General features: G+C 71.5%; 50 protein-coding genes (1 of these 50 only partly in view). 27 read left to right on the top strand and 23 right to left on the bottom strand.

Annotated elements, in window-relative coordinates; translation table 11 throughout:
* The 3 genes from AB0950_RS34700 to glgB all read left to right on the top strand — a co-directional run.
* A partial coding sequence (locus AB0950_RS34700; RefSeq protein ID WP_360155263.1) for an alpha-glucosidase C-terminal domain-containing protein occupies window positions 1-540 on the top strand: 540 nt, incomplete at its 5' end.
* Between the two features lie 88 nt (window positions 541-628).
* Window positions 629-2002: a maltokinase gene (locus AB0950_RS34705; protein ID WP_366780210.1), complete on the top strand. Its 1374-nt coding sequence runs from the start codon at window positions 629-631 to the stop codon at window positions 2000-2002.
* A 219-nt stretch (window positions 2003-2221) separates the two neighbouring features.
* A complete protein-coding gene (gene glgB, locus AB0950_RS34710) occupies window positions 2222-4396 on the top strand; it encodes a 1,4-alpha-glucan branching enzyme (protein WP_360576515.1) in 2175 nt (724 codons plus the stop codon).
* A 165-nt stretch (window positions 4397-4561) separates the two neighbouring features.
* Here glgB and AB0950_RS34715 read toward each other — a convergent pair whose 3' ends face one another.
* The 5 genes from AB0950_RS34715 to AB0950_RS34735 form a co-directional block, all read right to left on the bottom strand.
* Entirely contained in the window at window positions 4562-6793 is a 2232-nt protein-coding gene (locus AB0950_RS34715; RefSeq protein ID WP_360576513.1) for a UvrD-helicase domain-containing protein, read from the bottom strand.
* A gap of 183 nt (window positions 6794-6976) precedes the next feature.
* Window positions 6977-7309, bottom strand: coding sequence for a thioredoxin (gene trxA / locus AB0950_RS34720; RefSeq protein ID WP_360155251.1), 333 nt, complete (start codon window positions 7307-7309; stop codon window positions 6977-6979).
* The gene (locus AB0950_RS34725; protein ID WP_360155248.1) at window positions 7306-7734 is read right to left on the bottom strand and encodes a MerR family transcriptional regulator; all 429 of its coding nucleotides are present in this window, start codon (window positions 7732-7734) and stop codon (window positions 7306-7308) included. The genes trxA and AB0950_RS34725 overlap by 4 nt, the downstream gene beginning before the upstream one ends.
* A gap of 302 nt (window positions 7735-8036) precedes the next feature.
* A complete protein-coding gene (locus AB0950_RS34730; RefSeq protein WP_360574832.1) occupies window positions 8037-8804 on the bottom strand; it encodes a DUF2127 domain-containing protein in 768 nt (255 codons plus the stop codon).
* Window positions 8805-9000: 196 nt separating this feature from the next.
* A complete protein-coding gene (locus AB0950_RS34735) occupies window positions 9001-10380 on the bottom strand; it encodes a cation:dicarboxylase symporter family transporter (protein ID WP_366780211.1) in 1380 nt (459 codons plus the stop codon).
* 154 nt (window positions 10381-10534) lie between these two features.
* Between AB0950_RS34735 and AB0950_RS34740 the strand changes: the two genes are divergently transcribed.
* The 6 genes from AB0950_RS34740 to AB0950_RS34765 all read left to right on the top strand — a co-directional run bounded on the left by AB0950_RS34740 (window position 10535) and on the right by AB0950_RS34765 (window position 17154).
* Window positions 10535-12163, top strand: coding sequence for a sensor histidine kinase (locus AB0950_RS34740; RefSeq protein WP_366780212.1), 1629 nt, complete (start codon window positions 10535-10537; stop codon window positions 12161-12163).
* On the top strand, window positions 12160-12852 hold the full coding sequence (locus AB0950_RS34745; RefSeq protein WP_360155236.1) for a response regulator: 693 nt from the start codon (window positions 12160-12162) through the stop codon (window positions 12850-12852). The genes AB0950_RS34740 and AB0950_RS34745 overlap by 4 nt, the downstream gene beginning before the upstream one ends.
* Before the next feature lie 381 nt (window positions 12853-13233).
* Window positions 13234-14607: an extracellular solute-binding protein gene (locus tag AB0950_RS34750; protein WP_360155233.1), complete on the top strand. Its 1374-nt coding sequence runs from the start codon at window positions 13234-13236 to the stop codon at window positions 14605-14607.
* Window positions 14604-15467, top strand: a complete 864-nt coding sequence (locus tag AB0950_RS34755; protein WP_366780213.1) for a sugar ABC transporter permease — start codon at window positions 14604-14606, stop codon at window positions 15465-15467. Before AB0950_RS34750 ends, AB0950_RS34755 begins: the two co-directional genes overlap by 4 nt.
* On the top strand, window positions 15467-16294 hold the full coding sequence (locus tag AB0950_RS34760) for a carbohydrate ABC transporter permease (protein ID WP_360155227.1): 828 nt from the start codon (window positions 15467-15469) through the stop codon (window positions 16292-16294). The genes AB0950_RS34755 and AB0950_RS34760 overlap by 1 nt, the downstream gene beginning before the upstream one ends.
* A gap of 164 nt (window positions 16295-16458) precedes the next feature.
* Window positions 16459-17154 (top strand): helix-turn-helix transcriptional regulator, encoded by a 696-nt coding sequence (locus AB0950_RS34765; protein WP_360574828.1) that lies wholly within the window; start codon window positions 16459-16461, stop codon window positions 17152-17154.
* On the opposite strand, the gene AB0950_RS34770 is transcribed toward AB0950_RS34765, so the two are convergent.
* The gene (locus AB0950_RS34770) at window positions 17151-18176 is read right to left on the bottom strand and encodes an ATP-dependent 6-phosphofructokinase (RefSeq protein ID WP_360155221.1); all 1026 of its coding nucleotides are present in this window, start codon (window positions 18174-18176) and stop codon (window positions 17151-17153) included. The two genes, AB0950_RS34765 and AB0950_RS34770, sit on opposite strands and share 4 nt — an antisense overlap.
* Before the next feature lie 211 nt (window positions 18177-18387).
* On the opposite strand from AB0950_RS34770, the gene pta reads away from it, so the two are divergent.
* The 3 genes from pta to pyk all read left to right on the top strand — a co-directional run bounded on the left by pta (window position 18388) and on the right by pyk (window position 23210).
* Window positions 18388-20463, top strand: a complete 2076-nt coding sequence (gene pta / locus AB0950_RS34775) for a phosphate acetyltransferase (RefSeq protein ID WP_360155218.1) — start codon at window positions 18388-18390, stop codon at window positions 20461-20463.
* 23 nt (window positions 20464-20486) lie between these two features.
* The gene (locus AB0950_RS34780; protein ID WP_360155215.1) at window positions 20487-21695 is read left to right on the top strand and encodes an acetate kinase; all 1209 of its coding nucleotides are present in this window, start codon (window positions 20487-20489) and stop codon (window positions 21693-21695) included.
* 87 nt (window positions 21696-21782) lie between these two features.
* On the top strand, window positions 21783-23210 hold the full coding sequence (pyk, locus tag AB0950_RS34785) for a pyruvate kinase (RefSeq protein WP_360155212.1): 1428 nt from the start codon (window positions 21783-21785) through the stop codon (window positions 23208-23210).
* Between the two features lie 116 nt (window positions 23211-23326).
* Here the strand turns inward: pyk and AB0950_RS34790 are convergent, their stop codons facing one another.
* The 4 genes from AB0950_RS34790 to AB0950_RS34805 all read right to left on the bottom strand — a co-directional run bounded on the left by AB0950_RS34790 (window position 23327) and on the right by AB0950_RS34805 (window position 27587).
* Window positions 23327-24697, bottom strand: a complete 1371-nt coding sequence (locus AB0950_RS34790) for a hypothetical protein (protein ID WP_360574826.1) — start codon at window positions 24695-24697, stop codon at window positions 23327-23329.
* Window positions 24687-25241 (bottom strand): DUF6114 domain-containing protein, encoded by a 555-nt coding sequence (locus AB0950_RS34795; RefSeq protein WP_360155207.1) that lies wholly within the window; start codon window positions 25239-25241, stop codon window positions 24687-24689. Before AB0950_RS34795 ends, AB0950_RS34790 begins: the two co-directional genes overlap by 11 nt.
* A gap of 116 nt (window positions 25242-25357) precedes the next feature.
* On the bottom strand, window positions 25358-25996 hold the full coding sequence (locus tag AB0950_RS34800) for a DUF6230 family protein (RefSeq protein WP_360155204.1): 639 nt from the start codon (window positions 25994-25996) through the stop codon (window positions 25358-25360).
* A 625-nt stretch (window positions 25997-26621) separates the two neighbouring features.
* Window positions 26622-27587: a tetratricopeptide repeat protein gene (locus AB0950_RS34805; RefSeq protein WP_360155202.1), complete on the bottom strand. Its 966-nt coding sequence runs from the start codon at window positions 27585-27587 to the stop codon at window positions 26622-26624.
* 230 nt (window positions 27588-27817) lie between these two features.
* Here AB0950_RS34805 and AB0950_RS34810 point away from each other — a divergent pair, with 230 nt between their 5' ends.
* Window positions 27818-28435 carry a TetR/AcrR family transcriptional regulator gene (locus tag AB0950_RS34810; protein WP_330337755.1) on the top strand — a complete coding sequence of 206 codons (618 nt, stop codon included), beginning with the start codon at window positions 27818-27820 and terminating at the stop codon, window positions 28433-28435.
* Window positions 28436-28441: 6 nt separating this feature from the next.
* Here AB0950_RS34810 and AB0950_RS34815 read toward each other — a convergent pair whose 3' ends face one another.
* From AB0950_RS34815 to AB0950_RS34830, 4 genes are all read right to left on the bottom strand, one after another.
* Window positions 28442-30142, bottom strand: a complete 1701-nt coding sequence (locus AB0950_RS34815; protein ID WP_360155198.1) for a methylmalonyl-CoA mutase family protein — start codon at window positions 30140-30142, stop codon at window positions 28442-28444.
* A gap of 119 nt (window positions 30143-30261) precedes the next feature.
* Window positions 30262-30600, bottom strand: coding sequence for a DUF3817 domain-containing protein (locus tag AB0950_RS34820; RefSeq protein WP_351216123.1), 339 nt, complete (start codon window positions 30598-30600; stop codon window positions 30262-30264).
* 55 nt (window positions 30601-30655) lie between these two features.
* The gene (locus tag AB0950_RS34825) at window positions 30656-31165 is read right to left on the bottom strand and encodes a MarR family transcriptional regulator (RefSeq protein ID WP_360155195.1); all 510 of its coding nucleotides are present in this window, start codon (window positions 31163-31165) and stop codon (window positions 30656-30658) included.
* A 175-nt stretch (window positions 31166-31340) separates the two neighbouring features.
* A complete protein-coding gene (locus AB0950_RS34830; RefSeq protein WP_361980232.1) occupies window positions 31341-31685 on the bottom strand; it encodes a DUF3817 domain-containing protein in 345 nt (114 codons plus the stop codon).
* Between the two features lie 192 nt (window positions 31686-31877).
* Here AB0950_RS34830 and AB0950_RS34835 point away from each other — a divergent pair, with 192 nt between their 5' ends.
* From AB0950_RS34835 to AB0950_RS34850, 4 genes are all read left to right on the top strand, one after another.
* Window positions 31878-32510, top strand: coding sequence for an AIM24 family protein (locus tag AB0950_RS34835; RefSeq protein WP_366780214.1), 633 nt, complete (start codon window positions 31878-31880; stop codon window positions 32508-32510).
* 2 nt (window positions 32511-32512) lie between these two features.
* Complete coding sequence (locus tag AB0950_RS34840) at window positions 32513-33163, top strand: AIM24 family protein (RefSeq protein ID WP_360155180.1); 651 nt, start codon at window positions 32513-32515, stop codon at window positions 33161-33163.
* A 14-nt stretch (window positions 33164-33177) separates the two neighbouring features.
* Complete coding sequence (locus AB0950_RS34845) at window positions 33178-33978, top strand: AIM24 family protein (RefSeq protein WP_360155300.1); 801 nt, start codon at window positions 33178-33180, stop codon at window positions 33976-33978.
* Window positions 33979-34070: 92 nt separating this feature from the next.
* The gene (locus AB0950_RS34850) at window positions 34071-34547 is read left to right on the top strand and encodes a MarR family transcriptional regulator (protein ID WP_360155177.1); all 477 of its coding nucleotides are present in this window, start codon (window positions 34071-34073) and stop codon (window positions 34545-34547) included.
* 107 nt (window positions 34548-34654) lie between these two features.
* Here the strand turns inward: AB0950_RS34850 and AB0950_RS34855 are convergent, their stop codons facing one another.
* The 3 genes from AB0950_RS34855 to AB0950_RS34865 form a co-directional block, all read right to left on the bottom strand.
* Window positions 34655-35860 carry an MFS transporter gene (locus AB0950_RS34855; protein ID WP_366780215.1) on the bottom strand — a complete coding sequence of 402 codons (1206 nt, stop codon included), beginning with the start codon at window positions 35858-35860 and terminating at the stop codon, window positions 34655-34657.
* A 152-nt stretch (window positions 35861-36012) separates the two neighbouring features.
* Window positions 36013-36969, bottom strand: coding sequence for a methylmalonyl Co-A mutase-associated GTPase MeaB (gene meaB, locus AB0950_RS34860; RefSeq protein WP_360574823.1), 957 nt, complete (start codon window positions 36967-36969; stop codon window positions 36013-36015).
* A gap of 52 nt (window positions 36970-37021) precedes the next feature.
* On the bottom strand, window positions 37022-38221 hold the full coding sequence (locus AB0950_RS34865) for an acetyl-CoA C-acetyltransferase (RefSeq protein ID WP_360574822.1): 1200 nt from the start codon (window positions 38219-38221) through the stop codon (window positions 37022-37024).
* A gap of 151 nt (window positions 38222-38372) precedes the next feature.
* Here AB0950_RS34865 and mce point away from each other — a divergent pair, with 151 nt between their 5' ends.
* The 7 genes from mce (at window position 38373) to AB0950_RS34900 (ending at window position 48238) form a co-directional block, all read left to right on the top strand.
* Window positions 38373-38813: a methylmalonyl-CoA epimerase gene (gene mce, locus AB0950_RS34870; protein WP_055704832.1), complete on the top strand. Its 441-nt coding sequence runs from the start codon at window positions 38373-38375 to the stop codon at window positions 38811-38813.
* Window positions 38814-39019: 206 nt separating this feature from the next.
* A complete protein-coding gene (gene scy, locus AB0950_RS34875; RefSeq protein ID WP_366780216.1) occupies window positions 39020-42967 on the top strand; it encodes a polarized growth protein Scy in 3948 nt (1315 codons plus the stop codon).
* 183 nt (window positions 42968-43150) lie between these two features.
* Complete coding sequence (locus tag AB0950_RS34880; protein ID WP_360155160.1) at window positions 43151-44086, top strand: cellulose-binding protein; 936 nt, start codon at window positions 43151-43153, stop codon at window positions 44084-44086.
* Window positions 44087-44169: 83 nt separating this feature from the next.
* Window positions 44170-45123, top strand: coding sequence for an ATP-binding cassette domain-containing protein (locus tag AB0950_RS34885; protein WP_360574820.1), 954 nt, complete (start codon window positions 44170-44172; stop codon window positions 45121-45123).
* Window positions 45124-45128: 5 nt separating this feature from the next.
* Window positions 45129-45902 carry an ABC transporter permease gene (locus AB0950_RS34890; RefSeq protein WP_366780217.1) on the top strand — a complete coding sequence of 258 codons (774 nt, stop codon included), beginning with the start codon at window positions 45129-45131 and terminating at the stop codon, window positions 45900-45902.
* A 144-nt stretch (window positions 45903-46046) separates the two neighbouring features.
* Window positions 46047-47351, top strand: a complete 1305-nt coding sequence (locus tag AB0950_RS34895) for an ABC transporter ATP-binding protein (protein ID WP_366780218.1) — start codon at window positions 46047-46049, stop codon at window positions 47349-47351.
* Window positions 47348-48238: an ABC transporter permease gene (locus tag AB0950_RS34900; protein ID WP_366780219.1), complete on the top strand. Its 891-nt coding sequence runs from the start codon at window positions 47348-47350 to the stop codon at window positions 48236-48238. The genes AB0950_RS34895 and AB0950_RS34900 overlap by 4 nt, the downstream gene beginning before the upstream one ends.
* Window positions 48239-48245: 7 nt before the next feature.
* Here AB0950_RS34900 and AB0950_RS34905 read toward each other — a convergent pair whose 3' ends face one another.
* Window positions 48246-48578 carry an ATP/GTP-binding protein gene (locus tag AB0950_RS34905; protein ID WP_360155145.1) on the bottom strand — a complete coding sequence of 111 codons (333 nt, stop codon included), beginning with the start codon at window positions 48576-48578 and terminating at the stop codon, window positions 48246-48248.
* Window positions 48579-48800: 222 nt separating this feature from the next.
* Here AB0950_RS34905 and AB0950_RS34910 point away from each other — a divergent pair, with 222 nt between their 5' ends.
* On the top strand, window positions 48801-49829 hold the full coding sequence (locus AB0950_RS34910; RefSeq protein ID WP_360155142.1) for an LLM class flavin-dependent oxidoreductase: 1029 nt from the start codon (window positions 48801-48803) through the stop codon (window positions 49827-49829).
* Between the two features lie 117 nt (window positions 49830-49946).
* On the opposite strand, the gene AB0950_RS34915 is transcribed toward AB0950_RS34910, so the two are convergent.
* Complete coding sequence (locus AB0950_RS34915; RefSeq protein WP_030656147.1) at window positions 49947-50339, bottom strand: SCO5389 family protein; 393 nt, start codon at window positions 50337-50339, stop codon at window positions 49947-49949.
* 276 nt (window positions 50340-50615) lie between these two features.
* On the opposite strand from AB0950_RS34915, the gene nucS reads away from it, so the two are divergent.
* Complete coding sequence (gene nucS / locus AB0950_RS34920) at window positions 50616-51287, top strand: endonuclease NucS (protein WP_360155139.1); 672 nt, start codon at window positions 50616-50618, stop codon at window positions 51285-51287.
* A gap of 94 nt (window positions 51288-51381) precedes the next feature.
* On the opposite strand, the gene AB0950_RS34925 is transcribed toward nucS, so the two are convergent.
* The 4 genes from AB0950_RS34925 to AB0950_RS34940 form a co-directional block, all read right to left on the bottom strand.
* Entirely contained in the window at window positions 51382-53811 is a 2430-nt protein-coding gene (locus tag AB0950_RS34925) for an ATP-binding protein (protein ID WP_366780220.1), read from the bottom strand.
* A gap of 430 nt (window positions 53812-54241) precedes the next feature.
* The gene (locus AB0950_RS34930) at window positions 54242-54565 is read right to left on the bottom strand and encodes an STAS domain-containing protein (protein ID WP_330337777.1); all 324 of its coding nucleotides are present in this window, start codon (window positions 54563-54565) and stop codon (window positions 54242-54244) included.
* A 152-nt stretch (window positions 54566-54717) separates the two neighbouring features.
* The gene (locus AB0950_RS34935) at window positions 54718-55566 is read right to left on the bottom strand and encodes a 3-hydroxyacyl-CoA dehydrogenase family protein (protein ID WP_360155133.1); all 849 of its coding nucleotides are present in this window, start codon (window positions 55564-55566) and stop codon (window positions 54718-54720) included.
* A 232-nt stretch (window positions 55567-55798) separates the two neighbouring features.
* A complete protein-coding gene (locus tag AB0950_RS34940) occupies window positions 55799-56440 on the bottom strand; it encodes a TetR/AcrR family transcriptional regulator (protein WP_366780221.1) in 642 nt (213 codons plus the stop codon).
* 90 nt (window positions 56441-56530) lie between these two features.
* On the opposite strand from AB0950_RS34940, the gene AB0950_RS34945 reads away from it, so the two are divergent.
* Window positions 56531-56799, top strand: partial view of an ATP-binding cassette domain-containing protein gene (locus AB0950_RS34945; RefSeq protein ID WP_360155127.1) — the 5' portion only. It continues 517 nt past the right edge of the window; 269 of the gene's 786 nt are visible here — the first part of the coding sequence; the start codon lies at window positions 56531-56533; its stop codon lies beyond the right edge, outside the window.

Genomic DNA, 56799 nt, shown 5'->3' on the forward strand with positions numbered 1-56799 from the left:
GGCTCGCCGATCCTCTACTACGGCGACGAGATCGGCATGGGCGACAACATCTGGCTCGGCGACCGCGACGCCGTACGCACCCCCATGCAGTGGACGCCCGACCGGAACGCGGGTTTCTCGTCCTGTGACCCGGGACGCCTGTTCCTGCCCACGATCATGGACCCGGTCTACGGCTACCAGGTCACCAACGTCGAGGCGTCGATGTCCTCGCCCTCGTCGCTGCTGCACTGGACCCGCCGCATGATCGAGATCCGCAAGCAGAACCCCGCCTTCGGACTGGGGTCCTACACCGAGCTGCAGTCCACCAACCCGGCGGTGCTCGCCTTCCTGCGCGAGTACGAGGACGACCTGGTGCTGTGCGTCCACAACTTCTCCCGGTTCGCGCAGCCCACGGAGCTGGACCTGAGCCGGTTCAACGGGCGGCACCCGGTCGAGCTGTTCGGCGGGGTCCGCTTCCCGGCGGTCGGCGAGCTGCCGTACCTGCTCACCCTCGCGGGGCACGGCTTCTACTGGTTCCGGCTGCGGCAGGAAGCCGCCTAGAACCCCCTGTGGTGGGGCGGTTTCCCCCGCCCCACCCGGGGCACGCAACAGTGATACCCCTCGCGCTCCGGAAAAGGACGTGACGCCCATGGCGGAAACGGTCACCTCGTCCGGCACCACCACCCCGCTCCTCGCCTCTCTGGACCCCCTGCTGCGCGAGTGGCTGCCCAGGCAGCGCTGGTTCGCCGGCAAGGGCCGCCCGGTCACCGGGTTCACCCCCGTCGCCGTCACCGAACTGCTGCCGCCCGACGGCCGGCTCGGCCTGTACCACCTGCTGCTGCGCGTCCACCAGCCGTCCGTGCTGGGCGCCGAGACGCACCCGGGCGACTGCTACCAGCTCCTCATAGGCGTGCGCGAGGCGCTGCCGCCCCGGCTGGCGCCCGCGCTGATCGGACACGTCGAGGACGGGCCGCTCGCCGGACGCACGGTGTACGAGGCCCTGTACGACCCCCGGCCCGCCGAAGTGCTCCTGGAGGCCCTGCGCACCCAGGCCCGCGTCGGCGGGCTGAGTTTCGAGCGGGATCCGCGCCAGGAGATACGCGAGGGTCTGGTGGCGCGGCTGATGACCGCCGAGCAGTCCAACTCCTCGGTGGTCTACGGAGATACGTTCATCCTGAAGTTGCTGCGCCGGGTGGAGCCCGGCGTCAATCCCGACCTGGAGCTGCCGCTGGCGCTGGCCCGCGAGGGCTGCCCCCGGGTGCCCGCGCCGACGGCCTGGCTGCACGCCGAGATCGACGCCGCGTCGTACGTCCTGGCGGTGCTCCAGCCCTTCGTCAGCGGGGCGAGCGACGGCTGGGAGCTGGCGCTGCGCGAGCTGGCCAAGGGCGAGGACTTCGCGGCCGAGGCGCGGGCGCTGGGCCGGGCCACCGCCGAGGTGCACACCGCGCTCGCCCGGGCGCTGCCGACGGTCACCCTCGGCCATGTGCAGCTGGAGGCGCTGGTCGACGGGATGACCGAGCGGCTCGAGGCGGCCGTCCAGGCGGTGCCCGTGCTGCGGCCGTACGAGGCCGGGCTGCGCTCCGCCTACCGGGCGCTGGGCGCGCTCGCCGCCGAGGGCCACACCTGGACCGCCCAGCGCATCCACGGCGATCTGCACCTGGGCCAGTGCCTGCGGTCGCCGTCCGGCGAGTGGTCGCTGATCGACTTCGAGGGCGAGCCGGCCCGGCCGCCCGCCGAACGGCGGATGCCGCAGCCGCCGGTGCGGGACATCGCGGGGATGCTCCGCTCCTTCGACTACGCCGCCCACTCCGTGACCCCGCCCGCACCGGACTGGGCGCACGCGTGCCGGGCCGCCTACTGCTCCGGGTACGCGGAGGTGGCCGGCCGCGATCCGCGTACCGACGCGGTGCTGCTGCGGGCCTTCGAGACCGACAAGGCGGTCTACGAGGTCGTCTACGAGGCCCGGCACCGGCCCGACTGGCTCCCCGTACCGCTCTCGGCGATCCGTCGCCTCGCCGCGTGACGGCCGGCTCGCCGCGCGAAGACCCCATCGCCGTGTGAAGACGCCGTGTGAAGACCAGGAGGCTCGTCCGTGACACGCAACAAGTCAGCCACGCCGAAGCACACGTCCGGCACGGGCAGGGCCGAGCAGAAGGCCGCTCCCGAGGCCGCACCCGCCCAGGTCCCCACGGCGCGTGCGCCCGGGCCGGCCCCGGCGGCGCAGGCCGTCGTCCCCGCCCCCCTGGACGCCGCCGACCGCGACCGCCTGCTGCACGGGACCCACCACGCTCCGCACGCGGTGCTGGGCGCGCACCCGGTGCCGGGCGGGGTCGCCTTCCGCGCCCTGCGCCCCTACGCCGAGGCCGTCACCGTGGTCGCCGGCGAGCTGCGGGCCGAGCTGCACGACGACGGCGACGGCTTCTTCTCCGGGCTGGTGGCGCTCACCGAGGTCCCCGGGTACCGGCTGCTCGTCGCGTACGACGGCACGGTCCACGAGACGGAGGACCCCTACCGGTTCCTGCCGACCCTCGGCGAGCTGGACCTGCACCTGATCGGCGAGGGCCGGCACGAGCAGCTGTGGCAGGCGCTCGGCGCGCACGTCACCACCCATGAGGGCGTGTCCGGCACCCGGTTCGCGGTGTGGGCGCCGGACGCGCGGGGCGTGCGGATCGCGGGGACCTTCAACTTCTGGGACGGGACCGGCTTCCCGATGCGCTCGCTGGGCTCCACCGGGGTGTGGGAGCTGTTCGTGCCGGGGATCGGCGCGGGCGAGGCGTACAAGTTCGAGATCACCCGCCCGGACGGCTCGCGCACCCTGCGCGCCGATCCGCTGGCCCGCCGTACCGAGGTGCCGCCCGCGACCGCGTCGATCGTGGACGTCTCGGAGCACGAGTGGGCGGACGCGGAGTGGATGGCGCACCGCGCGGACACCCCGGTGCACGAGGCGCCCTTCTCCGTCTACGAGCTGCACCTGCCCTCCTGGCGGCCCGGCCTGACCTACCGCGAGCTGGCCGAGCAACTCCCGCAGTATGTGAGCGACCTGGGCTTCACACATGTGGAGCTGATGCCGGTCGCGGAGCATCCCTTCGGCGGCTCCTGGGGCTACCAGGTCACCGGCTTCTACGCGCCGACCGCCCGGCTCGGCACCCCGGACGACTTCAAGTACCTGGTGGACCGGCTGCACCAGGCCGGCATCGGGGTGCTGATGGACTGGGTGCCGGCGCACTTCCCGCGCGACGACTGGGCGCTGGCCGAGTTCGACGGGCGTCCGCTGTACGAGCACCACGATCCGCTGCGGGCCGCGCACCCGGACTGGGGCACCCTGGAGTTCGACTTCGGGCGCCGGGAGGTGCGCAACTTCCTGGTGGCGAACGCCGTGTACTGGTGCGAGGAGTTCCACATCGACGGGCTGCGCGTGGACGCGGTGGCCTCCATGCTGTACCTGGACTACTCGCGCGAGCCGGGCCAGTGGACGCCGAACGAGCACGGCGGCCGGGAGAACCTGGACGCGGTGGCGTTCCTGCAGGAGATGAACGCCACGGTGTACCGGCGCTGCCCGGGCGTGGTGACCATCGCCGAGGAGTCCACGGCGTGGGACGGCGTCACCCGCCCCACCCACCACAAGGGGCCCAGCGGCTTCGGCGGGCTCGGCTTCGGGCTGAAGTGGAACATGGGCTGGATGCACGACTCGCTGCAGTACATGAGCCACGAGCCGGTCCACCGCAGGTACCACCACCACGAGATGACGTTCTCGATGGTGTACGCCTACAGCGAGAACTACCTCCTGCCGATCTCCCACGACGAGGTCGTGCACGGCAAGCGGTCCCTGGTGTCCAAGATGCCGGGCGACTGGTGGCAGCAGCGCGCCAACCACCGCGGATACCTGGGCTTCATGTGGGCCCACCCGGGCAAGCAACTGCTGTTCATGGGGCAGGAGTTCGCGCAGGGCGCGGAGTGGTCCGAGGCGTACGGGCCCGACTGGTGGCTGCTCGACCCGTCCTACGGCGCCGAGGCCGATCACCGGGGCGTGCTGAACCTCGTGCGGGACCTGAACGCGCGGTACCGGGCGACCCCGGCGCTGTGGCAGCGGGACACCGACCCGGCGGGCTTCCAGTGGATCACCGGGGACGCGGCGGACGACAACGTCTTCGCCTTCCTGCGGCTGGACGCCACCGGCTCCCCGCTGCTGGCGGTGTCGCACTTCTCGCCGGTGATCCGGCACGACTACCGGCTCGGCGTCCCCGACGACGTCCCGGCCTGGCACGAGTGCCTGAACACGGACGCCGCGCGGTACGGCGGCAGCGACGCCACCAACCCCGACGTCATCAAGCCGGAACCCCAGGGATGGCACGGCCGCCCGGCGAGCATCCGGCTGACCCTGCCCCCGCTGGCCACGGTGTGGCTGCGGCCGGCGTAGCGCTCGTATTCCGGGCGGAGGGCTCCGGCTGGAAGCCGTTCTTCGAGAGCGCGGCCGGCGGGTGCGCGCAGGTGCGGCGCAGGGAGCCCGCCTTCCCGGCCGGGCTGTGCGAGGAGCCGGCCCCGCTGCCCTCCTCGCTGCAGCCCGGCCATCCGCCGCCGTCCGCTACGCCCCGGTGACCGCGCCGGCCAGCGACTCGGGCAGCCGCCGTGTGTACAGCACCCCGAGCCGCTGGGTGGCCCGGGTCAGGGCGACGTACAGGTCGCTCGTGCCGTAGTCGCCGGGCTCCACCACCAGGACGGAGTCGAATTCGAGGCCCTTGGCCTGGCGGGGGTCGAGCAGGACGACCGTGCGGGTCAGGTCGGGCTCGGCGCCGGCCGTGACGCCGTCCAGCCGGGACGCCAGCGAGCGGTGCAGCCCGCGCGGGGCGATGACGGCGACCCGGCCCTCGGCCGGGGTGAGTTCGGCGACCGCCTTGGCGACGGCCTCGGGCAGGCCGCCGTCGGCCCGCCGTACCCAGGGCCGTACCCCCGTGGAGCGGACCGAGCTGGGCGGCTCGAAGTCCGGGTGCTCGGCGCGGACCACGGCGGCGGCCAGCTCCATGATCTCGGCCGGGGTGCGGTAGTTCACGCCGAGCCGGGTGTGCTCCCAGCGGTCCTCGACATAGGGCGCGAGGATGCCCGCCCAGGAACCGACACCGGCCGCCTCGGCGGTCTGCGCGGGGTCGCCGACCAGGGTCATCGACCGGGTCGGGCAGCGCCGCATCAGCAGCCGCCAGGCCATCGGCGACAGCTCCTGCGCCTCGTCCACGATGATGTGCCCGAACGCCCACGTGCGGTCGGCCGCGGCCCGCTCGGCGGCGCTGCGGTGGTCCGCCTCCTCGTGCCGCTCGGCGAACCGTTCGGCGTCGATGATGTCGTGCGCCGACAGCACCTCCGACTCCTCGTCGCCCTTGTCCTCGAACTCGTAGGTCCGGGACGCGTACGACACGTCCAGCACGCCCTGCGCGTAGGCGATCTGGGTCTCGCGCTCGCGTTCCGCGCGGGCCCGCGTCAGCCGGTCGTCCTCGCCGAGGAGTTCGGCGGCCTCGTCCAGCAGCGGCACGTCGGCGACGCTCCAGGCGCGGGTCACCGGGCGCCGGATCGCGTCGGCGTCCTCCTGGGGGAGGTAGCCGTCGGGCTCCGCGAGGAAGTCGGCGACCAGGCGCTGCGGGGTGATCCGGGGCCACAGCCGGTCGATGGCGGACCAGACCTCGGGGTTCTCGGCGAGTTCGTCGCGGATCTGGGTGATGTCGGCGGCGTCGAGCAGGCTGGAGCCGTCGTACGGGTCGGTGCCCACGCGCTCGGCGTACAGCTCGGTGAGGGTGTTGAGGATGTGGCCCTCGAAGTGCTCGCGGGCCGCGTTGTGCGGCAGCTTCGCGGCGCGGGTGCGCTCGCGGGCGACGCTCACCAGGCCGTCGTCCAGCATCAGCACCTCGCGGTCGTGCTCGATCGCGATCACCGGGTCGGGCAGGGCCTGCCGGTCGCGTACGACGGCGGCGAGCACGTCCGCCATGCCGGCGCGGCCCTTCACCGCCGCGGCCTCGGGAGTGTCGGCGGCCGTCGCCTTCACGCCGGGGAACAGCTCGCCGACCGTGGCCAGCAGCACGCCGGTCTCGCCGAGCGAGGGCAGCACCTCGCCGATGTAGCCGAGGAACGCCGGGTTGGGGCCGACGATCAGCACGGCCCGGCGGGCCAGCAGCTCCCGGTGCTCGTAGAGCAGGTACGCGGCCCGGTGCAGGGCGACCGCCGTCTTGCCGGTGCCGGGGCCGCCCTCGACCACCAGCACCCCGCGGTGCGGCGCCCGGATGATCTGGTCCTGCTCGGCCTGGATGGTCTGCACGATGTCGCTCATGCGGCCGGTGCGCGCCGAGTTCAGCGCGGCCAGCAGCACGGCGTCGCCGTTGTGGTCCTCGTACCCGGTGCGGGTGGTGTCGCCGAGGTCGAGGATCTCGTCGTGCAGCGAGGTCACGGTCCGGCCCTCGGTGCTGATGTGCCGGCGGCGGCGCAGGCCCATCGGGGTGTGGCCGGTGGCCAGGTAGAAGGGACGGGCGACGTCGGCCCGCCAGTCGATCAGGATGGGGGTGCGCTCGGCGTCGTCCTCGCGCAGCCCGATGCGGCCGATGTGGTGGCCGGTGCCGTCGGCGAGGTCGATCCGGCCGAAGCACAGCGAGCCGTCGACGGCGTTCAGCGCGGCGAGCAGCCCCGAGCGCTCGGCGACCAGGATGTCCCGCTCGAGCCGGGCCTGCATGGGCTTGTCGCCCTGGGCGAGCGCGTCCGCGACCGAGGACTGGGCCTCGCCGCGCAGCACGTCCACGCGCGCGTACAGTCCGTCGATGAATTCCTGCTCGCGGCGCAATTCATCGTCTGGAAATTCGCTGTTCGACCACTCCGCGTTTGACAATTCCGCTCCCGCCCGGATATAGTGTGCTCAGTGCAGTTCTCCGCGGCCATCCAAATAGAAGTCGCGAACCACTGAATATACGCACAGAAATCCCCCGAGCGCAATTGCTCAGGGGATTTTTTCGTGGGCGGATCCGCTTTACAGCACGTCGGCCAGCTCCTCCAGCAGCCGCCGCTTGGGCCGGGCGCCCACCATCGACCGCACCGGCTCGCCGTCCCGGAAGACCATCAGGGTCGGCGTCGACAGCACGCCGTAGGCGACGGTCGTCTCCGGATTGCGGTCCACGTCGATCTGCACCACCTTCAGCCGGTCACCCTCCTCGAAGGCGATGTCCTTCAGCACCGGCGCCAGCTGCCGGCACGGCCCGCACCAGTCGGCCGTGAACTGCACCAGCACCGGCAGGTCCGAGCCCTTCACCTCCGTACCGAAATCCGCGTCCGTCACCTCGGTCAGTCCGCTCACCAGACTCATCGCGCAGCCCCTCCCAGCTCGCACACGGGCTCCGGACCCCCCGGAACCAGCGCCTCGGCGGCCAGCGCGTCCCGGGCCAGCTCGGCCCGCCGCAACTGCCCGGCGACCGTCTCCCGCACCGCCGACAGCTGTCCGATGAGCGCGTCCAGCTCCGCCAGCTTGCGCCGGTAGACCTGGAGCGAGGCCGGGCAGGAGTCGCCCTCCGGATGCCCGGCGCGCAGGCACTCCACGAACGGCCGGGTCTCCTCCAGCTCGAACCCGAAGTCCTGCAGCGTCCGGATCTGCTCCAGCAGCCTGAGGTCGCCCTCGTCGTACGTGCGGTAGCCCTTGTCGTCCCGCCGGGCCGGCAACAGCCCGCGCGCCTCGTAGTAGCGCAGGGTGCGGGTCGTGGTCCCGGCCCGTGCGGCCAGTTCGCCGATTCGCATGCCTACGACCGTAGGGGTTGACGCCGGGGTCAAGGCAAGCGCACCGGACCGGCGGCGGGGCGGGGCCGTCCTAGGGCCTGTCTGACAATTCGCGTCGTTGCCCGAAGGGCGGCCGCGCGGCGTCAGGTGCGTGCTCTGGCGGTCCCCCCCCGGCCGAAGGCTGGGGGGAGTGCCGGCCCCAGGCCCTCGTACTGGACGTACTCGGGTCTGGGGCCCGTGCGGCGAGTGGGGCACCTCCCACGCCCTTGAGGCAGTGGGGGAGCGTGCATGGCGTCGCGCGGCAGACGGGCATCAGGCAGGCCCTACGCGTGGACCACCCCGGCGGAGTCCTCCACCTCCAGCAGGGAGGCGCTGTGCCGCTCCTCCTCGAACTTGCGGCGGCCGCCGCGCAGGCCGAAGAGGCGTTTGGCCAGGGCGATGTAGAGGACCGCGAGGATGTTGAGGACGAGCGTGGCGATCTTCAGGTAGCTGACCTTCTCGGTCAGTTCGTAGATCTCCAGCGGGAGGAAGGCCGCGGTCGCGACGACCGTCAGATACTCCGCCCAGCGCTTGGCGTACCAGAGGCCGACCGCCTCCACCAGCTCGATCAGCGCGTAGGCGAGGAGCAGGGCGGCGACCAGCAGCAGCGTGGAGTGCTTGTAGCCGAACGCCTTCTGGATGGAGCCGACCACCGGTGAGTGGTCGAGGTCGTAGTGGAAGTGCCGGAAGACCGGGCGGAAGACGTCCAGGTTCTCGTTGAAGAGCCTGCGCACCGCGTCCTGGCTGTTGCTGAACTTCCACACCGCCACCGCGACCAGCACGATGAACACGCCGCGCACGGCCCGCTCGAGCGCCAGGAAGCGGAGGATGAACAGGTCGCGGAGGACCTTGCCGCGCGGCACGAGCGGGGCGTCCGCGGCCGGCCCGGAGCCGTGCGGCTCGCCGAGCACGAAGTCACCGCAGCGCAGACAGCGCCAGACGTCCCCGAGCGCGGTCTCGGCGTGCAGCCGGATCCGCAGCCTCGGGTCGTCGGGCGCGTAGGTCACATGTCCCTTGCGCGCGCAGGTTCGCCGGTCCCAGTCGATGCTCATCCCCCGTGCCTCCCAACAGGTGCTGACTCGTTCGTACGGACATACGGACGCCACGCACGAACGTGCCGTTCCGAATCGGTCCGGAGCGGCACGTTAGTGCATGGCGGCGCAGAGGGGTCATGGCGCCGAGCCGAGGGGTCCGGAGGCCCGGCCCTGGTTCAGGCGGGGCCGGCTCTCCGGAGTTCTGTGGGCTAGGTCAGGCCTTGGCCAGCTCCCCGTCCCTCGGTCCGGGCATCGCGGTGCCCGGGGCCTGGTGGTCGTCCAGCAGCGTCGTCTCGTCGAACGGCAGCTCGCCGGCGAGGACGCGCGCCACGCGGCCCCTGTCGATCTCCTTGGTCCAGGAGCCGATCAGCACCGTGGCGACCGCGTTGCCCGCGAAGTTCGTCAGCGCGCGGGCCTCGCTCATGAAGCGGTCGATGCCGACGATGAGGCCGACGCCGTCGACCAGGGCGGGCCGGTGCGACTGGAGCGCGCCGGCGAGGGTCGCGAGTCCGGCGCCGGAGACGCCCGCGGCGCCCTTGGACGCGACCATCATGAACAGCAGCAGGGTGATCTGCTCGCCCAGGTGCAGCGGCTGCCCCAGGGCCTCGGCGATGAACAGGGACGCCATGGTCAGGTAGATCATGGTGCCGTCGAGGTTGAAGGAGTAGCCGGTCGGCACGGTGATGCCGACGACCGGGCGGCTCACGCCCAGGTGCTCCATCTTGGCGATCAGGCGCGGCAGCGCGGTGTCCGAGGACGACGTCGACAGGATGAGCAGGAACTCGCGGCCGAGGTACCTCAGCAGCTTCAGGATGTTGACCTTGGCGACGAACCACAGCACCGGGCCGAGCACCAGGCCGACGAAGAGCACACAGGTGATGTAGAAGGCCAGCATGATCGTGCCGAGGGCCTTCAGCGCCTCGACGCCGGTCTCGCCGACGACCGCCGCGATCGCGCCGAACGCGCCGACCGGCGCCGCCCACATGATCATCGACAGGACCCGGAAGACCAGCTTCTGGATGTGTCCGATGCCGCGCAGAATCGGCTCGCCGGACGTGCCCATCGCCTGCACGGCGAAGCCGACCAGCAGCGCGACGAGGAGCGTCTGCAGCACCACGCCGCCGGTGAAGGCGGAGACGAAGGTCGTGGGAATGATGCTCAGCAGGAAGTCGACGGGCCCCTCGCTGCCGCTCGCGGCCTGGGTGTGTCCGGCCTGCTTCGCCGCGTCGGTGAGGTGCATGCCCGCGCCGGGGTGCAGGACGTTGCCGACCACCAGGCCGATGGCCAGCGCCACGAACGACATGCCGATGAAGTAGGTCAGGGCGAGGCCGCCCAGCTTGCCGACCTTCGCGGCGCTGCGGATCGAACCGACGCCGGTGACGATCGTGCAGAAGATGATGGGCGTGATCATCATCTTGATCAGGTTCACGAAGCCCGTGCCGAGCGGCTTGAGCTCCTTGGCGAAGTCCGGCGCGGCGAATCCCACCGCGATGCCGAGCGCGACGGCCACGATCACGGCGATGTACAGGTAGTGGGTGCGGTCCCGCTTCACGCGGGGTGCGGCAGGTGCCGTGTCGGGGGTGCTGGCGGCCACGACTGCCCTCCTTGACGTCTTCGTCGGTGAACAACCGGCGTGCGGCTCACGTCCGGGGGTTGCTGGGGAATGCCGTGACTATCTCCCGAGCTGTGAGGGCGGTCACCCTTCCGTTCATTTAGTTCACGCTCGCCTGCGGAGGCACACTGCACGCATGCGCTTTCCGTCCCTCCCCCGCCCGCGCAGCCTGGCCGCCCAGCTGTTCGCCGTGCAGGCCGTGCTGATCGCGCTGGTCGTGGCCGGATACGCGCTGTTCACCTACGTCAGCGACCAGCGGCAGGCGCAGGACGCGGCCGCCTCCCAGGCCACGGCGGTGGCCCGCTCGATCGCCGACTCCCCCTCGGTCCGCGCGGCCATCCGCACCTCCGACCCGTCCGCCCGGCTGCAGCCGTACGCCCTGCAGGTCATGCGGGACGCGAACGTCGACTTCGTCACGATCATGACCCCGTCGGGCATCCGCTGGACCCACCCTGATCCCCACCAGATCGGCAGGCGCTTCCTCGGCACCATCACCCCCGCGCAGGCCGGCCACACCCTCACCGAGACCTACACCGGCACCCTCGGCCCGTCCGTGCGCGCGGTGACCCCGGTGGACGACGGCGGCCGGATCGTCGGGCTGGTGAGCGCCGGCATCAAGGTGGAGACGATCAGCGAGCGGGTCCAGGACCAGGTGACGGCGCTGCTCGGGGTGGCCGGCGCGACCCTGCTGCTGGGCGCGGTCGGCACGTATGTGATCAACGCGCGGCTGCGCCGCCACACCCACGGCATGAACGCCACCGAGCTGAGCCGGATGCACGACTACCACCAGGCGGCGCTGCACGCGGTCCGCGAGGGCCTGCTGATGCTGGACGGGCAGTTCAGGGTGGCCCTCATCAACGACGGCGGCCGGGAGCTGCTGGGCGTCGGCAGCGAGGAGGAGGTGGTCGGCCGCTCGGTCGCCGGCCTGGGCCTGCCGGCCCCGCTGACCGGCGCGCTGCTGTCCTCCGAACCCCGGGTGGACGAGGTGCACCTCACGGCGTCCCGGGTGCTGGTGGTGAACACCTCCCCGGTGTCGGGCGGAGAGCGCCGCGGCACGGTGGTCACCCTCCGCGACGTGACCGAACTCCAGTCGCTGATGGGCGAGTTGGACTCGGAGCGGGGCTTCACCCAGGCGCTGCGCTCCCAGGCGCACGAGGCCGCGAACCGGCTGCACACGGTGGTGTCGCTGATCGAGCTGGGCCGGGCCGAGGAGGCGGTGGAGTTCGCCACTGCGGAACTGGAGCTGGCCCAGGCCCTCACCGACCAGGTGGTCGCGGCGGTGAGCGAACCGGTGCTGGCGGCCCTGCTGCTGGGCAAGACGGCCCAGGCCAACGAGCGGGGCGTGGAGCTGGTGGTGTCGCCGGACAGCCGGCTCGACGACGGCCTGCTCCCGGACGACCTGTCCGCGCGGGACCTCGTCACCATCCTCGGCAACCTGATCGACAACGCGGTGGACGCGGCGCAGGGCAGCGTCCGGGCGCGGGTGACGGTGACGGCGTACGCCTCGGACGGCGAGGTGGTGCTGCGGGTGTCCGACACCGGACCCGGCCTCGACCCGGCCCATGCCGGCCTGGTATTCCAGCGGGGGTTCTCCACGAAGCCGGCCGGGCCCGGCGGACGGGGGCTCGGGCTGGCCCTGGTCCGGCAGGCGGTGACCCGCCACGAGGGCGTGCTGACGGTGGCGGAGTCGGGCGAGGAAGGCGAGGGCGGAGCGGTGTTCGAGGTGCGGTTGCCGCTGCGTACGGCCGTGGGCGGGCGCAGATGACGGAGGAACGGCAGCCCATTCGCGTTCTGGTCGTCGAGGACGACCCGGTCGCCGCCGACGCCCATGTGATGTACGTCGGCCGGGTGCCGGGGTTCGTCGCGGTCGGCAAGGCGCACTCGGGTGCTCAGGCGCGCCGTGTCCTGGACCGTACGGCCGTGGACCTGCTCCTGCTGGACCTGAACCTGCCGGACGTGCACGGCCTGCAGTTCGCCCGCTCGCTGCGGGCGGCCGGCCATCACGCGGACGTGATAGCGGTGACGTCGGCGCGGGATCTCGCGGTGGTCCGGGAGGGGGTGTCCCTGGGCGTCGTGCAGTACGTGCTGAAGCCGTTCACCTTCGCCACGCTGCGAGACCGGCTGGTGCGCTACGCCGAGTTCCACGCGGCGGCGGGCGAGGCGAGCGGCCAGGACGAGGTGGACCGGGCGCTGGCCACGCTGCGCGCCCCCTCCCCCGCCGCCCTCCCCAAGGGCCTGAGCGCGCCCACGCTGGAGCGGGTGACGACCGCGCTGCGGGACGCCGGCGACGGACTGACCGCGGCCGGCGTCGCCGAGGCCGTGGGCATTTCCCGGATCACCGCCCGCCGCTATCTGGAGCACCTGGTCGACACGGCCCGCGCCGCCCGGAGCCCGCTGTACGGACAGGTGGGCCGGCCGGAGCTGGTGTACCGGTGGGTGTCGCAAGGGCGGTGAGGACCACCGGGCCCGGGCATCGCGGCGAACACCGGCGGCGCTGCGGACCGTGCGGCGGACGTGTGCCGCGTCCCAGGCGACGCCCGCGCGTCGTTGGCGGCCACCGCTCCCCGCGGCCTCCCGCACGCCTCGAGTGCGGCCACGGCGTGGAACAGCCACCGGTCCCGCCTTCACTCGCGCCAACGTCCCCGCAGAAGCCGCCGGGCCAGGCCGGCCTCGCCCGCGCCGGCGCCGCCGAACTGCCCGTCCGCCAGGCTGGCTTCAGGCCCCGCCGACCCGCATCGCCCAATCCGCGCACACGCATTGACCTGACTAGACCACTCCTCTTACCTTCGCACGGCAACCACCCAAGGCCACCGCGACGTGCGCCCGCAGGAGGTCATGCCCGTGCGCCCCACCGCCGCTCTCTCCGCCCTCCTGACCGCCGCTCTCGCCGCAAGCGCGCTCACCGCATGCGGCTCGGGCTCCGGCAGCGACCCGAACACCGTGAAGGTCTCCTACAAGCAGTCGACCGACAACTCGGTCAAGGTGATGGACACCTATCTCGCCGGGATCAAGAAGGACTTCGAGAAGGAGTACCCGGGCAAGAAGGTCCAGTTCGTGCCCATCAAGGCCCCGGACTCCGAGTACTACACCAAGCTCCAGCAGATGCTGCGCTCCCCGAGGACCGCGCCGGACCTGGTCTACGAGGACACCTTCCTCATCAACTCCGACATCACCAGCGGATACCTGAAGCCGCTCGATTCCTATCTGGCCAAGTGGCCCGACTGGAGCGAGTTCATCGGCACCGCGAAGGCCGCCGCCCAGGGCGAGGACGGGAAGACGTACGGCGTTCCGGACGGGACCGACACCCGCGGGCTGTGGTTCGACAAGCGGGTGTTCAAGAAGGCCGGGCTGCCGCTGAACTGGCAGCCGAGGAACTGGAACGACATCCTCGCCGCCGCCCGCACCATCAAGCGGAAGGTCCCCGGCGTCACCCCGCTCAACGTCTACACCGGCAAGCCGGCGGGCGAGCGGGCCACCATGCAGGGCATGGAGATGCTGCTGTACGGCACCGGCGACGGCAGGAGCGATCCGCTGTACGACAGCGGCAGCAAGAAGTGGATCGCGGGGAGCCAGGGGTTCACGGACTCGCTGAAGTTCGTCGAGACCGTCTACAAGGAGAAGCTGGGCCCGGACGTGTCCGACGCCCTCGACCCCAACTTCGCCACCACCGTCAACGGCGAGCTGCTCCCCCAGGGCAAACTCGGCATCGACCTCGACGGCTCCTGGCTGCCGCAGGCCTGGCTGCCGGGCAGCGGACACGAGTGGCCCGACTGGTCGAAGCAGCTGGGGCTGGCGTACATGCCCACCCAGAACGGGCAGGCGCCCGGCAAGGTGAGCATGTCCGGCGGCTGGACCTGGGCCGTCCCGGCCAAGGCCGGCCATCCCGACCTCGCCTTCGACTTCATCAAGACCCTGCAGACCGAGGCGAACGCCAAGAAGTGGTACATCGCCAACTCCGGCATCTCGGTCCGCAAGGACGTCGCCGCCGACCCGTCGTACGCCACCGCCCAGCCCGGCATCAAGTTCTTCACCGACCTGGTCTCCAGCACCCACTACCGGCCCGCGTACCCGGCGTACCCGAAGGTGTCGACGGCCGTCCAGGAGGCCATGGAGAGCGTCACCACGGGCGACGCGTCCGCACAGCAGGCGGCGCGTACCTACGACTCGACGCTCAAGGACGTCACCGGCGGCCAAGTGGTCCGGAAGTGAACGCCCGGCGCGGGATCACCCGGGCCCTGCCCCTCACCCCGGCCGTGGTGCTGATCCTGCTCTTCCTGGCCGGTCCGATCGCCTACTGCGTCTACATCGCCTTCACCGACCTCCAGCTGACCGGTCAGGCGCACGCGTCGTTCGTGGGGTTCGCCAACTTCCGGCGGGCCTTCCACGACGACGCGTTCCTGAACGCCGTATGGCTCACCCTGGTGTTCACCGTGCTGTCCTCGCTCGTCGGGCAGAACACCCTGGGGCTCGCCCTGGCCGCGCTGATGAAACGGGCGTCGAAACCGGTGCGCACGCTCACCGGCGGGATCGTCGTCACCGCCTGGGTGCTGCCGGAGGTGGTCGCCGGGTTCCTGCTGTACGCGTTCTTCCGGCGCGAGGGCACGCTGAACGCGATCCTGGACTGGCTCCATCTGCCGCGCCAGAACTGGCTGTTCACGCTCCCCGTCCTCGCGGTGTCCTTCGCCAACGTCTGGCGCGGCACGGCGTTCTCGATGCTCGTCTACTCCGCCGCGCTGGACGAGATACCGGCGGAGATCACGGAGGCCGCCGAGGTGGACGGGGCCGGCGGCTGGCGGCGGATGTGGCACATCACCCTGCCGATGATCCGGCGGTCCATCGGCACCAACCTCATGCTCAACACCCTGCAGACGCTGTCCGTCTTCGGGCTGATCTGGGTGATGACCCGGGGCGGCCCCGGGAACAAGAGCCAGACCCTGCCGCTGTTCATGTACGAGCAGGCCTTCCAGAACAGCATGATCGGGTACGGCACCGCGGTCGCCCTGCTCCTGCTGATCGTCGGCGCCCTGTTCTCCGTGGTGTACCTGCGGCTGCTGCGGACGGAGGTCTGATGGCCCGCGCACGCACCTCCCGGCGGCTGGCCGCCGACGCGGCGCTGCTGCTGGTCGCCGCCGCCTTCGCGCTGCCCCTGGCCTGGGTGGTGCTGTCCTCCGTGGATCCGCACGCGGACCTGCGGGTGAGGGTCCCGGACGGTGTCACCCTCGGCAACTTCGACGCGATCCTCACCCCGGACGTCACCTACACCCCGCTGCTCAACAGCCTGGTCCTGTGCGGCGGCGCCACCGCGCTGACCGTCGCCTGCGCGGCCCTCGCCGCCTATCCGCTCTCCCGGTTCCGGTCCCGGCTCAACCGGCCGTTCCTGCTGACGATCCTGTTCGCGACGAGCCTGCCGATCACCGCGATCATGGTGCCGGTGTACGCGCTGTTCGTGCGGGTGAACCTGATCGACACCCTGCAGGGCACCATCCTGTTCTTCGCGGCCTCCCAACTGCCGTTCGCCATCTGGCTGATGAAGAACTTCATGGACGGGGTGCCGAAGGAGCTGGAGGAGGCGGCCTGGACGGACGGGGCGTCCTCGGCGCAGTCCCTGGTGCGGATCGTGCTGCCGCTGATGGGCCCGGGACTCGCGGTCGTCACGGTGTTCTCGTTCGTGATGATGTGGGGGAACTTCTTCGTCCCGTTCATGCTGCTTCTCACCCCGGACCAGATGCCGGCCTCGGTCAGCATCAACGACTTCTTCGGCAACCGGGGCATGGTGGCGTACGGCCAGCTCGCCGCCTTCTCCGTCATCTACTCGACTCCGGTGATCCTGCTGTACGTGCTGGTGGCGCGGCGGCTGGGCGGCGGCTTCGCCCTCGGCGGGGCCGTCAAGGGATGAGCGGGAGGCGGTCGAGGGCTGCGCGGAGAGACGGTCAAGGGGGGCGCCTCAAGGGTGATGCGTCCGTTGCATACCGAACGGCCGGAACTGTGCGTTCCGACAAGCCGTGATCCTGTCCGAACCGACCGTAGCCATCCCGTCACGGCACGCCTAGCTTGTGCGGAGTGCGCCAACCCTCAGCTCCCCCCTTCAACGCCCCGGCGGCCCGCAGGCTGCGCGCCGCGCTCGGCATGGGACCCGAGCACGTCGCCTATGGTCTGCGGGCCTCGTACGGGCTGCCCTATGTGACCCCCGATCTGGTGATCGCCTGGGAACGCGGCACCGTCACCCCCAGCCACCCGGAACTGACCGCGCTGGCCGGGGTGTTGTGGTGTTCCCCGGGCGAACTCCTCGGCCGGCCGCAGACCCTGCGCGAGCACCGCGTCGCGCGGGCCGTCGCGGCGGAGGACGTCGCCCGCGCCGTCGGCATGGACCTGCGCGGCTATCTGCGCATGGAGGAGAGCGGGCAGTGGCGGGGCAACGAGCGCCAGTCGGCCGCGCTCGCGCGGGTGCTGGACCTCGCGCTGCCCGACTTCGTCGCCGTCACCGGCCGCGAGGCGAAGCTCGCCGACCTGCTGCACAGCGCGGTGACCACCCGCTGGCAGGCCTATGTGCGGCCGGTGCGCAGGCTGGTGCCCCTGGAGGCGGACGTCCTCGAGGGAGTGCTGCAGCAGCTCTACGACGACTACCAGGGGCACATGGCCGCCACCCTCAGCTGGGGTGGCGGCAGCAGGAGTGCGAGTGAGTCCGGCAAGGAGTTCCTCGACCGGATCGTGGAGAACTTCTGGACGGCGGTGGAGCTGGCGGACGGGACTGCCTAGAAGACCGACTCGGCCTCGTCCATGCGGTCCTTCGGGACGGTCTTCAGCTCGGTGACCGCCTCCGCGAGCGGCACCATCACGATGTCGGTGCCGCGCAGCGCGGTCATCCTCCCGAAGTCGCCCCGGTGCGCGGCCTCGACGGCGTGCCAGCCGAAGCGGGTGGCGAGGACGCGGTCGTAGGCGGTGGGGACGCCGCCGCGCTGGACGTGGCCGAGGATGACCGGCTTGGCCTCCTTGCCCAGGCGCCGCTCCAGCTCGTACGCCAGGGCGGTGCCGATGCCCTGGAAGCGCTCGTGGCCGTACTGGTCGATCTCGCCCTTGCCGTAGTCCATGCTGCCCTCGGCGGGGTGGGCGCCCTCGGCGACGCAGATGACGGCGAACTTCTTGCCGCGGGCGAACCGCTCCTCGACCATCTTGACCAGGTCGGCGGGGTCGAAGGGGCGCTCGGGCAGGCAGATGCCGTGGGCGCCGGCGGCCATGCCGGACTCCAGGGCGATCCAGCCGGCGTGCCGGCCCATGACCTCGACGACCATCACCCGCTGGTGGGACTCGGCGGTGGTCTTCAGGCGGTCCATGGCCTCGGCGGCCACGGTCACGGCGGTGTCGAAGCCGAAGGTGCGGTCGGTGGAGGAGATGTCGTTGTCGATGGTCTTCGGCACGCCGACCACCGGAAGACCGGCGTCGGAGAGCATGCGGGCCGCGGTCAGCGTGCCCTCGCCGCCGATCGGGATCAGCGCGTCGATGCCGAACTCCTCGACCATGTCGGCGGCGCCCTCGCACGCCTCGCGCAGCCGGTCGCGCTGGAGCCGGGAGGAGCCGAGGATGGTGCCGCCGCGGGCCAGGATGCCGCTGACCCCGTCCAGGTCGAGGGTGCGGTAGTGCCGGTCGAGCAGACCCCGGTAGCCGTCCTCGAAGCCGATGACCTCGTCGCCGTACTGCGCGACCGCCCGGTGCACGACCGACCGGATCACGGCGTTCAGGCCGGGGCAGTCGCCGCCTGCGGTGAGAACTCCGATGCGCATCGTGCTGTGTCTCCTGCTCGCTGTCGTATGCCGGTGAGCCGGTGTCAATTCTTTCACGTCCACCGGGGCAGTGGGTCACTTGACGGGCGCCTTATCCGGCGGCGGAGGTATTGTCAAGAGGGTTCTGCTCACCTCGGTGGGCGATTTTTATGCCGAAGAACGGGACCTTCGGGACAGACCAGGCTGATGACATGAGGAACGGAGTGGACGCGTGACGCGCAGCGTGTACGTGACCGGGATCGACCGCGGTGACGGCCGCCAGGTCGTGGAGCTGGGGGTCATGGAGCTCCTGACCCGGCAGGTCGACCGGGTGGGCGTGTTCCGTCCGCTCGTGCACGACGGCCCGGACCGGCTCTTCGAGCTGCTGCGGGCCCGGTACCGCCTGGCGCAGGACCCGGCCACCGTCTACGGCATGGACTACCGGGAGGCGTCCGCGCTCCAGGCCGAGCAGGGCGCCGACGAGCTGGTGTCCGCGCTGGTCGACCGCTTCCACCTGGTGGCGCGCGACTACGACGTCGTCCTCGTCCTCGGCACCGACTTCGCCGACACCCAGCTGCCGGACGAGCTGTCCCTGAACGCCCGCCTCGCCAACGAGTTCGCCGCCTCGGTGATCCCGGTGGTGGGCGGCCGCGGGCAGAGCGCCGAGGCGGTGCTCGCCGAGACCCGCAACGCCTACCGGGCGTACGACGGCCTGGGCTGCGACGTGCTGGCGATGGTCACCAACCGGGTGGCCCGCGAGGACCGCGACGAGATCGCCGGGCGGCTCGTGGACCGGCTGCCGGTGCCCTGCTACGTCGTCCCCGACGAGCCCGCACTGTCCGCGCCGACCGTCTCCCAGATCGCCCAGGCCCTGGACGCCAAGGTGCTGCTCGGCGACGACTCCGGGCTCGCCCGCGACGCCCTCGGCTTCGTCTTCGGCGGCGCGATGCTGCCCAACCTCCTCACCGCCCTGACCCCCGGCTGCCTGGTGGTGACCCCGGGCGACCGCGCCGACCTGGTCGTCGGCTCGCTGGCCGCGCACAGCGCCGGGACCCCGCCGATCGCCGGCGTGCTGCTGACCCTGGACGAGGTGCCGAGCGAGGAGATCCTCACCCTGGCCGCCCGGCTCGCCCCGGGCACGCCGGTGCTCTCGGTGACCGGCAACTCCTTCCCCACCGCCGAGCGGCTGTTCTCGCTGGAGGGCAAGCTGAACGCGGCCACCCCGCGCAAGGCGGAGACCGCGCTCGGCCTGTTCGAGCGGTACGCCGACACCGCCGACCTGGCCGCGCGGGTGAGCGCCCCCAGCACCGACCGGGTCACCCCGATGATGTTCGAGCACAAGCTGCTGGAGCAGGCCCGCGCCGACAAGCGCCGGGTCGTCCTCCCGGAGGGCACCGAGGAGCGGGTGCTGCACGCGGCCGAGGTGCTGCTGCGCCGGGGTGTGTGCGACCTGACCCTGCTCGGCCCCGAGGACCAGATCCGCAAGAAGGCCGCCGACCTCGGCATCGACCTGGGCGACACCCGGCTGATCGACCCGGCCACCAGCGAGCTGCGCGACTCCTTCGCCGAGAAGTACGCGGCCCTGCGCGCGCACAAGGGCGTCACGGTCGAGCTGGCCTACGACGTCGTCTCGGACGTCAACTACTTCGGCACCCTGATGGTCCAGGAGGGCCTGGCCGACGGCATGGTCTCCGGGTCGGTGCACTCCACGGCGGCCACCATCCGCCCGGCCTTCGAGATCATCAAGACCAAGCCCGAGTCGTCGATCGTCTCGTCCGTCTTCTTCATGTGCCTGGCCGACAAGGTGCTGGTCTACGGCGACTGCGCGGTCAACCCGGACCCGAACGCGCAAGCGCTCGCGGACATCGCCATCCAGTCGGCGGGCACGGCCGCGCGGTTCGGTGTGGAGCCGAGGATCGCGATGCTGTCGTACTCCACGGGCACCTCCGGTTCCGGCGCCGACGTCGACAAGGTGCGCGAGGCGACCGAGCTGGCCCGCTCGCGCCGCCCGGACCTGAAGATCGAGGGGCCGATCCAGTACGACGCGGCCGTGGAGCCGTCCGTGGCCGCCACCAAGCTGCCCGGCTCGCAGGTCGCGGGGCAGGCCAGCGTGCTGATCTTCCCTGACCTCAACACCGGCAACAACACCTACAAGGCCGTGCAGCGCTCGGCCGGCGCGATCGCTGTCGGGCCGGTCCTGCAGGGTCTGCGCAAGCCGGTCAACGACCTGTCCCGGGGCGCGCTCGTCCAGGACATCGTCAACACCGTCGCCATCACGGCGATCCAGGCCCAGACGTCCGCCAACTGAGCACAGAGAGCTTCCTCATCACCGTGACCGCGACCCGTGTCCTCGTCCTCAACTCCGGCTCCTCGTCGGTGAAGTACCAGCTGCTCGACATGCGCGACGAAAGCCGGCTCGCCGTCGGCCTGGTCGAGCGCATCGGCGAGCAGACCTCCCGGCTCAGGCACACCTGCCTCGCCACCGGCGACACCCGCGAGCAGACCGGGCCGATCGCCGACCACGACGCCGCGCTGAAGGCCGTCGCCGAGGAGCTGCGCCGGGACGGCCTCGGCCTCGACTCGCCGGAACTGGCCGCGATCGGGCACCGGGTGGTGCACGGCGGCATGTTCTTCACCGAACCGACCGTCATCGACGACGCCGTGCTCACCGAGATCGAGCGGCTGATCCCGGTCGCCCCGCTGCACAACCCGGCCAACCTGACCGGCATCCGCACCGCCCAGGGGATGCGCCCCGACCTGCCCCAGGTCGCCGTGTTCGACACCGCGTTCCACACGACGATGCCGGAGCCGGCGGCGCGCTACGCGATCGACCCGAAGATCGCCGACCGGTACCGCATCCGCCGCTACGGCTTCCACGGCACCTCGCACGCCTACGTCTCGCGGGAGACCGCCCGGCTGCTGGGCAAGGACCCGTCCGAGGTCAACGTGATCGTGCTGCACCTGGGCAACGGCGCCTCGGCGTCGGCGGTGCGGCGCGGCCGGTGCGTGGACACCTCCATGGGGCTGACGCCTTTGGAGGGACTGGTGATGGGTACGCGCTCCGGTGATGTGGATCCGGCCGTCATCTTCCATTTGGCCCGGGTTGGGGATATGTCCATGGACGAGATCGACACTCTTCTCAACAAGAGGAGCGGTCTGTTCGGTCTGTGCGGGGACAACGACATGCGGGAGATCCGCCGCCGGATCGACGAGGGGGACGCGGAGGCCGCTCTCGCGTTCGACATTTACATTCACCGGATCAAGAAGTACATCGGCGCCTATTACGCCGTGCTCGGGACGGTGGACGCGGTCGCGTTCACCGCCGGCGTCGGCGAGAACGCGGCGCCCGTACGGGAGGCGGCGATCGCGGGCCTTGCGGGACTTGGGCTGGCGGTCGACCCGGACCGGAACGCGCTGCGAGCGGACGAGGCCAGGCTGATCTCTCCCGACGATGCGCGTGTCGCGGTCGCTGTGGTGCCGACGGATGAAGAACTGGAGATCGCGACGCAGACCTACGCACTGGTCGGAAAGAACAACTGAATAGCAGCACCTGAGCGGTGCGCCACTCATTTGTATCTTCCGCCAGACGGAATATTCCGTAGCGAAACAAACCGATAGGATCGCCCCATGCGCCGTTCGAAAATCGTCTGTACTCTCGGCCCCGCGGTCGACTCCCACGAGATGCTCGTCGCCATGATCGAGGCGGGCATGAACGTGGCCCGGTTCAACTTCAGTCACGGCTCCCACGCCGAGCACCAGGCGCGGTACGACCGCGTCCGGGCCGCCTCCAAGGAGACCGGCCGGCCCATCGGCGTCCTCGCCGACCTGCAGGGCCCGAAGATCCGCCTGGAGACCTTCGCCGAGGGTCCGGTCGAACTCGAGCGCGGTGACGAGTTCGTCATCACCATTGAGGACGTCCCGGGCGACAAGCACATCTGCGGTACGACGTACAAGGGGCTGCCGGGCGACGTCGCGCGCGGCGACCAGGTCCTGATCAACGACGGCAACGTCGAGCTGAAGGTGCTGGACGTCGAGGGCCCCCGGGTGAAGACGATCGTCATCGAGGGCGGTGTCGTCTCCGACCACAAGGGCATCAACCTGCCCGGCGCGGCCGTCAACGTGCCCGCGCTGAGCGACAAGGACGTCGAGGACCTGCGCTTCGCCCTCCGCATGGGCTGCGACCTGGTCGCGCTGTCCTTCGTCCGGGACGCCAAGGACATCCAGGACGTGCACCGCGTCATGGACGAGGAGGGCCGCCGGGTCCCGGTCATCGCCAAGGTGGAGAAGCCGCAGGCGGTGGAGAACATGGAGGACGTCGTGATGGCGTTCGACGGTGTGATGGTCGCCCGCGGCGACCTCGCCGTCGAGTACCCGCTCGAGAAGGTCCCCATGGTGCAGAAGCGCCTGATCGAGCTGTGCCGGCGCAACGCCAAGCCGGTGATCGTGGCGACCCAGATGATGGAGTCGATGATCACCAACTCCCGCCCGACCCGCGCCGAGGCCTCCGACGTGGCCAACGCGATCCTGGACGGCGCCGACGCGGTCATGCTGAGCGCCGAGTCGTCGGTGGGCGCCTACCCGGTCGAGACGGTCAAGACCATGTCGAAGATCGTCGCCGCCGCCGAGCAGGAGCTGCTCTCCAAGGGCCTGCAGCCGCTGGTGCCGGGCAAGAAGCCGCGCACCCAGGGCGGTTCGGTGGCCCGTGCCGCCGCCGAGATCGCCGACTTCCTCGGCGGCCGGGGCCTGATCGCCTTCACCCAGTCCGGTGACACCGCGCGCCGGCTCTCCCGCTACCGCGCGACCCAGCCGATCATCGCGTTCACCACCGATGAGTCCACCCGCAACCAGCTCACCCTGAGCTGGGGCGTGGAGCCGCACGTCGTGCCGTTCGTGAACAGCACGGACGAGATGGTCGACCTCGTCGACCAGGAGATCGCCAAGCTGCACCGCTTCGACGCGGGCGACACGGTCATCATCACCGCCGGCTCGCCCCCCGGCGTCCCCGGCACCACCAACATGCTGCGCGTCCACCACCTGGGCACGCAGACCGGCTGACGGCCCCCGCAAGGGTCTCGTACGGCCGCAAGGGTCTGTACGGCGCTGAGGGCGCCCCCTGGAGCAGGGGGCGCCCTCAGCTGTGTGCGGCTCCCGAACGGGCTTCGCGCGACCGGTCAGTCGGTCGTGTACACGTGCATGCCGGGCACGTGCAGATTGCCGCCGAACTGAGCCGCCTGCACCACGTGGACGTTGGTGAAGTAGATCAGCGGGAGGTTCAGCGGGGGCGGGCTGTCGGGCGTGAACGTCATCGGGATCAGACCGAACAGGTTGCCCGAGATGCTCTGGGTGTACATCGTGGTGGCGCCGCCCCGGATGGTGGACGTCGAGCCCTTGGCCGCCTGCACGTGGTAGGTCTTGCCGGAGAGCTTGTCGTTCACCGTCTGGTGCAGGTCGCCGATGTCCGTGCCGTCGGAGATGACGTACTTCAGCACCTTCTTGGTGGTGCCGGAGGCCGTCTTCACCTCGACGATGCCCTGGTAGTCGGCGCCCTTGAGCAGCAGTGAGCTGGCGCTCAGGTACCACGGGTCGTCCGCGACCGGCACCTTGTTGTCGACGCCGCCCTCGTCGGTGGTGGCCGCCGGGCAGTCCTCCGCCGAGGCGCTGGAGCTCGCCGACGGGCTCGGCGTGGCCGACGCGGCCGTGTCCTTGACGGCCTTGGTGGCGTCCGAGGCCGTCTTGGAGACCGTGTCGGTGGTCTTCTTCACCGTGTCCCCGACCGTCTTGGTGGTCTTGGAGACGGTGTCGTTCACCGTGTCGGTGAGCTTGGAACCGGACGACGAGCCGGACGCCGACGAGGAGGGCGAGGAGGACGACGCGCTCGCCGAGGGGGTCGCGGACGGCGTCGGGCTCGCGGAGGACCCACTGGAGTCCTTGCCGCCGCCCAGGATGCCGCCGAGCGTGTCGCCGAGGGTGCCCAGCAGACCGCCGCTGCTCTTGGACGCGGTCGGCGTGGGCGTGGCCGAGCCGTCGCCGGAACCGGACGACGAGCCCGAGCCCGAGCCGGACGAGCCGGAGGTCGCGGTCGGCTTGGACGTGGCCTTGTCGCCGGCACCTGAATCCGGCGAAGAGGCCGTGCCCGTGTCACCGGACTTGGTGTCCTTGGCGTCCTTCGCGTCCTTGGCGTCGGCGCTCGCCGAGGGCGACGGCGTGGCCGTGTCACCGCTCTTCGAGGCGGACGGCGAGGGCGAGGCGGAGGCGTCCTTGGAGCTGTCCAGCGCCGTGACGCAGTCCTTGTACTCGTCCGCCGTCAGGCTCTTGGCCGTGGTCGACGGGGACGGGCTGCCGCCGCCGGCCGCGAGGGCCAGGGAGGACGTGAAGCCCATGCCCATCAGCACCGCCGTCGGCATCGCCACGGAGGCGATCGCCTTGCCGGCCGGCATGTGGAACCTGGTGAACAGCGGCTTTCTGGGCGCCGCGTGGCGGGGACCGGATCTCGCACGGGACCCGTCCACATCGGTCCCGCGGGTCACCTCGTCAGCCGGCACTGTGCCTCCCGTTCGCCCCGTTGGCCGGGCTCGTTCCTGACAGGTCGTTCGCCCCGTACCCGCCGTCCACGCGCTTGTCGAGCAGCGGAGCGGTCTGCGGGGCACCGGCCTCGCCCGGCGCCGCCTCGGCCGGCGGCTGCTGCGCGGACGCGCCGGGGGCCCACGCCACGGCCATCGCCCCGCCGATGAGGGCGAAGAGGAAGCCCAGCACGAAGCCGCCGAAGTTGGACACGGGGATGGACACCAGCGCGAGCAGGATCGCGGCCACTCCGGCGAAGACCCGTACGTGCTTCTGGAACCAGAGGCTGATGCCCAGGACGATCAGCAGCACGCCGATGATCAGGGACCCGGCTCCCGCGGTGGTCGCCATCGCCAGCGTGAGATGACCGAACTGGAGGTGGGCGTACGGGAAGTACATGATCGGAAAGCCGCCGAGGATGACGAACAGTCCGGCCCAGAACGGACGCGTGCCCCGCCAGGCGCGGAACTGCAGCCTCCGGCGGGTGAACTGGCCGGGTGCGGCGGCAGAGGTCTCGGCGCTCATGGAAAACAGCTCCCTGGTGCGGCGTTGCTGTGGTGGTGATGTGTGCCGCGTGTGAAACACGGCCGGAGAGTGGACGGGCGGGGGCGCCACCGGCTCCCCCGCCCCTCACCTTGTGCTCAGTAGCACTCGTGCGTACCCGTCGACAGCGACATGTGCAGACCGCTGAGCTTGAAGGTACCCGCTGTGGTCGCCCACGCCGTCTGCTTGACGCCGTCCAGCGTGGCCGAATCGGCCTGCTGGGCGAAGCCGTACGGGTTGGCCTGCTCGCCGCCGCCCTTCATGCCCGGACCCTTGCCGGCGTCCTTGGCGGCAACACCGATGTCGATGTTCTTGAAGGTCGCGTCGGCGTTCAGGTCGGCGACATCGATGTAGATGTTGTCGGCCTGGACCTTGTCGTGACCCGCACCGCCGGCCCGCAGGATCAGGCTGACGCTGCCGAAGACCGGCACGTCAGGGGTGACCACGGACTGGCACAGGTTGGTGATCTCGGCGTGCTTGAACGCCGAGACGGCCACCGGGTGAGCCGTCTTCTGGCCGTCCATCGTGTAACCGCTGTCGATGGCGCCGTACTGCTCGAAGCCGGTGCCCACGAGCTGGTCGGCGGACACCTTGAACGACTGACCGGAGACGCTGAACGAAGCGGCCAGAGCGCCCTGCGCGAGGGCGACACCTATCGCGGCCGTCGCGGCGACGCTGGGCACCATGACCACAGCGAACCGCTTCCATCTGGTCCCGCCACGCACCTGGGACTCCATATTTCCTCCTTCTCGGACGTACATCTCCTGGCCCGGGCCGGCCACCAGTCGGCGGCTCGACCAGGCAGGGATGGGAGAAGTGCTACGTCCTCGGGAAGGAGAGCGCCCGCGCTCGGTGGCGCGAACCGCGCCCGAATCACCGGCGATCACCCCCGAGCGACAACCACTGGTCGCGCACGACACGCATCACGCACAACCTTGCTTGGACAGGCTTCGCCGAGTGGACGAAGACCCCCCTGCCCTAGAGCCGGCGCCACTGCCGCCGGCTCTGCTCGGTGGGGACCCAGAGTCTCCCGTGACCCGACCGGCTGCCGGGGTGTGGGAATGGACCGAGCGTCGCCGATCGTGGTGCATTCTCGCGCCGGGCACAAGGGGGTTCGTTACTGGCTAGTAACGGCCGGATAACCGCAGGACGACCGAGCGGTCTCGGAGCGCGACGCTCGGTGGCAATCGGGGGCAGAGCAAAGCCGTTGATCCGTGGACGAATCCAGACAGACCAACGGCCTCGACTTACTCGCAGTAACAGTTCGACCGATTACCAAGATTTGGCAAAGAGCCGCCGCCGTGACGACTCGTCGGCAAACCTTTCACCCCGGCATCACAAGCCGTGGCGTTTAGCGACTGGTCAGAACAGGGCGCGCGCGAGCGCCCTTCGCGCGCCCACCACACGCGGGTCCTCGGGCCCCACGACCTCGAACAGCTCCAGCAGCCGGCGCCGCACGGTGTCCCGGTCGTCACCCGCCGTACGCTGCACGGTCTCGATCAGCCGGCCGAAGGCGTCCTCGACATGACCGCCCACCAGGTCCAGGTCGGCGGCGGCGATCTGCGCGTCGACGTCCTTGGGCTTCCCGGCCGCCTCCTGACGGACCTTCTGGGGGTCGAAGCCCTGCACCCGCTGGAGCAACTCCGCCTGCGCGAGGCCGAGTTTGGCCTCGGGGTGGCCCGGGTCGTCGGCCAGCACGTTCTTGTACGCCTGGATGGCGCCGCCCAGGTCGCCGGCGTCCAGGGCCTGAGCGGCGGCGTTCAGCGCCGCGTCGTACGGCCCCGTCTGCTCGACGGCCGTGCCGCCGGGCTGCGCGTCCGGGTCGACGCTCAGGCCGGTGAGGCCGAACCGCTCCTCGGCCACCTGCACCAGCTGGTCCAGCGTCTGCCGGATCTGCTGCTCGGGGGCGGCGCCCTGGAACAGCGGCAGCGCCTGTCCGGCCACGACGGCGAACACGGCGGGGATGCCCTGGATCCCGAACTGCTGCATCAGCATCTGGTTGGCGTCGACGTCGATCTTGGCGAGGAGGAAGCGCCCGTTGTACTCGACGGCCAGCCGCTCCAGGACCGGGCTCAGCTGCTTGCAGGGCTGACACCACTCGGCCCAGAAGTCGATGACGACCGGGACTTCGGCGGACCGCTGGAGGACATCGCGCTCGAAGCCCGCCTCATCGACGTCGATGACGAGATCGGCCGGGGTGACGGCGCCCGTGCCGCCGTGCCGGGCGGCCTCCGTGCGCGCCTGCTCGGCCTTGGCCTTGGCCTCCTGGGCCGCCTTCACCGCGGCGAGGTCGACGACGCCGCTCATGGACATGTTCCGTGGCTGCATGCGTCTATCCTCCCCCGTTACCGCGTCGAAACGAAAAACACCGTGCGCGGGCGCCGGGTCCCCACCCGCGCCCCCATGTCATCGCGTGCGTCCGCCTCGTGTACGTCCGTCACGAGCCGGCCCACGCTTTCGCTACGAGTCGTAGCGTAATGCCATCGGGGTCCCGCACGACACCAGTACCCGGTGATCTCCCTCACGACCGCACAGATCCCGCCGGTTATGGTCGAGGAATGCAGAGCCGCACCCCCGCCAGCCGTACCGGGCGCCCGCGCAGCGCCGCCGCGGACGCCGCGATCCTGGCCGCGACCAGGCAGGCTCTGGTGGAACTCGGCTGGTCCAAGCTCACCCTGGGAGACGTGGCGACCCGCGCCGGGGTCGCGAAGACGACGCTGTACCGCCGCTGGGCCGGCAAGCACGAGCTGGTGTGCGACGCGGTGGCGGAGCTCTTCGACGAGCTGGAGCTTCCCGACCGGGGCAGCCTGGCCGCGGACATCGAGGGCGTGGTGCTGCAGTTCGCGGCGATCCTGGCCCGCCCGGAGGCGAAGAGTGGCCTGATGGCGGTGGTCGCCGAGTCCACCCGCGACGACGCGCTGCGCGAGCGCATCCGCTCCTCCATCGTGGAACGCCAGATGCGCCTGGTCCTTCAGGGCCGCGCCCGCGCCGAGAGCCGCGGCGAACTGCCCCCGGTGCCCGAGCCGGAGGAGGCCGCCCGCACGGTGGAGCTGATCTTCGACGTGGTGGCGGGCGCGGTGGTGCACCGCACCCTGGTGAGCGGCAAACCGGCGGACGAGGAGTGGGTACGCGACTTCACCCGGGTCCTGCTGCAGGGCCTGACCTCGTCCGCCTGAGCCGGCTCAGAAACCGGCGGGCTCCGTGTAGACGCCCCACTCGTCGCGCAGCACCCCGCAGATCTCGCCGAGCGTCGCCTCGGCCCGTACCGCGTCGAGCATCGGCTCGATCATGTTGGAGCCGTCGCGGGCGGCCGCCAGCATGCCGTCGAGGGCGGCGCGCACGGCCGCGTCGTCCCGGGCGGCCTTCCGCTCGGCCAGCACCCGCACCTGCTCGCGCTCCACCTCGTGGCTGACCCGCAGGATCTCCAGGTCCCCGGTGACCGAACCGGTGTGGACGTTGACGCCGACGACCTTCTTGTCGCCCTTCTCCAGCGCCTGCTGGTAGCGGAAGGCGGACTCGGCGATCTCGCCGGTGAACCAGCCGTCCTCGATCCCGCGCAGGATCCCGGACGTCATCGGCCCGATGGGGTGCTGTCCGTCCGGGTGGGCCCGCAGACCCCGCTCCTTGATCTGCTCGAAGATCTTCTCCGCGTCGGCCTCGATCCGGTCCGTCAGCTGCTCGACGTACCACGAACCGCCCAGCGGGTCCGCCACGTTGGCGACGCCGGTCTCCTCCATCAGCACCTGCTGCGTGCGCAGCGCGATCTCCGCGGCCTGTTCGCTGGGCAGCGCGAGGGTCTCGTCGAGGGCGTTGGTGTGCAGCGAGTTGGTCCCGCCGAGGACGGCCGCCAGCGCCTCCACGGCCGTACGGACGACGTTGTTGTACGGCTGCTGGGCCGTCAGCGACACACCGGCCGTCTGCGTGTGGAACCGCAGCCACTGCGCCTTGTCGCTCTGCGCGCCGTACACGTCGCGCATCCAGCGCGCCCAGATGCGGCGCGCGGCACGGAACTTGGCGATCTCCTCGAAGAAGTCGACGTGCGCGTCGAAGAAGAAGGACAGGCCCGGGGCGAAGACGTCCACGTCCAGGCCGCGGCTGAGCCCCAGTTCGACGTACCCGAATCCGTCCGCCAGCGTGTACGCCAGTTCCTGCGCGGCCGTCGCACCCGCCTCACGGATGTGGTAGCCGGACACGGACAGCGGCTTGTAGGCGGGGATGCCGGCGGCGCAGTGCTCCATGAGGTCGCCGATCAGGCGCAGATGGGGCTCGGGCTGGAACAGCCACTCCTTCTGCGCGATGTACTCCTTGAAGATGTCGGTCTGGAGCGTGCCGTTGAGCACCGACGGGTCCACGCCCTGCCGCTCGGCGGCGACCAGGTACATGCAGAAGACCGGCACGGCCGGACCGCTGATGGTCATGGACGTGGTCACGTCGCCCAGCGGGATGTCCTTGAACAGGACCTCCATGTCGGCGGCGGAGTCGATGGCGACGCCGCAGTGGCCGACCTCGCCGAGCGAGCGGGGGTCGTCGGAGTCGCGCCCCATGAGCGTCGGCATGTCGAAGGCGACGGACAGGCCCCCGCCGCCGGCGGCGAGGATCATCTTGTACCGCTCGTTGGTCTGCTCGGCGTTGCCGAACCCGGCGAACTGCCGGATCGTCCAGGTGCGCCCGCGGTAGCCGGTCGGATGGAGCCCGCGCGTGAAGGGGTACTCCCCCGGCCAGCCGATGCGTTCGAATCCCTGGTACGTGTCGCCCGGTCGGGGCCCGTACACCGGCTCCACGGGGTCACCGGAGAGCGTGGTGAAGTCTGCGTCGCGCTTGCGTGCGGCGTCGTAGCGGGCCTGCCAGCGGCGGCGGCCCTCCTCGATGGCGTGAGCGTCCATACCATCGAATTTACTTGGACGTCCTAGTAAATGTCGATGGCAGAGGGCCGTCCGGTGGGGTGGGCCGGGCCACACGGCGGGCACGGGGCCCGCCGCACGGCGTCCGTACGGCGGGCGGGCTACGCCTTGGCGACGGCCGGGGCCTGGTCGGCGACCTTGGCCTCCAGCTCGCGGCTGATCCTGCGCTCGACGAAGAAGGCGGCGGTGGGAATCGTCCCCGCCAGCAGCACCCACAGCTGCTTGCCGATCGGCATCTTCGTCTTCGAGCCCAGGTCGAAGGCGACGACGAGGTAGACGACGTACAGCCAGCCGTGGGCGATGGCGACGACCCGGGTCACGTCGGCCGCACCGCTGATGTCCAGCCCGTACTTCGCGATCATGCTCAGACACAGCAGCACCAGCAGGACACCGGTGGTGTAGGCCATGACGCGGTAGCGGGTCAGCACGCTCTTCTTCATGGAGTCGAGCGTAACCACCCGTTCCGGGAGATCTTGCCCGGGGTGGCCCCTGGGCTCAGTCCTCCTCGAAGTCGCCCGCCGCGACCCGCAGCGGACGGAGCATCGCGAAGATCTCCGCGCACTCCTCCGCGTCGTACACCCCGAGCCCGAAGTCCATCGCCATCAGGTCCCGGGTGGCCGCGTCGACCACCTCGCGGCCCTTGTCGGTGATGACGGCGAGGGTGCCGCGCCCGTCGTTGGGGTTGGGCCGCTTGGCGACCAGCCCGGACCTGACCAGCCGGTCCACGGTGTTCGTCACGGACGTGGGATGCACCATCAGCCGCTCCCCGATCTTGGACATCGGCAGCTCGCCGGCCTTGGAGAAGGTCAGCAGCACCAGCGCCTCGTACCGCGCGAACGTCAGTCCGTACGGCTTGACCACCGCGTCCACCTCGGCGAGCAGGATCTGCTGGGCCCGCATGATCGAGGTGATCGCGGCCATGGGCGGCACGTTTCCCCAGCGCTGCTTCCAGAGCTCGTCGGCGCGGGCGATGGGGTCGAAGGGAAGGCTGAGTGGCTTCGGCACGTCATCAGACCCTACCGGCCGGTCATATGCCGGTCAGCCCCGTCTCGTCTATCGGTCGCCCCAGGACCGCCCGAGCCGCACAGGCGAGCCCGCAGCAGCACAGCACCCCGCCGGACCGGTCGGACCGCCCCTCGGTCCTCGCCGACGCCGAGGGGCGTCACGGAGAAGGCGACGATCATGCGTTGACGGTCCCTTCCTTGCGGGCGCGGGCGGCGATGACCTCGTCCTCGGCGGCGCGCTTGAGCTTGCGCTCGGCGAAGAAGCCGCCGGTGGGCAGCACGGAGAGGACGAAGTAGAGGAGCCCCGTCTTCAGGGGCCACTTGGTGCGGTTCCAGGCGTCGGCCCAGAAGATCACGTACAGGATGAACAGGACGCCGTGGACCGCCCCCATGACGGGGACCGCGTTGAAGTCGGTGGTCCGCTTCAGCACCGAGCAGACGAGGAGGATCAGGAAGGACACGGCCTCCGGGGCCGAGACCAGGCGGAGGCGGCGGAGGGCGGTGGCGGTCTTGATGTCCACGGATCACCTTCGGTGGGAGTTCTCGCGACGGTCTGCGGTTACGGTCCGTCGACGGCGGGATGCGGTTTGTGAACGCACGCACAAGCCTCCCCATTGTGGCAAACGGCGGCCCTAGGGGTCCGCTCAGGGTCCGTGTCCACCCAGGGGCCCTGTTCCGTCCACCCGTCGCGCCGCTACTTTCACTGCGTGGCGATGTTCCGACTACAGGGCAGCAAGGTGCTCGCCGTCGACATGACCGGGGACGCCGTGAAGGCGAAGAACGGCTCGATGGTCGCGTACGACGGGCAGATGAGCTTCAAGAAGCTGAGCGGCGGCGGCGAGGGGCTGCGGGGGATGGTGACCCGGCGGCTCACCGGCGAGCAGATGACGGTGATGGAGGTGAAGGGGCAGGGCACGTGCTGGTTCGCGGACCGGGCGACCGAGATCAACCTGGTGAGCCTCCAGGGCGACAAGCTGTACGTGGAGTCGAGCAACCTGCTCGTGACCGACGCGGGGCTGCGCACGGGCACGACCTTCACGGGGCTGCGCGGCGCCTCGCAGGGCAACGGCCTGTTCACGACAACCGTCGAGGGGCACGGGCAGGCGGCGATCCTGTCCGACGGGCCGGCGGTGGTGCTCCGGGTCAGCCCGCAGTACCCGCTGATCGTCGACCCGGGCGCCTATGTCGCGCACCAGGGCAACGTCCGGCAGTCCTTCCAGTCGGGCGTGACGTTCCGCACGTTCTTCGGGGAGGGCGGCGGCGAGGCCTTCCAGATCCGCTTCGAGGGGGACGGTCTGGTGTACGTGCAGCCGAGCGAGCGGAACACGATCGCGGGGGATCTGTAGCCATGGCGTTCCGGGAGATCAACTCCAAGATGGTCGAGGCGACCGTGCTGCCCGGGCAGCGGCTGTTCAGCCAGCGCGGGGCGATGCTCGCCTACAAGGGGGACGTGTCCTTCACGCCGAACCTCCAGGGCGGCCAGGGCGGCCTGATGTCCATGATCGGGCGCCGGGTGTCGGGCGAGGCGACGCCGCTGATGACCGTGGAGGGCAGCGGCACGGTCTTCTTCGGGCACGGCGGCCACCACGTCCACGTGATCGACCTCACCGGCGACACCCTCTACGTGGAGGCCGACCGCCTGCTCGCCTTCGAGGGCACGCTGCGGCAGGGCACGATGTTCATGGGTTCGCAAGGCGGGGTGATGGGCCTGGTCCGGGGCCAGGTCACCGGGCAGGGCCTGTTCACCACCACCCTCCAGGGCCAGGGCTCGGTCGCCGTGATGGCGCACGGCGGCGTCTTCGAGATCCCGGTCACTCCCCAGCGGCCGGTCCACGTCGACCCCCAGGCCTACGTCGCCCACCACGGCGACGTCCGCAACAGACTGTCCGCCGCGCTCGGCTGGCGCGAGATGGTGGGCCGCGGCTCCGGCGAGGCCTTCCAGCTGGAGCTGAGCGGCAACGGCACGGTGTTCGTCCAGGCCTCGGAGGAGAAGCTGTGAGCGCGCACGGAGGCATGTACGGCACCGCGGGCGGCCCGGTGGTGTACGACCCGATGACCCTGCCCGTCGACGACAACGTGAACAAGTACACCTTCTGCGTCGAGCTCAAGGGCGGGGAGTGGTTCCTGCAGAAGGGGAAGATGATCGCCTACTACGGGGCGATCGAGTTCAACGGCATCGGGCACGGCCGATTGGACCGACTTGTCCGCACGTCGTTCCATTCGCCACTGCACGCGAGCGACTGGGTGGTGGCGTCGGGCTCGGGCAAGATGCTGCTCGCCGACCGGGCCTTCGACGTCAATTCCTACGACCTGGACGACGGGAACTTGACCATTCGCTCGGGCAACCTGCTCGCTTTTCAGCCAAGTCTGTCGCTGAAGCAGTCGATCGTGCCGGGTTTTCTGACCCTTATCGGAACCGGAAAGTTTGTGGCCGCATCTAACGGTCCGGTGGTGTTCGTGGAACCTCCGATCCGGGTCGACCCTCAGGCGCTCGTCGGGTGGGCCGACTGCCCGTCACCGTGTCATCACTACGACCACGGGTATCTGACGGGTGTACTGGGCGGTCTACGTGCGATGACGGGCCTGGGCGGGGTATCCGGGGAGGAGCACCAGTTCGAGTTCGTGGGCGCGGGAACGGTCCTGTTGCAGTCGTCGGAGACCCTCATGGAGGAGACGGCGACGGGGGTGGTCCCGTCCGAGCCGGGAGTGCCCGGAGGTGGCGCTGCGGGGCCGGGCGGACACGGTCCGCAACCGTCGGGCGCACCGCGCCTTCCCGGACAGCTGGGGGACCTCCAGCGTCGCTTCGGGCTGTGAGCGGTAGTCTGCGGAGTGTGACATCGAACGCGTGCGCACAGTCACACCATCCGAAGTAGTTCGCTATTCAACATCTTAGGTAGACTTCATTCATGGAGACCGAGACGGCCACGCGCTGGCTGACCGATGCGGAGCAGTGCGCCTGGCGCACCCACCTGGAGGTCAACAGGCTGTTGACGTACCAGCTGGAGAAGGATCTGCAGCCGTTCGGCCTGACAATGAACGACTACGAGATCCTCGTGAACCTGTCCGAGTCGGACGACGTCCGCATGCGGATGAGCGACCTCGCCTCCGCGACGCTGCAGTCCAAGAGCCGGCTCTCTCACCAGATCACGCGGATGGAGAACGCGAACCTGGTGCGCCGTGAGAACTGCGAGTCGGACCGGCGGGGGCTGTACGCCGTGCTGACCGAGCACGGCATGGAGACGATGAAGAAGGTGGCACCCCACCACGTCGCCTCCGTGCGGCGGCACTTCATCGATCTGCTGTCACCGGAAGCCCTGCACGAACTGGACAAGGCGCTGAAGCCGATCGCCGAGCATTTGCGGGGGCAACGGGGTCGCCCCTGAGCAGTGCGGGGTGGTGCGGCCGGGCCGGGCGGGTCGCTGACCTGCGCCGACAAGGCGCCTCCCGAGAGGAGGTGCCCCCGGCGACCACCGTGCCCGGCGCCCCAGGCCTAGCCCACCACGGCCCCGGCCCGCGCCCCGCGACGGCGATACGCCCCCGCGGCGGGCAGCACGGCCGCCCCGCCCGCCAGCAGGAAGCACACCGTGAGGGGCACCCGGCTGATCAAGAGTCCCGCCGCCATCGCGCCCGCCGAACTCCCCGCGTTGACCCCCGTGTTGACCCACGCGCCGGCCTGCGTGCGGGCTCCCTCGGGCGCCGTTTCGTCGGCCACGAGGTACGCCGTCGTGAGGATGGGGGCGATGAACACCCCGGCGAGGGCCATGACCCCGGCCAGGGTCCACAGACCCGGCGCCAGGCCCGCCACCGCGATCACCAGGCCGAGCCCCGCGGCGAACCCGCACAGCCGCGCCCGGGCCGGCCTCCGCCACGTCACCGCCCCGTTGAGCAGGCCGCCGACCACGCTCCCCGCGGACAGCGCGCCCAGCACCCAGGGAACCAGCCCGGTGTCGTACGACCGTGCCGTGGCGAAGGCCGTCACCAGCAGTTCCACCCCGCTCAGCGCCAGCCCCGCCCCGGCGACCACGGCGACCGGCGCCAGCAGGCCGGAGACGGTGCCGCGCCGCTTTCCCGGGGCGGTCACGCGGGGGCCCGGTAGCGCCGGGCAGGTGGCGAAGACGCAGGTGCCGCCGACGATCAGGACCGCGCTGAGCAGGATCCCGGACGCGGGCGGGGCGAAGACCGTCAGGGCGCCGACCAGGGCCGGGCCGGAGACGTAGAGCAGTTCCTCGGCGACGCCGTCCAGGGCGTAGGCGCGGGCCAGCATGGCCGGTTCCGCTGCCAGTTCCGCCCAGACGGCGCGCATGGCGGGCCCCAGCGGCGGCGCGCACCCGCCCGCGAGGGCCGCCGTGACGGCGAGGGTCCACGGCGGCGCCCCGGGGCGCCAGGTCAGCGCGGCCAGCACGCCCAGCAGGGCGCCGTACAGCACGGCCATGGGCGGCAGGGCGCGGCGGGGGCCGCGGCGGTCGGTCAGCCAGGCGCGCAGCGGCATCAGGAAGACCGTCGTGGCGCCGAACAGGGACAGCACGGCGCCGGAGACGGCGTAGGAGCCGGTGGACCGGGTGACGGACAGCAGCATCGCCAGGGAGACCGTGCCGTAGGCCAGGCGGGCGGTGAGGGCGGAGGCGAAGGTGCGGCGGGCGTGCGGCAGGCGCAGTACGGCGGCGTACGAGGGCCGCGCGGGGGCATGCGTGGACATGCGGATGTTCCTCTGCTGCAGGCGGGAGAGGGGACACCGAGGGACGCGAGAGCCGGTCGTACGTCGAGGCCTCGCGGTCCGGTGTGCGCTCTACGCCAAGGAGAGGAACATGGCCGTCAAGTTAGCAGCAGCGTCGGCGGGTTGGCGATCGGTTATCCCTGTGTCAGGCCCGCCACCAGTTGGTCGGCCGCGCGGTACGGGTCCAGTTCGCCGGCGACGATGCGCTCCGCGAGCGCGCTGAGGCGGCGGTCGCCGTGCAGGTCGCCGATGCGTTCGCGCAGGGCCGTCACCGCGATGGTCTCCACCTCGCGGGCCGCGCGGGCCCTGCGGCGCTCGGCCAGCACCCCGCGCTCCTCCATCCACGCCCGGTGCTTCTCCAGGGCCTCGACGACCTCGTCGACGCCCTCGGCGCGGGCGGCGACCGTCTTCACGATCGGCGGGCGCCAGTCGCCGGGGCCGCGGGCCTCGCCGAGGCCCAGCATGTGGTTCAGTTCGCGGGCGGTGGCGTCCGCGCCGTCCCGGTCCGCCTTGTTGACGACGTACACGTCGCCGATCTCCAGGATGCCCGCCTTGGCCGCCTGGATGCCGTCGCCCATGCCGGGGGCCAGCAGGACCACGCTCGTGTCCGCCTGGGAGGCGATCTCGACCTCCGACTGGCCCACGCCCACCGTCTCGACCAGGATCACGTCGCAGCCCGCCGCGTCGAGGACCCGGATCGCCTGGGGCGCGGCCCAGGCGAGGCCGCCCAGGTGGCCCCGGGTGGCCATCGAGCGGATGTAGACGCCGGGGTCGGAGGCGTGCTCCGACATGCGGACGCGGTCGCCGAGCAGGGCGCCGCCGGAGAAGGGCGAGGACGGGTCGACGGCCAGGACGCCGACCCGCTTGCCCTGCTTGCGGTACGCCGTGACGAGCGCGGAGGTCGAGGTCGACTTGCCGACCCCCGGGGAACCGGTCAGGCCCACCACGTAGGCGTTGCCGGTCAGCGGGGCCAGCGCCGCCATGACCTCCCTGAGCTGCGGGGACGCCCCCTCCACCAGGGAGATGAGCCGGGCCACGGCCCGCGGCCGGCCTTCCCTGGCCTGGGCCACCAGAGAGGAGACGTCCTGCATCAAAACAGCTCCGTTCAGTTCACAGACGTACAGACGCGCACGACGAGAGTGCTCACGCCTTCGGTACCCGCACGATCAGCGCGTCACCCTGGCCGCCGCCGCCGCACAGCGCGGCCGCGCCGATGCCGCCGCCGCGCCGCTTGAGCTCCAGCGCCAGGTGCAGCACCAGACGGGCGCCGGACATGCCGATCGGGTGGCCGAGGGCGATCGCGCCGCCGTTCACGTTCACCTTTTCGGTGGACACGCCGAGGTCCTTCATGGACTGCACGGCGACCGCGGCGAAGGCCTCGTTGATCTCGATCAGGTCGAGGTCGGAGACCTCCAGGCCGTCCTTCTTCAGGGCATGCCGGATGGCGTTGGACGGCTGGGACTGCAGGCTGTTGTCCGGGCCGGCCACATTGCCGTGCGCGCCGATCTCGGCGAGCCAGGTCAGGCCCAGCTCCTGGGCCTTGGCCTTGCTCATCACGACCACGGCGGCCGCGCCGTCGGAGATCTGGGACGACGACCCGGCCGTGATCGTGCCGTCCTTGCTGAAGGCCGGGCGCAGCTTGGCCAGGGACTCCGCGGTGGTGTCGCCGCGGATGCCCTCGTCCTTGCTGAACAGGACCGGGTCGCCCTTGCGCTGCGGGATCTCCACCGGGGTGATCTCGGCCTCGAACAGGCCGTTCTTCTGCGCGGCGGCGGCCCGCTGGTGGGACAGGGCGGCGATCTCGTCCTGCTCGGCGCGGCCGATGCCGAGGCGGGTGTTGTGCTTCTCCGTGGACTGGCCCATGGGGATGTTCTCCCACGGGTCGGTCAGGCCGTCGTGGGCCATCGCGTCGAGCATCTCGACCGCGCCGTACTTGAAGCCCTCGCGGGACTTCGGCAGCAGGTGCGGGGCGTTGGTCATGGACTCCTGGCCGCCGGCCACGACGATGTCGAACTCGCCGGCGCGGATCAGCTGGTCCGCCAGCGCGATGGCGTCGAGGCCGGAGAGGCACACCTTGTTGATGGTGAGCGCCGGGACGTTCATGGGGATGCCGGCCTTCACGGCGGCCTGGCGGGCCGGGATCTGCCCGGCGCCCGCCTGGAGCACCTGGCCCATGATGACGTACTGCACCTGGTCGCCGCCGATCCCCGCACGGTCGAGGGCGGCCTTGATCGCGAAGCCGCCGAGGTCGGCTCCGGAGAAGGACTTGAGCGAGCCGAGCAGTCGTCCCATGGGCGTTCGCGCGCCCGCGACGATCACTGAGCTGTTCGTTCCAGAAGGCATGAGCTGCGATCCCCTTACCGGCCTTGCCCAGGCCGAGGAGTGAACGAGGGTTTACTTCGAATGTACTGAGTGGCACTCCGTGCCGTCATCGGGCTGTCAGTGTGATCGCTCGCACGTTGCGTAACCACCGCGGTGGCGCTGCACTGAATCCATGCTGACGCGAATCGACCACATCGGGATCGCCTGCCACGACCTCGACGCCACTGTCGAGTTCTACCGGGCCACGTACGGATTCGAGGTGTTCCACACCGAGGTCAACGAGGAGCAGGGCGTGCGCGAGGCCATGCTCAAGATCAACGAGACCTCGGACGGCGGCGCCTCCTACCTCCAGCTGCTGGAACCGACCCGCGAAGACTCCGCGGTCGGCAAGTGGCTGGCGAAGAACGGGGAGGGCGTCCACCACATCGCCTTCGGCACGGCGGACGTGGACGGGGACGCCGCCGACATCCGCGACAAGGGCGTACGCGTGCTGTACGACGAGCCGCGACGGGGCTCGATGGGGTCGCGGATCACCTTCCTGCACCCCAAGGACTGCCACGGCGTCCTGACAGAACTGGTCACTTCCGCCCCGGTTGAGTCCCCTGAGCACTGACCGCCGTACATAAGGGCCGGTAGGGTTGGGGACGGTCGTCCCCGAAAGCGGGGGACGGCCGTTTCCGGGGTCCGGGTTTCGGGGGACGAGCGTCGGGGCAGCAGCCCGTGCTCCGCCGTTGATCTGACACCATTCCCCGGGGGCCCCGTTCGGCGGAGGACGAGGCTCGTTGGAGAAGCTGACCAGGGGACGGATGGGACCGCGCAGTGCGGGGCTACGAGAGCCAGGAGCGAGAGCCGGCGGCTGACGTCGACCACCTCTCTCGGTTCGAGGCCGAGATGAAGCGGCTGAAGACCGAGCGGGAAAAGGCGATCCAGCACGCCGAGGACCTCGGCTACCAGGTCGAGGTGCTGCGCGCCAAGCTGCACGAGGCGCGCCGCACCCTGATGACCCGGCCCGCCTTCGACGGCGGTGACATCGGCTATCAGGCCGAGCAGTTGCTCCGCAATGCCCAGATGCAGGCCGATCAGCTGCGGCAGGAAGCCGAGCGGATGGCCGCCGAGGCCCGCGCGCAGACCCAGCGGATCCTGCAGGAGCACGCCGAGCAGGCCGCCCGGCTCCAGGCGGAGCTGCACCAGGAGGCCGTCACCCGGCGCCAGCAGCTCGACCAGGAGCTGGCCGAGCGCCGCGCCACCGTCGAGTCGCACGTCAACGAGAACGTGGCCTGGGCGGAGCAGCTGCGCGCCCGCACCGAGGAGCAGGCCCGCCGGCTGCTGGAGGAGTCCCGCGCCGAGGCCGAGCAGGCGATGGCCGCCGCCCGCGCCGAGGCCGAGCGGCTGACCCGCGAGGCCCGGGAGCGGCTGCAGAGCGAGGCGGAGTCGGCCCGCGCGGAGGCCGAGCAGCTCCTGCGCCGTGCCCGCACGGACGCCGAGCGCCTGCTGAACGCCGCCTCCACCCAGGCCCAGGAGGCCACCGACCACGCCGAGCGGCTGCGCACCGACGCGGCCGGCGAGTCCGACACCGCCCGCCGGCAGGCCTCCGAGCTGACCCGGGCCGCCGAGGAGCGGATGACCGCGGCCGAGGAGGCGCTGCGCAAGGCCCAGGCGGAGGCCGAGAAGGTCGTCACTCAGGCCAAGGAGGCCGCCGCCAAGGCCCTGGCGAGCGCCGAGGCCGCCAACGAGACGCGGACCCGCACGGCCAAGGAGCAGGTCGCCCGGCTGGTCGAGGAGGCCACCAAGGAGGCCGAGCAGACCAGGTCGGAGGCCGAGCAGCTGGTCGCGGACGCCCGCGCCGAGGCCGAGAAGATCCTCGCGGAGGCGTCCGAGAAGGCCCGCGCGATCACCGCCGAGGAGAGCGCCACCCAGCTGTCCAAGGCGGCCAGGACCGCCGAGGACGTGCTCACCAAGGCCTCCGAGGAGGCCAAGCGGACCACCAGGGCCGCCACCGAGGAGGCCGAGCGGATCCGCACCGAGGCCGAGGCCGAGGCGGACCGGCTGCGCGCCGAGGCGCACGACATCGCCGAGCAGCTCAAGGGCGCGGCGAAGGACGACACCAAGGAGTACCGCGCCAAGACGGTCGAGCTGCAGGAGGAGGCCCGCCGGCTGCGCGGCGAGGCCGAGCAGCTGCGCGCCGACGCGGTCGCCGAGGGCGAGTCGATCCGCGCGGAGGCCCGCCGGGAGGCGGTCGCGCAGATCGAGGAGGCGGCCAGGACCGCCGAGGAGCTGCTGGCCAAGGCCAAGGCGGACGCCGACGAGCTGCGGCAGACCGCGACGACCGACAGCGAGAAGGTCCGCACCGAGGCCATCGAGCGGGCCACCGCGCTGCGCCGGCAGGCCGAGGAGACCCTGGGCCGGGCCCGCAAGGAGGCCGAGCGGCTGCGCGCCGAGGCCGGCGAGCAGGCCGAGAAGATCACGGCGGACGCCGAGACCGCCGCGCGGGAGCTGCGCGAGGAGACCGAGCGCGCCGTCGAGGCCCGCCGGGCCGAGGCCGCGGCCGAGCTGACCCGGCTCCAGACGGAGACGCAGGAACGGCTGGAGTCGGCCGAGCAGGCGCTCGCGGACGCCCGCGAGGAGGCCGCCCGGATCCGCCGCGAGGCCGCCGAGGAGAGCGAGCGGCTGCGCGCCGAGTCCGCCGAACGGATCCGTACGCTCCAGCAGCAGGCCGAGACCGAGGCCGAGCGGCTGCGTAACGAGGCCGCCTCCGACGCGTCCGCGTTCCGCGCCGAGGGCGAGGCCGTCGCCGTACGGTTGCGCAGTGAGGCCGCGGCCGAGGCCGAGCGGCTCAAGGCCGAGGCCCAGGACACCGCCGACCGGGTGCGCGCGGAGGCGCAGGCCGCCGCCGAGCGGCTCGGCACCGAGGCGTCCGAGACGCTGGCCGCCGCCCAGGAGGAGGCCGCCCGGCGCCGCCGCGAGGCGGAGGAGCTGCTCGGCGCGGCCCGCGAGGAGGCCGAGGAGGAGCGCCGGCGGGCCCGCGAGCAGAGCGAGGAGCTGCTGGCGTCCGCCCGCAGGCGGGTGGAGGAGGCGCAGGCCGAGGCCACCCGGCTGGTGGAGGAGGCCGACCGGCGGGCCACCGAGATGGTCTCCGCGGCCGAGCAGCACGCCCAGCAGGTGCGGGACTCGGTCGCCGGGCTGCACGAGCAGGCGCAGGAGGAGATCGCCGGGCTGCGCTCGGCCGCCGAGCACGCGGCGGACCGCACCCGGCGGGAGGCCGAGGAGGAGGCGGACCGGGTCCGTGCCGACGCCTACGCCGAGCGGGAGCGGGCCGGCGAGGACGCCTCGCGGATGCGGCGCGAGGCGAACGAGGCGTCGGAGGCCGCTAAGGCGCTGGCCGAGCGTACGGTCGCGGAGGCGATGACGGAGGCCGAGCGGCTGCGCGCGGACGCCGGCGAGTACGCCCAGCGGGTGCGCACCGAGGCCTCGGACGCGCTCGCCGAGGCCGACCAGGCGGCGGCCCGTACCCGGGCGGACGCCCGCGAGGACGCCAACCGGATCCGCTCCGACGCGGCGACCCAGGCGGACACCCTCATCACCGAGGCCCGCAGCGAGGCCGAGCGCCTGCAGAACGAGACGATCGCCGAGGCCGACCGGGTCCGTACGGAAGCACTCACGGAGGCGGAGCGGCTGCAGACGGAGACCGCCGCCGAGGCCGAGCGGGTGCGCACCGAGGCGCTGGCCGAGGCCGACCGGGTGCGCGCGGAGGCCCTGGCGGCCGCCGAGCAGCTCGTCGGGGAGGCCACCGGCGAGGCCGAGCGGCTGCGCGCGGAGGCCGCCGAGACGGTCGGCTCGGCGCAGGCGCACGCCGAGCGGCTGCGGGCGGACGCCGAGCGGCTCAAGGCGGACGCGGAGACGGAGGCCGAACGGCTCGTGAACTCCGCCCGCGAGGAGTCCGAGCGGACCCTGGACGAGGCCCGCAAGGAGGCCAACAAGCGGCGTTCGGAGGCGGCCGAGCAGGTCGACACGCTCATCACCGAGACCACGGCCGAGGTGGACAAGCTGCTCGCGGAGGCGCAGGAGCAGGCGCTGAAGACCACCGCGGACGCCGAGTCGCAGGCCGACACGATGGTCGGTGCGGCCCGCGCCGAGGCCGAGCGGATCGTCGCCGAGGCGACCGTCGAGGGCAACTCCCGGGTGGAGAAGGCCCGTACGGACGCCGACGAGCTGCTGGTCGGCGCCCGCCGGGACGCGACCGCGATCAGGGAGCGCGCGGAGGAGCTGCGCGACCGGATCACCGCCGAGATCGAGGAGCTGCACGAGCGGGCCCGGCGGGAGGCCGCCGAGACGATGAAGTCCACCGGCGACCGCTGCGACGCGCTCATCAAGGCGGCCGAGGAGCAGCTGGCGAAGGCCGAGGCGAAGGCCAAGGAGCTGGTGTCGGAGGCCAACTCCGAGGCGGGCAAGGTGCGCATCGCCGCCGTGAAGAAGGCGGAGGGGCTGCTCAAGGAGGCCGAGCTGAAGAAGGCCAGCCTCATCAAGGAGGCCGAGGAGCTCAAGGCCGAGGCGATCCGCGAGGCCCGGCGCACGGTCGAGGAGGGCAAGCGCGAGCTGGAGATCCTGGTGCGCAGGCGCGAGGACATCAACGCCGAGATCTCCCGGGTCCAGGACGTCCTGGAGGCGCTGGAGTCCTTCGAGACGCCGGCGTCCGGCAAGGACGGCGGGGTCAAGGCCGGCGCGACGGTGGGCGCCCCCCGATCGGGTGGCAAGTCGTCAGACGGCTAACCTGAGGGATGCGTTCCGGTAACGTCTGGGGGCTTTGCCCGACTCGTTGGCAAGCCATCCGGCCGTCAGCCACTCAAAAGGGGTCTCATTCTCCAGATCAAACACGTATCCGCTCGATGACACACCGCTTCGGCCCCTAGGATTCCCCCTATCACCTCACCGGTCTCATTCGACAGGAACCCCATGAGCGACACTTCCCCCTACGGCTTCGAGCTTGTGCGGCGTGGGTACGACCGCGCTCAGGTGGACGAACGTATCTCCAAGCTCGTCTCCGACCGTGACAGCGCTCTCGCCCGCATCACCGCCCTGGAGAAGCGCATCGAGGAGCTCCACCTCGAGACGCAGAACGCCCAGGCCCAGGTCACCGACGCCGAGCCGTCGTACGCGGGTCTCGGTGCCCGGGTCGAGAAGATCCTGCGCCTGGCCGAGGAAGAGGCCAAGGAACTGCGTGAGGAGGCCCGGCGGGCGGCCGAGCAGCACCGCGACCTCGCCGAGTCCGCGGCCCAGCAGGTCCGCAACGACGCCGAGGCCTACGCCGCCGAGCGCAAGGCCAAGGCCGAGGACGAGGGCATCCGGATCGTCGAGAAGGCGAAGGGCGAGGCCTCCCAGCTGCGCGCCGAGGCGCAGAAGGACGCGCAGTCCAAGCGCGAGGAGGCGGACGCCCTCTTCGAGGAGACCCGCGCCAAGGCCGCGCAGGCCGCCGCCGACTTCGAGACGAACCTCGCCAAGCGCCGCGAGCAGTCCGAGCGCGACCTGGCCTCCCGTCAGGCCAAGGCCGAGAAGCGCCTCGCCGAGATCGAGCACCGCGCCGAGCAGCTGCGCCTGGAGGCGGAGAAGCTGCGCACCGACGCCGAGCGCCGTGCCCGCCAGACGGTGGAGACGGCCCAGCGCCAGGCCGAGGACATCGTGGCCGACGCCAACGCCAAGGCCGACCGCATCCGCTCGGAATCCGAGCGCGAGCTGGCGGCGCTCACCAACCGCCGCGACAGCATCAACGCCCAGCTGACGAACGTCCGCGAGATGCTCGCGACGCTCACCGGCGCGGCGGTGGCCGCCGCCGGCTCGCCGGCCGAGGACGAGCCGATCTCGCGTGGGGTGCCGGCGCAGCAGTCGCGGTAAACGCGGATCGCAGCCGTACAAGCGCCTTCGGAGCCCCCTGCCCTCAAGTGGCAGGGGGCTCCGTCCCGTTTTAGCGTGGCCGCATGATCGAGCTGGAGGGGCTGACCAAGCGGTACGGCGAGAAGGTGGCGGTCGACGGGCTGACCTTCGCCGTGCGGCCCGGAATCGTCACCGGGTTCCTCGGGCCCAACGGCGCCGGGAAGTCCACGACGATGCGGATGATCCTGGGGCTCGATCACCCCACCGCCGGCGACGTCCGGATCGACGGCAAGCACTACGACCAGCTGACGGACCCGCTGACGTACGTCGGGGCCCTGCTGGACGCCAAGGCCGTGCACGGCGGCCGGAGCGCCTACAACCATCTCCTCTGTCTCGCGCAGAGCAACGGGATCCCGCAGCGCCGGGTGGCCGAGGTGCTGGAGACGGTCGGGCTGACGGCCGTGGCGCGCAAGAAGGCCAAGGGGTTCTCGTACGGCATGGGGCAGCGGCTGGGGATCGCGGCGGCGCTGCTCGGCGATCCGCGGATCCTGATGTTCGACGAGCCGGTCAACGGCCTCGACCCCGAGGGCATCCACTGGATCCGGACCCTGATGAAGTCGCTGGCCGCGCAGGGGCGGACGGTGTTCGTCTCCAGCCATCTGATGAGCGAGATGGCGCTGACCGCCGATCATCTCGTCGTCATCGGGCAGGGGCGGCTGCTCGCCGACACCTCCATGGCCGACTTCATCCGGACGAACTCGCGGTCGTACACGCGGATCCGCTCCCCGCAGCGCGAGCGGCTGCTCGATGTGCTGCACGCGGACGGGATCACCGTGGTCGAGGCGGGCGGGGACGCGCTGGAGGTCGAGGGCGGCAAGGCCGAGCGGATCGGGGAGCTTGCGGCGCAGTACGGGATCGTGCTGCACGAGCTGAGCCCCCAGCAGGCCTCGCTGGAGGAGGCGTTCATGCAGCTGACCGCGGACGCGGTGGAGTATCACGCGCGGACCGGCCCGGAGGCCGCCCCGCGGGGCTGGGGCGCCGACTGGAAGGAGGCCTGACGTCCATGGCAGCCGCACAGGTGATCCGCTCCGAGTGGACCAAGATCCGGTCGGTGGCGTCCACGGTGTGGACGCTGTCGCTGGCCGTGGTGGTCACCGTCGCCGTCGGGATGCTCATCTCCGCCCTGTCCCGCAGCCAGTTCGACTCGATGCCGGCCACGGACCGGCTTTCGTTCGATCCGACCTACGTCAGCTTCGCGGGCACGAGCCTGGGGCAGCTCGCGATGATCGTCTTCGGGGTGCTGGTCGTGTCGAACGAGTACAGCACCGGCATGATCCGGGTCTCGCTGGCCGCCGTACCGCGGCGCGCCGCGTTCCTGTTCGGCAAGATCGCCGTGGCGGGCGCGCTCGCCCTGGTGGTCGGCATGGTGACGAGCTTCGCCCCGTTCTTCCTCGGCCAGGCGATGCTCGGCCCGCACGCGACGCGTCTCGGCGATGCGGGCGTGCTGCGCGCGGTGGTCGGCGGCGGGCTCTACATGACGCTGATCGCGGTGTTCTCCATGGGCGTCGCCGCGATGCTGCGCTCGCCGATGCTCTCGCTCGGCATCCTGATGCCGTTCTTCTTCCTGGTCTCCAACATCCTCGGCAACGTGGACGCCACGAAGAAGATCGGCCGGTTCCTGCCGGACCAGGCAGGCAGCCGGATCATGCAGGTGGTGCCGAGACTCGGCGACGACACGCCGTACGGGCCGTGGGGCGGTCTCGGGATCATGTTGCTGTGGGTGATCGCCGCGCTCGCCGGCGGGTACACCCTCCTTCGGCGCCGGGACGCCCAATAGAGGACCCCCCAGAGAATTCCGTCACATACCGTGACGTTCTGGCTTTGCATTCTCTTGGGCGGAACCGTCAGCGCCCCGATATCCTCCTAACCCTTACGGGGGCGTCTGCCCCGGCTGTCCTGAACCTTTCGATGGGTGCGGAGCATGATCGAGGCTGTCGGCCTGACCAAGCGCTACGGCGACAAAACCGCCGTGTACAACCTTTCCTTCCACGTGCGGCCAGGAGCCGTCACCGGCTTCCTCGGGCCCAACGGCTCGGGCAAGTCGACGACGATGCGGATGATCCTCGGGCTCGACAACCCGACGTCCGGTTCGGTGACGATCGGCGGCTACCCCTACCGCAAGCTGCCGAACGCCCCCCGCCAGGTCGGCGCCCTGCTCGACGCCAAGGCCGTGCACGGCGGCCGCAGCGCCCGCAACCACCTGCTGAGCCTCGCCCAGCTGTCCGGCATCCCGGCCCGGCGGGTGGACGAGGTGCTCGGCGTGGTCGGCCTGCAGGACGTGGCGAGAAAGCGCTCCAAGGGCTTCTCGCTCGGCATGGGCCAGCGCCTCGGCATCGCCGCCGCGCTGCTCGGCGACCCGCAGGTGCTGCTGTTCGACGAGCCGGTCAACGGCCTCGACCCCGAGGGCATCCTCTGGGTCCGCAACCTGATGAAGGCCCTCGCCGCGGAGGGCCGCACGGTCTTCGTCTCCTCGCACCTGATGAGCGAGATGGCGCTGACCGCCGACCACCTCATCGTCATCGGACGCGGCCAGCTGCTCGCCGACATGAGCGTGAAGGACTTCATTTCGGCCAATTCCGCGGACTTCGCGCGGGTGCGCACCCCCGACACCGAGCCGCAGCAGCGCGAGAAGCTCAGCGCCGCGCTCGCCGAGGCGGGCGGCCATGTGCTGCCGGAGCAGGACGGCGCGCTGCGGGTGACCGGGCTGCCGCTGCCCCGGATCAGCGACCTCGCGCACGAGGCGGGCGTACGGCTGTGGGAGCTGTCGCCGCACCAGGCCTCGCTGGAGGAGGCGTACATGCGGATGACGCAGGGCGCCGTGGACTACCGCTCCACCGTCGACCAGAAGGCGGGCCTGCAGCAGCCGCTGCCGCCGGGCGCCCAGCCCCCGATGCCGGTGCCCGGCCAGGGCCAGCCCGGCTGGTACGCCCCGCCGCCGCCCCAGCAGGGCGGGCAGCCCTTCGCCATGCCGCAGGCCCCCGGCGGGCCCTACGGCGGCCCGCAGGCGCCCGGTTACGGCGCTCCCGCCGGCCCGGGCACCCCCAACCCGTACGCGCAGCAGGCCCACCAGCCCGCCGCCCCCGCGCCGGGCAGCGCCGCACCGCAGGCGCAGGGCACCCCGGCGGCGCCCTCGGCGCCGCCCGCGCCGCAGCAGACGCCCGCCGCCGCTCCCCCGGCCCCGGCCGCCGCCCCCGCCGACCTGACCAAGCCCGAGGACGCCCGATGAGCACCCACCAGCCCCCGATGCCGCAGGCCCCCGCCGCCGCCGCTCCCGACTGGCAGGCGGCGTCCGGCGGGCCGTACCCCGGTTACACCTCGCCGATCCCGGTGCGGCCCACCCACCTCGGGCACGCGCTGGCCTCCGAGTGGACGAAGATCAAGTCGGTCCGGTCGACGATGTGGACGCTCGGCGTGTTCATCGTGCTCGTCCTCGGCATCGGTCTGATGGCCGCCTCGCTGGTCAGCTCCAACTCCGGGCCGGACAGCATGGCGGACCAGAACCCGCTGCAGTTCGGCTTCTTCGGCCTGCTCATCGGCAGCATGTGCATCATCACGCTCGGCGTGCTGACCACGGCCTCCGAGTACGGCACCGGCATGATCCGCACGACGATGACCGCCTGCCCGAGCCGGGTCCGGGTGCTCGCCGCCAAGGCGATCGTGTTCTTCGCGGTCGCCTTCGTCGTCACGCTGGCCACGTCCGGCTTCGTCGCCATGGTCCAGGTGTCCATGCTCAAGGGGGTGGGCGGCGCCCGTACCCCCTCCACCGACGACTGGCTCAAGGCGACCGTCGGCATCAGCCTCTACCTCGCGCTGCTCGGACTGTTCTCGCTGCTCGTCGGCTCGGTCGTCCGGCACTCCGCGGGCGCCATCACCATCATGATCGGCGCGGTGCTGGCCCCGCTGGTGATCGCGCTGTTCATGGCCGCGCAGTCCCTGGAGAAGGTGCGCCAGTGGCTGCTGGAGTACTCGATCCCCAGCCAGATGAGCTGCTTCTACGACAACTCCCTGAGCAGCTCGGGCCCCTCGGGCTGGGACCCGCTGTGGATCATGCTGGGCCTGACCGCGGCCGCGTTCGCCGGCGCCTGCGCACTGCTGCAGCAGCGGGACGTGTGATCCCGCTCTAGAACCTCGGCGCGTTACGGGACCGCGGCACCCGCGTGGTGCGGCGGTCCTTCGCGTTCCAGCACGCCTTGTGCCAGTGGCGGCGGTCGTCGACGCCCGCGTACTCGGGCCAGGCCACCACGTGCGGGATGCCGGAGGGGATCATCTGGTCGCAGCCCGGGCAGCGGTAGGTCTTGCCCTCGGCGCTCGCCCCGGCGACATGGCGCACGCTCCACTCCTCGCCCTGCCAGCTCTCGGTCGACTGCCAGCCGCCGTACCGGCCGGCCCGGTCGTCCTCGGCGCTCCGGCCCGACGATCCGGCTGCCTTGGGTCGGTTGCGACGCGGGGACACGGGACACCTCTCGGGGCTATACAGGAAGCACGGACCGCATCCAGCCTACGCGCCGCCGAGTGGGGTACCCGGGCGGGACCAACCCGCCCAAGTCCCCCTCCAGGGCGACCCATTCTGCAGACAATCCGCAAAGCTCACCGCCAGGCCGTGTCCTGGGCACGTGTCGGGCGGTTATGCGGGGTGGGGGAGCTCCGGGTCGGGGCCAAGGAAGCAGGAAATGCGATGTACGTAGGTAGTTTTGTGCTGGGCGCCCAGTTCCCGGGCCAGGGTCCGGGGGAGGCCCTGCACCGGGCGGTCCGCTCGGCGGAGGTCGCCGAGGAGGCCGGACTGGACTCCGTGTGGCTCGCCGAGCACCACTTCGTGCCGTACGGCACGTGCCCGTCCGCCGTCACCCTGGCCGCGCTGCTGCTCGGCCGCACCCAGCGCATCCGGGTGGGCACGGCGGTCAGCGTACTGCCCACGGCCCACCCGGTGGCCCTCGGCGAGCAGGCCGCGCTGCTGCATGTGACGAGCGGCGGCCGGTTCACGCTCGGGGTGGGCCGCGGCGGTCCCTGGGTGGACCTGGAGGTGTTCGGCACGGGCCTCGCCGCGTACGAACAGGGGTTCCCGGAGTCCCTCGATCTGCTGCTGCGCTGGCTGCGCGAGCCGTCGGTCTCGGCGTCCGGCGAGCGGTTCAGCTTCCGCGAGGTGCCGGTCGTACCCCGCCCGTCGGAGGCGCTGACGGAGGCCCCGGGGCCCGAGGTCGTCGTCGCCTGCACCTCCCCGGCGAGCGTACGGCTGGCCGCCGAGCGCGGGCTGCCCATGCTGCTCGGCATGCACGTCGGAGACGAGGAGAAGGCCGAGATGGTCGCCCTGTGGCGGCGCTGCGCCCGGGCCGCGGGCCGGCCGGCCGAGGAGATCGCCGGCGCCGCGCACGTCTCCGCCGGGGTCTGCCAGCTCGCGGACCGGCGCACGGACGCGGCGGAGACGCTGCTGAAGGCGATGCCGGGCTGGCTGAGGCAGGGCCTGGAGGCCCATGTGACGGTCGACGGCCGGGCGCGCGCGATGCGCGACCCGCACGCCTACACCGAGCTGCTCTGCGGCCTGCACCCGGTCGGCACCCCACGGCTGGCCGCCGACCGGCTCACGGCCACCTCGGAGCGCACCGGTATCTCGCGTTTCGCCCTGCTCGTGGAGGGCTCGGGCGATCTCGCCGCGACGGAGGAGAACCTGCGGCGGCTCGGCGCCGAGGTGCTGCCCCAGCTGCGCTGAGCAGGCCCGCAACTCCCCCGCCGCCTTGGGGGCTTGCCGCCCCAGTACTGCATGCACCTCCCCCGGGTGGAGCGGCAAGCAAGCGGCTCACGGCATCCGCCGCAGTGGGGCTGCCCGTCAGCAGTCCCGAAGCTCCGGCGACTGGTTGAGCAACTGACTGCGCACCGAGGTGAAGCGGGCCAGCGTCTCGTCCACCGAGGCGTCCAGCGGGAACACCGCCACCCGGTGGCAGTTCTGGAACGCCAGCCGCACACCGAAGTGCCGCTGCAGGGCGCCGCGGATGGCATCACTCGCGAGCGCACGCAGCAGCTGACCGCGTGCCTGCTCGTCCGGCGGGGGCGTCTGGTTGTCGGCGAACGGTCCGCCGTCGACCTTCAGCTGGGCCACCAGGGAGCTGATCATCTCCCATGCGTAGGGCAGGGAGGTCCGGACGCAGTCGACGAATGCTGCTTCGTCGACCTCGCCTCGCTCGGCCTGTTCGAGTAGGGCCGGTGAGACGTCGAGCGACATGGGTTCTCCTCTCGCACCCCCGAAGAGCAGGGGTTGCCGGACGGGTAGGGGAGTTCGCGATATCGAACACGCTCAGTACCTATGCGGCGACCTCCCGTTCACTACCGTAGGCAACGGTCGGTGACCACACCAGCAGAATGCGTATATGGAACGATCCCTTTACGGGCACAATCGGCCAGGGATGAACAAGAGTTTCCAGGGACAATTGGGGCGACCGATCGGGAGCGGGGCGGGCGGATCGCGCGTACCTCGGGGCGTCGAGTAGCGTTGCCGACCATGCGTCTCGTCATTGCCCGATGCTCGGTCGACTACGCCGGCCGGCTCACCGCCCACCTGCCCTCGGCACCCCGCCTGATCCTGGTCAAGGCGGACGGCAGCGTCTCCATCCACGCCGACGACCGGGCCTACAAGCCCCTCAACTGGATGTCGCCGCCCTGCACGCTCAAGGAGGGCACCGGCGCGGAAGAGGGCGTGTGGACGGTCGTCAACAAAGCGGGCGAGAAACTGATCATCACTATGGAGGAGATCCTCCATGACTCCTCGCACGAACTCGGCGTGGATCCGGGTCTGATCAAGGACGGCGTGGAAGCACACCTGCAGGAGCTGCTGGCCGACCGCATCGAGACGCTCGGCGAGGGATACACGCTGATCCGCCGCGAGTACATGACGGCGATCGGCCCGGTGGACATCCTGTGCCGCGACGCGGACGGGCAGACGGTCGCGGTCGAGATCAAGCGCCGGGGCGAGATCGACGGCGTCGAGCAACTCACGCGCTACCTGGAGCTGTTGAACCGCGACCCCCACCTGGCGCCGGTGCGCGGTGTCTTCGCCGCCCAGGAGATCAAGCCCCAGGCCCGCGTCCTCGCCACCGACCGCGGCATCAACTGCCACGTCCTCGACTACGACGCCCTGCGCGGCATCGAGGACGACAAGCTCCGCCTGTTCTGACCGGCTCGCCACAGCGCCGCTGGGCTTGTCCCGGGCGCGGAAAGGGTCGGCGGCCCGGCCCGGCAGGCGCGCGCGTCTGCCGGGCCGGGCCGTGTCACATCACCGTGCCCGAGCCGGTCGGTGTTCCCGTGCCCGTGCTCTGGGATGCGCTCGCCGGGCTGCTGGACGCCGGGCCGCTGGCCGAGTTGGTGGTCGTGGGAGGGGTGCTCGGCGCCGACGGGCTGGAGGTGTCCGTGGGCGGCGCTGAGGACGTTCCCGTGCTCGACGGACTCGACTTCGACGGCGAAGGTGACGTCGGCTTTGTCGGTTTGGACTTGGACGGCGTCGGACTCGTGCCCCCGCCGCCCGTGCCCTTGGTGTGGCTCGGGTCGGCCGAGGGGGACGTGGTCGGCTGGGACGGGGTCGGGTCGTCCGTCGTGCCGTACGTGCCGTCCGGGCCCGGGTCCGTCGGGTGCGTCACCGGGGCGGCCGAGCCGGTGCCGGCCCGCGGGGTCTGGTTGGGATCCGCGCCCAGCGAGCCGTCGGACGGGTCCTGGCTCGCCGAGGGGTTGACGTCGACCTTGCCGGCCGGGTTCTTGTCGGCGTTGTCGTTGGACGTCATGCCGAGCGTGACGACCGTACCGAGCACGGCGGCGAGCAGCGCCCCGGAGCCGACCGCGACGAGGTTGCGGCGGGCCAGCCGGCGGAGGCCGCCGCCGGCCGGCGCTGCGGCCGGGAGCCGGCGGGTGACCAGGGGGGCGCCGAGGGGCACGTACGGCGGCGGCGCCGACTCCTCGTGCCGTATCTCCGGCTGCTCCTCCCCCGCCGTCGCCGCGATCCCCGGCACCTCGCCCGACAGGTCGGCGACGAGGGCCAGCGCACGCCGGCCGGCGACCGTGCCGCGCTTGTCCGCGAGCGCCCCGCGCAGCCCGATGGACGCCTCCAGCTCGGCGCGCGCCCGGTCGAGCTGGCCGCCGCACAGCGCGAGGACACCCAACTCGTGGTGGAAATAGGCCTGTTCGGGCACCTCACCGGCGAGCCGGGAGGCCTCGGCGCCGGAGCGCAGGGCGCGTTCCCAGGCGCTCCAGTGCAGCCCGGCGGCGAACGCGGGCGCGGCCGTGCGGGCCAGCCGTACCGCGCAGCTCTGCTCCCCTTCGGCGGGCGGCACCGTGTGCGGCACGATCGCGGCGAGCACGGCCAGCACCGCGTCGGCCTCCGCGCACACCCGCTCCGGGGTGACCGACGGGTGCCCGGCCCACCAGGCGTAGTGCTCGGCGGCGGCCAGCGCCTGGGCCTGGGCGTCGTCGGCGTATCCGGCGGCCTCCAGCTGGGTCAGCACCCCGGCCGCGAGCCGGTAGCGGGCGCCGACCGCGGAGACCAGTCCGCAGGCGGCCAGCTCGCCGAGGGCGGCGTCGGCGTGGGTGTCGCCGATCAGCGCGGGCAGATGCGCCTGGTGCGGCACCTCGCCGCCGAGGGCGACGGCGAAGCGCAGGGTGGCGCGGGCGGAAGCGCTGAGCCGGGAGGCGAGCAGCGGGGCGGGCGCGGCGGCCTCGCCGAGGGAGGGCAGCGGGACGTCGTCGGCCGTCTCCGCGGGCAGTTCGGCCGGGGGGCGTGCGTCCTCGAAGACGCCGTACTCGTCCACCGCCCCGGCGCCGGCCCGCAGATGGTCGCGCTGCCGGAGCAGCGCACCGGCCTGGACGAACCGCAGCGGCAGGCCCTCGGACTCGAACCACAGGTCGCCGGCCCAGTTGGCCTCCTCCTCGGTGAGGGCGCGGCCCGCGGTCCACTCCAGGATCTCCTCGCCGCCGGCCCGGTCGAGGCCGCTGAGGAAGACCTCCTCGACCTCCGACTCGGGGGAGGGCGGGGGCACGTCGGGGGTGGCGCCGATGAGGAACGCGCACTCGGGGGTGGCGTCGAGCAGTTCGTCGAGGGCGGCGCCGCCGAACTCGATGTCGTCCAGGACGACGACCGCGCCGATCTCCCTCACGAGCGCGCGCAGCTCGTCCGGTTCCGGGCGGTGGCGGGGGCTGTCGTAGACGGCGTGGAAGAGGTCGTACAGGAGGTCGTGCGCGGTGCGGTGGGAGCCGTTCAGGCGCACCACGCCGTCGGGGGCGAGGTCATCGCAGTCCTCGCCGACGAGGTCCAGCAGGGCGGTGCGGCCGGAGCCGCCGGGCCCGGTGAGCCGGACGGAGCGGCCGCGCGCCAGCAGCCGGACCAGGCGCTCGCGTTCGTCCTGGCGCTCCAGCAGGGAGAGCGCCGGCTGGGCGGGGCCCGGCGGCACGGGCGGCCGGGCGGCCCGCTCGGTCTCGGCGCGCTCGGCGGCGGTGCGCTTGCGGGGGCGCTCCGGGCGCTCGACGGGCGGGCAGGGTTCTATCTCGCTGCCGTCGACGGGGTTCACCGTCAGCAGCAGGTCGCCGGAGACGACGTGCGCCGTACGGGCGAGCGACGGCGTGCTCTGGCCGAAGTCGGAGGTGAGGGATTCCCGGGGCGGGCGGCGGCTGTGCGCCTGGCCGTGCTCCTCGGGTCCCGGGTTGATCGGGTCCATAGGTTCAAGCCCCCCAAAAGCGTCGTGTGCCCGTGATGTCCGGCCCCTCCCGGCCTTGTCGCACACCGCGCTGTCGCTTCTGGTCCGGGCCCGCTCGATCGAGGGTGGAGAGACGGCGGGCGACCGAACCCTAAACCTTCGCACAGTATCTCCGACAGGGCGGGGTGCCGTGCGGTCCGAGACGTCACAGTCCGGTGAGGATTGCACCCGACGTGCGCTTCGGCGGCTGCGCCCGGGTCTCCCCCGTCGCCCGTTTCACACCCGCTCGCACGGTTGCGCCGCGTCCCGCGGGCCCGAGTCGGCGCCGCGTGGCTCCCGAGGTGGCCGCCCGCCCCGCCGGCCGCACCCGCCCGGCGCGCCGCTCGGGGTCCCTGCCGCTCTCCGGTCACACCGGGTCGGCCGGCCCTGCGGGCCCCTCCGGCCCCTCCGGTCACACCCGGGGCAGCGACTCCACTCCGATGCCGCCCTCGATGGCGAGGATGCGGTGCAGGCGGGTGGCGACCAGCAGGCGCTGCATCTGCGGCGGGACACCGCGCAGCACCAGACGGCGCCCGCAGCGGCCGGCCCGCCGATGGGCACCCATGATCACACCGAGTCCGGTGGCGTCCCAGGAGTCCAGTTCGGACAGGTCGAGCACCAGGTCGCCGACGCCGCCGTCGACGGCCGAGTGCAGGGCCGTACGGGCGTCCGCCGCGCTGCGGACGTCGAGGCGGCCCCCGACGACCAGCTCGGCGTGGTCGCCCCTGATGTGCATACGCGCTCCCCGTTGAGTGCGGTTGGCTACTGGCGTGACGTTGCACCGTCTGACTGTGTCAGTGGTGGTGCAGTTGCTGCTTGTAAGCGAACCGATACCGAATTCACCCCGGGGAGTGATGTTCCCGGGGTGAATGTCGGTGACGGGACGCCTCAGTACTTGTAGAAGCCCTGCCCGCTCTTGCGGCCGATGTCACCGGCGTCCACCATCCGGCGCATCAGCTCCGGCGGGGCGAACTTCTCGTCCTGGGACTCGGTGTAGATGTTGCTGGTGGCGTGGAGCAGGATGTCGACGCCGGTGAGGTCGGCGGTGGCGAGCGGGCCCATGGCGTGCCCGAAGCCCAGCTTGCAGGCGAGGTCGATGTCCTCGGCGGTGGCGACGCCCGACTCGTACAGCTTGGTCGCCTCCACGACCAGGGCCGAGATGAGCCGGGTGGTGACGAAGCCGGCCACGTCACGGTTGACGACGATGCAGGTCTTGCCGACGGACTCGGCGAACTCCCGCGCGGTGGCGAGGGTTTCGTCGCTCGTCTTGTAGCCGCGGACCAGCTCGACGAGCTGCATCATCGGCACCGGCGAGAAGAAGTGGACGCCGACGACCCGCTCGGGGTGCTCGGTGGCCGCCGCGATCTTGGTGATCGGGATGGCGGAGGTGTTGGAGGCGAGCACGGTGTCCTCGCGGACGAGCTTGTCGAGAGCCCGGAAGATCTCGTGCTTCACTTCGAGCTTCTCGAAGACGGCCTCGACCACGACGTCGGCGTCGGCCGCCGCGTCCAGGTCGGTGGTCGGCGTGATGCGGGCGAGGGCGGCCTCGGCGTCGTCCGCGGCCAGCTTGCCCTTGCTCACGAACTTGTCGTACGAGGCCTTGATGCCGTCGGTGCCGCGCTTCAGCGCCTCGTCGGTGACGTCGCGCAGGACGACGTCCCAGCCCGCCTGCGCGGCGACCTGAGCGATCCCGGACCCCATGAGACCGGCCCCGATGACGGCGAGCTTCCGTGCCACTCCGACTCCCTCGAACGCGCTCCAAGTCTGCTTCTCCGGCGGACCCTAGCGCTCCGACGCCGCTGTGTGAGCGGTTAGTAACGCGTGTCACGGTCTCAGAGGGTGAGACACCGGTCACGTCCGATACGACGGGCCCGGCGGGCCTGTCGTCGGCGGATCCGACGGGATGTGCGCCCCGGCCGCGGAAGCGTCAATTCCCCGCGAACCGGCGTCGATTGGCGGTACGAAAAGCTCAGGAAGCTCGCCGTACGGCATAGTTCAGGACCTTTTCGCTCAAGAGGTCCTCGATGTCGTCCAGGAGGACCAGTACCTCTCGGGACACTTCGGCCGGTTTGCGGCCGGCGAGGAGGCGGCGGCCGATGGTGGTGAAGACCGTCTGGTGGATCCAGCAGATCTGACCGGCGATCAGGCCGGGCAGCGGGTCGGTGCCGGCGGCGCCGGTCTCCTCGCGCAGGGCCGCCTCCAGGGCGTCGTGGATCTCCTGCTGGAGGCTCCACAGCCGGGAGCGCAGCGGCGGGGCGTCGTGGATGACCCGCATGAAGCGGTCGTAGCCCTCCATGAGGCCGACCCGCGGGGAGACGGCCTCGACCTCCTCGCGCATTTCGCGCAGTACGGCGCGGGCGGCGGACTCCCCCGGGTCCCGGCCGCGCACCCAGCGGGCGAGCCGGTCGACCACGCCGGCGGAGCGGTCGAAGAAGAGGTCCTCCTTGGCGGGGAAGTAGTTGTAGACGGTGTTCACGGAGACGTCCGCCGCCTCGGCCACGTCCGCCATGGTCACCGCCATGAAGCCGCGCTCGATGAACAGCCCTGTGGCGATGTCCGAGATGCGCTGCCTGGTCTCGCGCTTCTTCCGCTCCCTGAGCCCCTCTGCCATGGCGTCATCGTAGATCGGGGGACCGTGTTCTGGTGGCGCTGAAAATTTGGGGTCGTTGCAATTTTTCAATGGCTCTGTTTTTCTGGGGGCATGGCAGCAGTCATCAGTGCGGCGGGACTCGCCCGCACCTTCCAGAGCAAGGCCGGCCCCGTCGAGGCGGTGCGCGGTATCGACCTCGCCGTCCGGGAGGGGGAGATCCTCGGCTTCCTCGGGCCCAACGGCGCCGGCAAGACGACCACCCTGCGGATGCTCACCACCCTGCTGAAGCCGACCGGCGGCGCGGCCACCGTCGCCGGGCACGACCTGGCGACGGACCCGGCGGGCGTGCGCGCGGCGATCGGGTACGTCGCCCAGTCCGG

It is taken from the genome of Streptomyces sp. NPDC007189, assembly GCF_040703635.1.
GTDB lineage: Bacteria > Actinomycetota > Actinomycetes > Streptomycetales > Streptomycetaceae > Streptomyces.

What these genes read in the sequence shown, in the direction of transcription:
- AB0950_RS34885 (WP_360574820.1), top strand. Translation starts at nt 44,170, where the DNA reads ATGATCGAGCTGGAGGGGCTGACCAAGCGGTACGGCGAGAAGGTGGCG.
- AB0950_RS34770 (WP_360155221.1), bottom strand. Translation starts at nt 18,176, where the DNA reads ATGCGCATCGGAGTTCTCACCGCAGGCGGCGACTGCCCCGGCCTGAAC.
- AB0950_RS34705 (WP_366780210.1), top strand. Translation starts at nt 629, where the DNA reads ATGGCGGAAACGGTCACCTCGTCCGGCACCACCACCCCGCTCCTCGCC.
- AB0950_RS34815 (WP_360155198.1), bottom strand. Translation starts at nt 30,142, where the DNA reads ATGGACGCTCACGCCATCGAGGAGGGCCGCCGCCGCTGGCAGGCCCGC.
- AB0950_RS34745 (WP_360155236.1), top strand. Translation starts at nt 12,160, where the DNA reads ATGACGGAGGAACGGCAGCCCATTCGCGTTCTGGTCGTCGAGGACGAC.
- AB0950_RS34880 (WP_360155160.1), top strand. Translation starts at nt 43,151, where the DNA reads ATGAGCGACACTTCCCCCTACGGCTTCGAGCTTGTGCGGCGTGGGTAC.
- AB0950_RS34740 (WP_366780212.1), top strand. Translation starts at nt 10,535, where the DNA reads ATGCGCTTTCCGTCCCTCCCCCGCCCGCGCAGCCTGGCCGCCCAGCTG.
- AB0950_RS34795 (WP_360155207.1), bottom strand. Translation starts at nt 25,241, where the DNA reads ATGAGCGCCGAGACCTCTGCCGCCGCACCCGGCCAGTTCACCCGCCGG.
- nucS (WP_360155139.1), top strand. Translation starts at nt 50,616, where the DNA reads ATGCGTCTCGTCATTGCCCGATGCTCGGTCGACTACGCCGGCCGGCTC.
- mce (WP_055704832.1), top strand. Translation starts at nt 38,373, where the DNA reads ATGCTGACGCGAATCGACCACATCGGGATCGCCTGCCACGACCTCGAC.
- AB0950_RS34760 (WP_360155227.1), top strand. Translation starts at nt 15,467, where the DNA reads ATGGCCCGCGCACGCACCTCCCGGCGGCTGGCCGCCGACGCGGCGCTG.
- AB0950_RS34925 (WP_366780220.1), bottom strand. Translation starts at nt 53,811, where the DNA reads ATGGACCCGATCAACCCGGGACCCGAGGAGCACGGCCAGGCGCACAGC.
- AB0950_RS34850 (WP_360155177.1), top strand. Translation starts at nt 34,071, where the DNA reads ATGGAGACCGAGACGGCCACGCGCTGGCTGACCGATGCGGAGCAGTGC.
- AB0950_RS34725 (WP_360155248.1), bottom strand. Translation starts at nt 7,734, where the DNA reads ATGCGAATCGGCGAACTGGCCGCACGGGCCGGGACCACGACCCGCACC.
- AB0950_RS34900 (WP_366780219.1), top strand. Translation starts at nt 47,348, where the DNA reads ATGAGCACCCACCAGCCCCCGATGCCGCAGGCCCCCGCCGCCGCCGCT.
- AB0950_RS34940 (WP_366780221.1), bottom strand. Translation starts at nt 56,440, where the DNA reads ATGGCAGAGGGGCTCAGGGAGCGGAAGAAGCGCGAGACCAGGCAGCGC.
- AB0950_RS34895 (WP_366780218.1), top strand. Translation starts at nt 46,047, where the DNA reads ATGATCGAGGCTGTCGGCCTGACCAAGCGCTACGGCGACAAAACCGCC.
- AB0950_RS34845 (WP_360155300.1), top strand. Translation starts at nt 33,178, where the DNA reads ATGTACGGCACCGCGGGCGGCCCGGTGGTGTACGACCCGATGACCCTG.
- AB0950_RS34730 (WP_360574832.1), bottom strand. Translation starts at nt 8,804, where the DNA reads ATGAGCATCGACTGGGACCGGCGAACCTGCGCGCGCAAGGGACATGTG.
- AB0950_RS34840 (WP_360155180.1), top strand. Translation starts at nt 32,513, where the DNA reads ATGGCGTTCCGGGAGATCAACTCCAAGATGGTCGAGGCGACCGTGCTG.
- AB0950_RS34890 (WP_366780217.1), top strand. Translation starts at nt 45,129, where the DNA reads ATGGCAGCCGCACAGGTGATCCGCTCCGAGTGGACCAAGATCCGGTCG.
- pyk (WP_360155212.1), top strand. Translation starts at nt 21,783, where the DNA reads ATGCGCCGTTCGAAAATCGTCTGTACTCTCGGCCCCGCGGTCGACTCC.
- AB0950_RS34810 (WP_330337755.1), top strand. Translation starts at nt 27,818, where the DNA reads ATGCAGAGCCGCACCCCCGCCAGCCGTACCGGGCGCCCGCGCAGCGCC.
- meaB (WP_360574823.1), bottom strand. Translation starts at nt 36,969, where the DNA reads ATGCAGGACGTCTCCTCTCTGGTGGCCCAGGCCAGGGAAGGCCGGCCG.
- AB0950_RS34915 (WP_030656147.1), bottom strand. Translation starts at nt 50,339, where the DNA reads ATGTCGCTCGACGTCTCACCGGCCCTACTCGAACAGGCCGAGCGAGGC.
- AB0950_RS34820 (WP_351216123.1), bottom strand. Translation starts at nt 30,600, where the DNA reads ATGAAGAAGAGCGTGCTGACCCGCTACCGCGTCATGGCCTACACCACC.
- trxA (WP_360155251.1), bottom strand. Translation starts at nt 7,309, where the DNA reads ATGAGTCTGGTGAGCGGACTGACCGAGGTGACGGACGCGGATTTCGGT.
- AB0950_RS34910 (WP_360155142.1), top strand. Translation starts at nt 48,801, where the DNA reads ATGTACGTAGGTAGTTTTGTGCTGGGCGCCCAGTTCCCGGGCCAGGGT.
- AB0950_RS34805 (WP_360155202.1), bottom strand. Translation starts at nt 27,587, where the DNA reads ATGCAGCCACGGAACATGTCCATGAGCGGCGTCGTCGACCTCGCCGCG.
- AB0950_RS34835 (WP_366780214.1), top strand. Translation starts at nt 31,878, where the DNA reads ATGTTCCGACTACAGGGCAGCAAGGTGCTCGCCGTCGACATGACCGGG.
- AB0950_RS34800 (WP_360155204.1), bottom strand. Translation starts at nt 25,996, where the DNA reads ATGGAGTCCCAGGTGCGTGGCGGGACCAGATGGAAGCGGTTCGCTGTG.
- AB0950_RS34930 (WP_330337777.1), bottom strand. Translation starts at nt 54,565, where the DNA reads ATGCACATCAGGGGCGACCACGCCGAGCTGGTCGTCGGGGGCCGCCTC.
- AB0950_RS34865 (WP_360574822.1), bottom strand. Translation starts at nt 38,221, where the DNA reads ATGCCTTCTGGAACGAACAGCTCAGTGATCGTCGCGGGCGCGCGAACG.
- AB0950_RS34750 (WP_360155233.1), top strand. Translation starts at nt 13,234, where the DNA reads ATGCCCGTGCGCCCCACCGCCGCTCTCTCCGCCCTCCTGACCGCCGCT.
- AB0950_RS34855 (WP_366780215.1), bottom strand. Translation starts at nt 35,860, where the DNA reads ATGTCCACGCATGCCCCCGCGCGGCCCTCGTACGCCGCCGTACTGCGC.